Below are 42,321 nucleotides of genomic sequence, written 5' to 3'. Positions count from 1 at the left end.
CGAGGCCGCCGGCGAGCACCTGCACCACGCCCGTCAGCGTGTTCGCGCCGCTCAGCGTGAGCGTGCCGCTGCCGGCCTTGTCCAGCCCGCCGCTGCCAGAGATGACGCCAGAGAAGGTCGTGGAGGTGTTGTCGCCGCCGAGATTGAGCTGGGCGAGGCTCGTCAGCGACACGGACCCGGCGCCCGCCAGCGATCCGATCGTTTCGCCCGCGTTGACGGTCAGACTCGCGCCGCCTGCCACGGTAACGGCACTGGCGTTTCCGATGGCCGAGCCGCCCGAGGCGACGAGCGTGCCCGCATTGATCGTGGTCGCGCCGGAATAGGTGTTGGCACCGGAAAGGGTCAGCGTGCCCGTTCCCGACTTCGTGAGGGCACCCGAACCGGAGATCGCGCCGGACAATGTCTGCGCCGCCGAGGAGGCATAGTCGAGCGCCGTGCCGGAAGCGAGGGAAACCGCCCCCGAATAGCTGCCCGAGCCGAGAGTGCCGCTGCCCGAAATCTGCAACGTGCCATCCGTAACGGTCGTGCCGCCGGTATATGTGTTCGCGCCCGATAGAACCAGCGTGCCGGCTCCGGTCTTCTCGATCCCGTCCGAGCCTGCGATCGACGACGAGATCGTTGCCGTGGTGCCCGCACCGTCGACATTCACGGCCGGCGTCGCCGAACCGTTCGCCAGGGTCAGCACGCCGCCGCCGATGACGTAGCCCGACGTCAGGAACTTCAGGTTCTTGGCGCCGACGGTCCCGTTCGACGTGTCGATCGTCACCGTCCCGGCGGTGCCGGCGAAGATTGCCGCCTTGGTGATGTCCGACGCAACATGCGTCGTGCCGGTGGAGTTCGTCCAGTTGAGCTGCGATTGCGAAGCCGTCCACGTCCCGTCACCGCCCGCAACGGGACCAGACCCAGACGTCGTCGTCCCGTTCCAGTAAAGGCCGGCATCAGTGATGACGAGATAAACCGCGTTGGACGTGGAGACCGTGTCGATGGAGTACTCGAAGTCGGATGGCGCAGCGCCGATCGTCAGCCCACTACCGGAAAGCGTTCCAGCATAATTGATCAGAAGATAGGAGCCGGCCACCATCCCGCCGCTGTCGGTGACGTTCAACGTTCCGTTCAGCGAAAGGTTACCCACGACATTCGGGGTGGACGCAACACCAACGCCGATAAGCGGGAAGTTTGAGGGCGCATCCAGCGTGACGTCCAGACTGGCGCCAGCGTTCAGAATCAGGCTGCCGAACAGTGTCGCCACCGCGGGCGTATTCGCGACCGCATAGGCCGCGAGATGACCGCCGCTCTGGACCGTGATGTCGTCGACAACCTCAGCGCCGCTCGCCCCGGTCGAGATGTTGGTGAGTGTCGCACCGCTCGCGACGGTCACAGCCCCCGGAACAGAACCGGACGTGCTCGCATTACCAACCTGAAGAACACCCCCATCAACACTCCACTGTCCTATTGCGCCACCGCCCGGAGCATAGGGAGCACCCGTGGCAATCCAGGTGCCCGTCGAGTTGACGACGAAATGACCAAAATTTTGATAGAGCACACTGGTGGAGCCGCCGGAGCCGACGTCGATCTGCGAGAGATCAAACACGCCGCCCGATCCTGACAGCTTAAGCGTATTGGACGACCCGACCGCGGTAGAGCCCACCACATTGCCGACGATGGTGGCATAGGACTGCCCGGAGGATGCACCATTTCCCTGCAACTCCAGCACATTGGAACCGCTGCCAAGAAAATTGATCGCATTGGCACGGGTCACGCCCGCGGTGGTGACGTTCCCGTTCTGATCTAAAAGATCGCCGTTCAGTCCGCCGGATACGGTGGCGCCAGATGCGAGCACAATTTCTGTATTGCCCCAGTAATCGATAATACCCGCCGCACCGACGCCAGGGGTTCCCGGGCCAAGATTTGAATACCATCCGGTGCCATCAGTAACCGAACCACCCTTGCCACCCTGGATGACAGCACCGTCTACCACAGTGATCTTGTTGCCGTCGCTGTTGTAAATGAAAAGGCCGGTGCCACCCGCTCCACCGTAAGAGGTTCCAGACGCACCGCCGCCGGCACCACCGCTGACGGTGGAACTGACGATGAAAGACGTGAAGTTGCCGGAGTTGACGATGTAGAGGCCGGCGCCACCAGCACCGCTATATCCTCCGCCCCCGGCGTAGCCGCCCGTGCCTCCGGCACCACCGACCCCGCCAGTGGCGTTGACGGAGAGCGTCCCCAGATTGCCAGAGCCGGTAATGATCGCACCAAAACCACCGCCGCCACCGCCGCCACCGCCAATCGCGGTACCAGACTGAGGAGTCCAGCCCAGGCCGCCGGCGCCGCCGGCGCCGCCCGTTGCCGCCGAGATGGGCAAGGTGCCACCGACATAGCCATGACCGCCACCGCCGCCGCCGCCCGCCCCCTTGCTCCCACTGGTCTCGCCGTAACCACCCGCAGCACCCGGCGCGCCACCTGCCCCGCCGCCATTGCTGGGGTTGCTGGAAGTCGGAGCGCCACCCGCAGCTGACGTTCCGTAACCGTTACCTCCCTTACCCCCGGATAAAGGGCTTCCGACACTTCCGGCCTGCGAGGTGCCGCCATAACCCGGGGCGCCGCCGGCGCCACCGGGAGGCGCGTTTACACTAAAGGTACCTGCGCTGCCGCCGCCGCCGCCGCCGGCGCCGCCGCCGCCGCCGCTCGCGTAGGAATTCGGTCCGCTGGGTCCAGCACCCGCGCCACCGGAGCCGCCCGCAAGGCTGTTGATAGCAGTCTGCGCATGGAGCGGAGACACAGCGGCGGGCAGAACGGTCAGCGCCGGCACGAGGGCCGAGGAAAGCAGGAGGCCGCGGCGAACGGCACGCGCCAGCCGGACATTTTGGAACCCAGCTCGCCGCAGGCCGGTCTCACTGCGACCCGTCCCCTGGATCCGCACCTCGAAGTTGCCCTTGCCGGCCCCGTTGCATTCCATCTCTGCTTGCCCCTGCCAGAGTCCGCGATCTCGCCATCGGGACGGTGGGACACAACCGGCGAATCGGCCGCGTCTCACGTCCCGCAACGGACGCATGTGGTCTGTGCGTTTCTGGAAGGTGTCCGGGGATGGTCGCAACCGTGATTGCGAAGCGGCATACGGATTGCGAAATGTGGCGGAAATTTCTTTTTCTGAGGGCGCGTTTGCCACACTCGTGGTGGCTGTATTGCGCACTTTGAAGGGGTTTTCTGCGAGATTTTTCTACGTCTAGTAGCAACGACCAGGCGCGCTTTGACGAGCCGCGCCGCCAGATGCATTCACAGCCGTGCTCCGGTCGCGTCAGCCAAAGCCGCGCTTGATCGCATCGTTCTCCCTGGATCGCTACGATGCGCACGCCTGAGACGGGTTCCCGCCGAGCGACTCGCAATGACATCCTGAGAGAGGTTTGAAAGGGATTGAAAATTTTAGATCGTGAAAGCCGAGTTCTGTATTGTCGCGTTTGCGAGAAAGTGGCGAGCTTCTTTGAGCGCTGTTGCCACGGCATGGCGTCTCTGCGCGTGAATCTCCAGTATCACAGAGCTCTATTGTTGACATTTGGGGGTAAAGTTCGATGCCTTGGACGACATTGGGGACGATGGCAGGCTTCTATACCTGGCGATGATCCGGGCGAAGAGCGGCATAAGTCGTGCCATCCGCACGCCGAAGCCGAGTCGGTGCGCGCCGTGGTCGAACGCACGCAGGACCGACTCGACGTTTCACCCGCGACCCTCGCCGCCGACCGTGCCTAGGGCTCGGCCGAAAATCTCGCCTGGCTGGTCAATGAGTGCGAGATCGCGCTTCTCATCCGGATGTTCGATAAATCCAAGCGTCAGGACGGAACCTTCACCCGGCCCGATTTCACGTGCTGTCGCAATGCCGGAACCTATATCTATCTTGCCGGCAAACTGTGACGGCAACGACGGAAGACCTATCGAACGCCGCCTCGCTGGTTGATGATGAAGCAATGATGCGCTCTCGGGGCAGCAAGTTTGACTGCAAGGCCTCCCAGTTGAAGCCCCGGTTCTGTCCGCCCGTTCGCAAGATACCCGCTCCTACATGAGGGCACCCGTGACTTGGCACAGAATATCGCTGTCGTCGACGACTACGTCACCCCTCTCGTCGGCAGCGGAACGAGGTAGATGCTGTTTGCCCATCTGACGCGCATCATGCGGCTCGATCCGCCTGCGCAGTCTAAACGGTGCTTGCGGGGAGTTTTACCTCCCCGCCGTTGCCCGGGACCTCAATAAACTCGCCAAGCACCGCCCGAATGGGACGCAAATGTCCGCTTTTGGGTAACCGCCGTTACCAGATCAGTGATCGAAATGGGGCGCGTTACCGCCGAAGTGTGTCGGCCACCTCAACGTCCGGTATCCCCAACGGCCGCCTAAAACCCGTCTCTCCGCTTTCCACCCCCAGCTGAGACATGCAGATGAGATCAGAATGGGAGTGCGGACTTCAGGTAGTTGATCCCCGACGTACCTTCGAACGAGCTCCAGCTGCATAAGTCGACACCCGACCAATCCAGACCTTCGAGCCGCCGAAATCAAATCACCGCCACCATTGCGCGCGATGGCAATGGCCGATTTCGTCGTCTTGATAATCCGCCTGTGGCCGGCGCCCTCACGCATCTTGTCCACCCTAACGGCGAGGATCGCTGTCGCGCCCGTCGGACCTTGCCCGTCCTGTCCATCGACGTATCCCGCCGACTGTCTGCCATGGTGCGCCGGAGTGGAAGCAACGCCCGAGTAACGGCGCGCAGTTGTCATCTCACCTGCCGCCGCAAACGCCGCTACCAGCGCTCTCCAGGAGAGAACTCCCTTCGGCGTAGCTTCCCCGATCTCGGTGCATCCACCCTCACCTCACCCGTGTCGACATTTGCGGGAGGCGACACTTGGGCCGGAGGAGTCGAAGCGATTGTAATGGGCTCAACGACGATCTCGGCAGCCTCGCGACAATCATCTCTGGCCGGCTCTTCCCGCCGCTTCCCGGAGCCGGACGCTTTGCCGTGGGCTGCCGGCAACGCAGGCTCACGTTCCACCAGAATCCGACGTGGGACTATCGCATTGTGCGGCGCTGCAACGGCGTGCCCGGGTCCAGCGGGCTGATCACCCGGCGATATTGGGGCGGTCGTCTCGCCGCCACCCGCGTCAAAATCTACGCCACCCCAGATATCCACCGGCTTCGGCTTTGATCGGCGCGCACCCTTTCGCTCGACAGACAGCCTCTGTCGTCGTGGCGCACCCATGGAGAACCTGGCCCATAGCGCATCCTTCCGTTCCTGCGAAAAGACTGCACCAACAAAGTCCGGGATCAAACACCTAGGCGGTGCGCCATGGGCTGCGCCGATTTTGATCTGACTCAATGCTGCTCTACGGCGGTTTTCATATCGGGTATCAAGGCAAGTCGTGTCCGATCGACGATGGAGTTTTACATGCGTCCACACCTCGCCGACATCGATGATCGGAGACCGGCCCAGCCGGCGACGGCGGCGAAGTACCGGCAGATCGTGTAGCCGTGAGCCGACCCGCAGATTTGCGCGCATGGATTGCGCGCATCGAGAGCCGGAGCGAGCTACAGCATGTGTCCGGCATCAACCGGGACCTCGAAATCGGCACCATCTCGGAGATTAACTACCGCGGGAGACCGTCGGCGGCGCTGCTGTTCGATAACATCATCGGCTATCGACGGGGATTGTGCCATGAGGCCCGCAGGCGCTGCGGACGGAAAAGCGAACCGTAAGAACCGTTTTGTCGTGGTGATAGGCATCGGGCCGTCCTCTCTCACCCCCTTCCGTCCTGCACGGCCTCATCGGGAAAGACCATCGGCATGTGCATGAACTGCGTTTTCGCGAACGCCTTGGGCGGTTTCATCACAGGAAAACTCGATCGCCGCAGCTTCGTGCAGGCGTCGCTCGCCTGCGTCGGTGTCGCGGCGTCGCTCTCCCTGCCGGGCTCCGCTTTCGGCGCGGTCGCCGGGGCGGATAGCCCCTCCGTGATCTTCCGCAACGGCAAGGTCTACACGCTCGACGCCAAGAAGCCCTGGGCGCAGGCGGTGGCGGTCGCGGGCGACCGGATCGTCGCCGTGGGCTCCGACGCGGACGTCGCCGCGCTAGCCACGCCGGAGACCAAGACAATCGACCTGGCGGGGCGGATGCTCATGCCCGGCTTCGTCGAGGCGCATATTCATCCATTCCTCGGCGCATTCATGACCGCAGGCGTCGATCTTCAGGTTGCGACCGCCAAGGACGCGCTCGCCGCGATCGCCGCGTTCGCAAAGGCGCACCCGACCGGCACGATCCGCGGTTTCGGCTGGCGCGTCGACATGTTTCCGCCGGAAGGACCGACGCGGGAAATGCTGGATGCGGTGATCGCGGATCGTCCGGCGTTCTTTCTCGCGATCGACGCGCACAGCCTGTGGGCCAACAGCAAGGCGCTTGAGATCGCGGGGATCGACGCGCACACGCCAGATCCGGTCCCCGGCTTCAGTTATTACATACGGGACAAGAGCGGTAAGCCGACAGGCTACGTCATCGAAACCTCGGCCCTGCTACAGGTCGTCAACGCCATCGAGCCGATCTCCCTCGATTCCATGGCGCAGTTGGTTGTCGACTGGTTGCCCAAGGCCTCCGCCGCGGGAATCACGTCCGTCTTCGACGCCGGCGTTCCGCCGATCGGCGCCGATCAGGGCGCGATCCTCGAAATCTACACGGAACTGGAGAAACAGGGCCGGCTGCCATTCCGCGTGGTCGGTTCGTATCTCCTCAAGGCGCCGCCTATCGAGTCCGCGACCGCGTCCACGCAAGACCTAATGCGGCGCATCGATACCGATCTCGTCCAGGTTCGTGTCCTGAAGATGCTCGGCGACGGAACGCAGGGGGGCTACACGGCATGGCTCACCGAGCCTTACGCGGACAAGCCAGATTCGATCGGGAGTTCGCCGTTCAGCGAGGCACAGTGGAAGAGCGTGATCCTCGATGCGGACCGGGCCGGGATCGACGTGCACGTCCACGCCTGCGGCGAGCGCACGGCTCACGTCGCGCTCGACGCTATCGCGGCCGCTATCGCGGCCAACCCCCCGCGCGACCGGCGTCACACGATCGCGCACAACGTGCTCACCGACGACGTCGACATTCCGCGCTTCGGCGAGCTCGGCGTCATCGCTCAGTTCTCCGCCAACTGGCTGTCGGCGGATCCGGACACGGTGGACAGCTTGACGCGCCTCTACGGTCCGGAGCGGCAGAGCAAGATTTATCGACCGAAGTCGATCCTCATGGCCGGCGGCGCCGTGACGTTCGGATCTGACTGGCCGGCGGCCGGCTACCTCTCGACCTACAAGCCGCTCGACGCCGTCCAGATCGCCATGACGCGCCAGTTGATTGGCAAGCCCGACGCGCCCGTGCTGGCGCCTATAGCCGAGCGCATGGCTCTCAAGGAGGCGCTTCACGCCGCGACGCTTGCGGGCGCGCGCCAGATTCGCCTCGAACACAACGTCGGCTCGATCGAGCCGGGAAAACGCGCCGACCTGATCGTGCTTGCGAAGAACCTGTTCGACGTCGCGCCGCATGACATTGCTTCGACCCCAATCGACATGACGATGATGAACGGCCGCTTCACGCATGTCGCCTGACCGGCCGCAAGAAGCCGGGAGGCGGCGCAGGGCGACTGTTTTGGAAGGACCTAGTCCATGTGTCTCTTCTGCAATTGGGCGACGACCCTCGACGGCATGAGAGCCTCGCGGCGCCAGGCGCTGCGCGGCGCCGGAGCATTTGTGGCGTCGGCCGTCGTCGCGCCGTCGCTGGCTCTGGCCGCCGAGTCGCCGGCGCCCGCCCGCACACCGGTTAGGCCCCACGACGGCGAGGCCGACTGGCTGTTTCAGAACGGGCTGGTTCACACCGTGGACCCGGCGCGCCCGACCGCGGAGGCGGTGGCCGTGCGGGGAGAGGAGATTGTGTACGTCGGCGACCGGAAAGGCGCCGCGGCGTGGCTCGGGCCGAAGACCCGGGTCGTCGACCTCGCCGGGCGGATGCTTTTGCCCGGCTTCGTCGACGCCCACGACCATCTCGCCTCGCTGGCGCTCGCCAAGCTCGGCGTCAATGTCCGCGGCCTCGTCGGCAAGGATACGATCCTAGACGCCATCCGCCAGTGGATTGCCACACAGCCGCCCGAAGCGCCCCTGCGCGGCCACGGATGGGAGCCGAACGCCTCGTTCGGGGACAACGTCAATCCGCGACGCGAGTGGTTGGACGAGGTGACCGGCGATCGGCCGATGTACGTCTGGAACGGCGATTCGCATCAGCTCTGGTTCAACACTGCGGCGATGAAGGCGGCGGGCCTCGGGCCGCACACGCCCGATCCCGACCCGGGCAAGCAATATTACGTGCGCGAGGCGGACGGGACGCTGACGGGCCTTGCGATCGAGACCGCCGCAGCGCTGCCGATTGCCATTGCGCTCGGCGCCCTGGAGATGGAGGCGGTCAAGGCCTCGCAGCGCCTGACGATTGACCGGGCGCCGTCCTGGGGGATCACGACCTACATGGACGCCGGTGTGGTGGTCGGCCCGAATAGCGCCGACGCCGAGCCCGTCTGGCGCGACCTGATCGCGCGCGACGAACGCGGCGACTTACCGGTGCGCATCGTCGGCTCGGTATGGACGCGCAACACGGAGGACGACCCGCAGGCGATCGTCGCCCAGCTTGCGGACTGGAACGCGAAGCTGCGCTCCAAACACGTGCAAATCTCGGTTTGCAAGATGTGGACGGAAGGCGTGGCCTCGGCGCGCGGCGCGCTCCTGCTCGAGTCGTTTGCCGACGAGCCCGACTTCCGCGGTACGATGACGCTTTCGCCCGAGCATGTGAAGGCGCAGATCGAGGCGGCGCACCGTGCAGGCTTCGATATGCACATCCACGCAGAAGGCGATGCGACCGTCCGCATCGTCCTCGACGCCATTGAGGACGTGCAGTCGCGGCTCGGCCCCCAGGGGCGACGCCATACGATCTGTCACATCGCGCTGGCCCATCCCGACGATGTTAGACGTTTCGGGCCGCTCGGCATCGTCGCCAACGGCACGCCGCTCTGGGCGACAAACTACAACGGCGTGGAGGTCGAGCGCTTCAACCGGCTATTCGGAGCAAAGCGGGTGGAGGAGCGCATGCTTCCCTACGGCGATCTCATCCGGTCGGGCGCGACGGTCACTTTCGGCGCGGACATTCCGGGCGTCGACATCGACGAGATCCCGCCGCTCGTCCAGCTCGAGGCGGCGGTTACGCGCCGACGCCCGGGCTTTCCCGACGATCCGGTCCTGGTCGCCCGCCAGCGGATGAGCGTCGAGGAGGCCATCCGAGCATACACGATTAACGGCGCCTATCAGCTGCGGCTCGAAGACCGGGTCGGCTCGATTGAGGTCGGCAAGCAGGCGGATCTGGTCGTTCTCGGCGCGAATCTTTTCGAGGTCGATCCGCACGCCATCCATCGGGTCCCCGTGCTGCTTACCCTAATGGACGGCAGGGCGTGGTACGATAGGCTCGCGTCCTGACCAGTGCGAGCCCGGCTGCCCCGGCCGCGAGAAGCCGAGTTTCGTGGCCGCAACGTTCAAGAAGTCTCGCCATGAACACCCCGGAGGCCCGCCTTTCCGCTCTGGTGACCGCGTCCGTGATCCGTCCGGCGCTGGCGGAGTTTCCCTCGCTCACTTCCGCCGACGCCGCCCTGTGGGCGGCCAGGGCCTCCACATCAATCCGATCACGCGTGTCGTCTTGGTCCGCTTCTCGTCGCTGCCTGCGCATGCCGTCTTCGAATATTCCAAAGGCCGGGGCGACATCCGGGCCTGGATCGAGCAATCGACGAAGGAGCCGCACTGATGGCCTGGATCACTCTCCTGTGCGCCGGCCTCCTCGAGATCGGCTGGCCCGTCGACCGTAAGATGGCGCAGTCGGAAGGTCAGCGCCTGATGGGCGTGATCCTCGCGCTCGCCTTCATGTTCGGCAGCGGCTTCCTGCTATGGCTCGCCCAGCGAGAGATCTCGATGGGCACGTCCTATGCGGTCTGGACCAGGATACGCGCGGTAGGGATCGTTCTCTATTGCTTCTGGGTCTATGGCGACCCCGCGGCGGCAACCCGCTTTCTCGGCGTCAGCCTCATCCTCGCCAACGTCATCACCCTCAGGCTTACCCTCGCGTAAGGAGCAAGGTGTCATGTGCATCGGATGTCATTGGGCGCTTTATCGGGACGCCTTCGCGAGGTCTTCGCAAGAGAGCGGCCTTACACGGCGTCAGGTGCTTGGCCGAAGCGCGGTCTTGGCTGCAGTAGCCGTGGCAGCCGCCTCTGCGGCGCCCTCTTTCGCCGCAGAGGCGATCACCGCTTCTGATCCGAGTGCCGACATCGTGTTCCGGAATGGTCCGGTCTACACGGTCGACGGTCGGCAGCCGTGGGCGCGCGCCGTCGCGGTCAAAGGAAAGCGTATCGCTTTTGTTGGCGACGACGCAGGCGTTCAATCCTTCGTCGGGCCGCAGACGCGGATCGTCGACCTCGCCGGCAAGATGCTGCTGCCGGGGTTCGTCGAAGGCCACATTCATCCCGTCCTCGGGGCGACACTCACACGGGGCGTCGACCTCCAGTTCGACACCCGGGAAGAAACGCTGGCAGCGCTCGAGGCCTATCGAAGCAAGATCGGCAAGGCGGACGTCGTGCGCGGCTTCGGCTGGCGATACACCGCCTTTCCGCCCACCGGTCCGCGCAAGGAGGATCTGGACGTTCTCTGGCCAGAGGTCCCTGTCGTTCTGCTCGCGATCGACGGTCACGCTGCATGGGTCAACTCGCAGGCGCTCGCGCTTGCAGGCGTGACCAAGGATACCAAGGATCCGTTGCCTGGTTTCAGCTACTTCGAGCGCGACCCGGCGACGGGAGAGCCGACCGGCTACCTCGTCGAGCCGCCTGTCGTCCTGATGGTGAACAACGCCATCGAACCGTTCAGCTACGACTATGTCGCCGATGGACTCGCCGAATGGCTCCCCAAGGCCGCCGCCATGGGGATCACATCCGTGTTCGATGCCGGCATCCAGGTCCTGCCGGACTACGAGGGCTTCGGGCTCTATTTGCGGTTCGAACGAGAGGGAAAGCTGCCCTTCCGGGTGATTGGATCCTACTATCACAACCGGCCGGACGTCGATCCCCTGCCGGTGATCAAGGCCCTGCGTCGGGAATTTCAGTCGGAGCTGGTGAAGGCTTCCGTGCTCAAGCTGAACATCGACGGCGGCGATCCGCAGTACACCGCGGCGCTTCTCGCCCCCTATTCGGACAAACCCGAGACGAGCGGCGACACTCTGCTTCCGCCCGAGATGTTCACCGACATCATCCGGCGCGCCGATCGGGAGGGAATCGACATCCACGTCCACTCCTTCGGCGACCGGGCGACCCGGCTGTCACTCGACGCGTTCGAAGCCGCGATCAAAGCGAACCCGCCGCGCGACCGCCGGAACGCGCTTGCCCATCTCTCTCTGGTCGACCCGCAGGATGACTCGCGGTTTGGCGAGCTCGGCGTCGTTGCGCAGTTTTCCGCGCACTGGGCCTGTCCGGACCTGCAGAACATGGGCGTTACACGCTCGCGCTTCGGAGCCGCCCGAGGCGACTCCATGGTCAGGATGAAGTCGATCCTCGACCACGGCGGCGTCCTGTCGTTCGGAACCGACTGGCCGGCCGCGGGCTATTACAGCACCTACCGCCCCCTTGACGGGATCGAGGTCTCCACGACCCGCCGCGAGCTCGACAAGCCGCAAGGCCCGCAACTGCTGCCGCTCGACGAGGTCATCTCTCTCGACGCCGCCATCAAGGCCAACACTCTGGGCGCCGCCTGGCAGATCCGGATGGAGCGCGAGGTTGGCTCCATCGAGGTCGGCAAGCACGCCGACCTCGTCGTGCTGGAAAGGAACCTGTTCGAGGTCGCCCCACAGGAGATCCACAAGACCAGGGTCCTGATGACGGTGATGAACGGAAAGGTGACGCACGAAGTGGGGGGCTGAATGCGTCGCCGAAGTCCAGATCGGTCGCTCACCCAAGAGGAAGTTGCACTCCGTGCGGTCTATCGCGTGCCTCTTGCCGGAAGGCCCGCTGTCCGCCCGCTCCAGCCGTCCATCCATCGGCCGCTTCCCGCCGTTCGTGCCAGTTTTCTCGGGTTCCAGTGAACGCGTGCATTGGGCGGTGATGATGTGTTGCCGCCCCTCGGCCAGAAGTCGGTGTCCGTCGTATCGCTCCTGGTCCAGCATGTTTTCGGAGACTTCGGCACGGTGGAAGCGGCCACCGTGGGAGCGCCCAAGCAACAGGTCGGAACGCCGTCGCTGACGCGCTGCTATCGACTGGAAGCCGGTGCGGGTCCTGAGCGACGCAGGACTCGGTCCTATTTCTACGCCACAGCATCCTAGGCTGCGGACTCATAACGTATTGATCCAGATGCGGACGGCAACGAGCTTGAGTTGCAAGGAAGTTTTCTGGTCGGCGGTCATAGCGCGTGGCGAGGCCCCGCATCTGCTTGATGCGGTTTGAAGAAGCGTTCGATTTGGTTCCTTTGGCGATAGAGCCGTGGGCTGAAGGCGAAGGTTCGCTTTCGGATGGCACGCGGCGGCACATTGGCGAAAACGCCGCGTTCCGCTGCTTCAGTGCGGATGGCGTCGGTATCATAGGCTTTGTTGGCGAGCAGGATGCCGCCTTGTTGGAGATGGGCCAGCAACTCCCGCCCCGTCGGCGCATCGCCGGCCTGCCCGGCCGTGAGCAGGAGATGGATCGGCCGGCCTTCTGCGTCGACCAGAGCGTGGTTCCTGGTGGTTAGCCCACCCCGGGAACGTCCCGTGCGACGATCATCATCACCCCCTTTTTGATGGCGGCGCCGTACTGGTGAACGCGAACGCAGGAGCTGCCGATCATCACGATGTCGCCGTCATAGGCGGCGGAAACCGCGTTCAGCAGCCGATCCCAGACCCCGGCCGCCCGCCTGCGCACGAGAAGGTTGTAGAGGGTTGTGGAGGGGCTGGTGCGGTTCGTGACGGACAGCTTCGCGGTGGAGTCCGAATGGCGCTGGAACGGCTCACATTATGCCCGCACGGCCGAGCACTGGCTCGCCAACTTCGATGCGAACCGCGAGCGCATCGACGCGGTGCTGCGCGACGTCTACGGCGCCGACGCGGGGCTGTGGCGGCGGCGCTGGCGGCTGTTCTATCTCGCCACTGCGGGACTGTTCGGTCACCGCAACGGGGAAGACTGGGGCGTCAGCCACTATCTGCCTCGCCCCCGCCCCTGACGTCGGGGCCGCTGCCGGCGCCGTGTATCGCCGGCCTGATCGTTCGAAGCGACTTCTGCCGTTCGGATCTCCCGATCCGAACGGCAGCTTCGTTCAAGACGCGCCGCCGACGAGCGCCCGCGTGATCAGCAGGCCGGCCGTGGCGGACAGCGCGGTGAGCACCGTGCCCCAGATCAGGTCCGCCACCGTGATCAGGGCCGGCCAGTCGCGCAGCGTCGCATGGTTCGTGAGATCGTAGGTGCCGTAGGCGACGAGGCCGAAGAAGCCGCCGAGCATCAGTGCGGTGGGCCAGCGTCCGGACCCGAGTGCCGGCTGTACCGCGAAGACGACGATGCCGGCGACATAAAGCAGATAGAACAGGATCGCCGGCACCACGTTCACGGTGTCGGCCATCAGGGGGCCGATCATCGGGCGGTAGAGCCGGTTCGCCATCTGGCTGAGCCAGATGGCGTCGATGGCGAGAAAAACAATGCCGGTCGATATGTACGCGATGATGAAGTTCATCTGCCTGCCCTGAAGGAAGCCAATCTCACGCGGGTTTACGGGCATTGGCTTGCCGTGGATCAGGGGCGGCACCGAATTCCGGCGGTGCCCGGCGGCGGTTCTTCGCCGCCGGGCGGGCCGTGGCCGCGGCGCGATGCGCGGTGGGCGGGCGGAAGGGCGCCATGGTCCCTGATCCCGCCGGAGCGGCGTGGCATCTGGCGCCGGGCGAGGCGTTGTCCGCGGACAACGCTTCCCGAAATCGCTGTGTTCGCGTTAACCTCGCGTTTACATCAAATTCCTTGCCGGAATCGGAGAATCGTGGCCTCTCTATCAGACGGAAACAAAGCGTCTGACGCTAGGATACCGTCTTGAAAGACAGGGTGATGACTCAGGCGGCCGCGACCCCCTCTTCCGCGCACGAAAATGCCTCCCACCGGGTGATGCGCCATGCCAACGCGCTCTCGGGGCAGCTGCGCGCGCTCGGGGCGACGCTGTTCCCGCCGTCGGCGGCGAAGTCGCTGCGATCGTTCACCTCGGGCGAGGTTGCGCGCGTCGTCGGCGTCTCGGATGGCTATCTGCGTCAGCTCTCGCTCGACGGTCTCGGCCCCTCCCCGACCATCGGCGCCGGCGGCCGGCGATCCTACACGCTCGCCCAGATCAACGCCCTGCGCGATTATCTCGCCGAAGCCCGCCCGCGGGAGGCCCTGCAGTTCAAGCCTGGCCGGCGGCCCGGCGACAAGCTGCAGATCGTGACGGTGGCGAACTTCAAGGGCGGTTCGGCCAAGACGACGACGGCACTCTATCTGTCGCAATATCTGGCGCTTCACGGCCATCGGGTGCTGGCGATCGATCTCGATCCGCAGGCCTCGCTTTCGGCGATGTTCGGCTATCAGCCGGAGTTCGACATCCCCGAGAATGCGACGCTCTATGGCGCGATCCGCTACGACGACGAACGGGTGCCGATGGCCGACGTGGTGCGGCCGACCTATTTCGACGGCGTCAGCCTCGTGCCGGGCAATCTCGAGCTGATGGAGTTCGAGCATCATACGCCACGGGCGATGATCGATCGCAACATGCGCGGCCACGAGCTGTTTTTCCGCCGGGTGGCGGGCGCCATCGAGCAGGTCGCGGACGCGTTCGATGTGGTGGTGATCGACTGCCCGCCGCAGCTCGGCTACCTGACCATGGGCGCGCTCAACGCGGCGACCGCAATGCTGGTGACGATCCATCCGCAGATGGTCGACGTCGCCTCCATGAGCCAGTTCCTGCTGATGACGTCCGACCTGATGAGCGTGATCGAGGCGGCCGGCGGGCGGCTCGACTACGATTTCCTGCGTTTCGTGGTGACGCGCCATGATCCGAACGACGTCCCGGAAGCCCAGATCGTCGCGCTGTTGCGCAACCTGTTCGGCGGCGACGTGCTGAAGGCGACGGCGTGGAAGTCGACCGCGATCGCCAATGCCGGCCTGACCAAGCAGTCGCTCTATGAGCTCGACCGGGGTTCGGTCGGGCGGGCGGCCTACGATCGCGCGCTCGAATCCGTCGATGCCGTCAACGCAGAGATCTCCGGCCTCATCCAGGAGGTCTGGGGACGATGAACGGAGCCGGGACCCCATGAACAAGCGTACCGACCGCATCCGCTCGCTGTTCACGGCGCCTCAGGCCGAGGCGTTGTCCGCTGACAACATGGTAGCGCAACCGCGCGTGACATCGGGCTCGGTGCGCTCGCTGCAGGATTCGTTCTCGGGCGTCGAGCGCGAGAACGAGGAACTGCGCGAACAGCTGGCTTCGGGCGTCGCCGTCGTCGAGATCGCGGCCGACCTGATCGAGCCGTCGCCGGTCGCGGACCGCTTCGCCGAGGTGGAGGACGCGGGATTCGAGGCACTCAAGGCTTCGATCGCGGAGCGCGGGCAGGAGGTGCCGGTTCTGGTCCGTCCGCACCCCGCCCGGACCGGCCGGTTCCAGTGCGCCTATGGCCACCGCCGCGTGCGGGTGGCGCTCGAACTCGGCCGGCCGGTCAGGGCGGTGGTGCGCCCGCTCAGCGACGAAGATCTGGTGGTCGCCCAGGGCGTCGAGAATTCGGCTCGGCAGGACCTCAGTTTCGTCGAGCGGGCTGTGTTCGCACTGAAGCTGGAACAGGCGGGTCATCCCCGCGCCGTCGTTCAGGCCGCACTGACGATCGACCGCGCAGAGGCATCGAAGCTCGTGGCCGTTGCCCGTGCGGTGCCGGCGGACATCGTCGCTGCGATCGGCCGCGCACCCAGGATCGGCCGCGGGCGGTGGCAGGCCTTCGGCGCCGCCGTCGAGCAGCCCGGCGCGCTCGGCCGCATCCGCACCCGGATGGCCGCGGCCGACTTCGCAGGTCTCGATTCCGACGGGCGGTTTGGTGCCCTGCTTGCCGCCGCGGCGGCGCCGGCAAAGGCGGCCGGGGCCGGTGAGGCGAAGGCGAGCGAGCCGGGAAGCGGCGTGGTTTCAGCCGCGTCGGGCGCGAAGATCGCCCGGGTCGACCGGTCGCGCAAGGAAACGCGCATCATTCTCGATCGCGGCGACCAGGATGGCTTCGCCGCGTTCTTGGTCGAGGCATTGCCCGAACTGTTCGAGCGCTATGCGCGGATGGAGCGGGAAGACGGCAGCGGAGCGCGGATGGGCCGCGCGCCGGGTTCAGAGGAGTGATGCAGCAAAAGAAAAAGGCCCCCGAAACGTTCGCTTCGGAAGCCCTTCTCATACTCTGGCAGGTCTGAGAATCCCACTTCCGCGAATCGCAGTCAAGGCCCGATGGGCGCTGCGCCGTTTTGGCGAGCCGATTTCTTTTGCCTGGCGATAGGTGAAAGAGATGGAGAGGCATATTGCGACGACGCCGTTCGGGCGGCGGTCGCTGACGCTCGCCCATGTGGCGGCGCAGATGGCCGCCCGCGAACGCGCCCCAGACCTCGCGGTCAACAAGTGGAAGGTGTTCGACACCGTGCGTGTCGCCCGCCATCGCATCGGCGTGTCCGACAGGGCCCTCAGCGTCCTCAACGCCCTGCTCAGCTTCTTTCCGGAGGCGGAGCTTTCCGGCGACGCGCTCGTGGTGTTCCCCTCGAACCGCGAGCTCATCCTGCGTGCCAACGGCATGGCGCCGGCAACGCTGCGCCGGCACCTGGCCCAGCTGGTCGATTGCGGCCTCGTCATCCGCCGCGACAGCCCCAACGGCAAGCGCTACGCCCGCAAGGCCGCCGGCGGCGCCATCGCCGAGGCCTTCGGCTTCGACCTCGCCCCCCTCGTCGTGAGGGCAGGGGAGTTCGCCGGGTGGGCCGCCGAGGTCCGCGCCCACGAACAGGCCGTCAGGCGCCAGCGCGAGCGCGTCACGCTCCTGCGCCGCGATATCCTCAAGATGATCGCCACCGGCGAGACCGAAGGCGTCGAGCCCGCGCGTTTCGCCGCCGCACCGGTCTCCGGCAGGGCAGGGGAGGGGGCCGCGCTCGAGACGTTCACGAGCTGGGATGGCGTGCGCGAGCGTTATGTCGAGATCGCCGGCCGGCTTCATCGCAAGGTCACGGACGCAGAGCTTGCCGAGATCGAGGCCGCGTTCGCGGCGCTTGGACAAGCTGTGTCCAACATTCTGGAAAATCACATCAAATTCCAGAATATCAGCGCCAATGAGTCTCAGAACGAGCGGCACAAACAGAATTCAAACCCAAACCGTTCCCTTGATTCTGAACCTCGCTTTCAAGAAAGCAGGGGCGAGGCTGGGCACAACACAAAACCCGCAGGGCAGGGGAGGGGAGAAGGTGCCAAACCAGGCACCGAGCCTGATGCCAGCACCACGGCCGAAATCGGGATTGAGGCCGATAGCAGACTGGACGCCGAGCCTTTGCCCGACGCGGATAGGGGAGGGGAGGCCGAAGCACCGCCCGCGGCACGGTTGGACGCTGCGAAACCGGCCCGCGCCGCATCCGACGGCGCCTTCCCGCTCGGCATGGTGATGCAGGCCTGTCCGGACCTCGCCTCCTATGCCCCTGATGGCGTCCGAAACTGGCGCGATTTCCTCGATACCGCCGCCAAGGTCCGGCCCATGCTCGGCATCAGCCCCAGCGCCTGGGAGGAGGCGGAGAGCGTCATGGGCGAGGTCCGCGCCGCCATCACCGTCGCCGCCATCCTGCAGCGGGCCGAGACCATCTCCTCGCCCGGCGGATATCTCAGAAGTCTCACCGCAAAGGCCGAAACCGGCGCCTTCTCCCTCGGACCCATGCTCATGGCCCTCCTCGCCGCCAACAAGCCAAATCTCAGGCGATCAGCTTGAACACGCATAAGCCATTGCGCGGAAAAGAAAGCTGACGCGTTCGGCAACCGACGGGGCGTCTAGATTGTCTCACGGAGGTATCATGCCGTCAGCTCTCGCAGACCTGGGAGAGGGCCTTTTTGCGCCTCGGGCATCTCAGGCGATGGAGAACGGGAGTGCCGACACGGCCTGCGATGCGGGAGGTGCGACGAGCCGCTTCCCTTCCGCCGCTCGTCACTGAGCGGGCAGTCCCGGAGGCTCTCTAAAGGCTCATCAGGAAAGCCGGTAGCAGCTCGCGCTCGCTGGTGATGTCGAGCTTGTCGTAGATGCGCAGCTTGTGGTTCTTCACGCCGCCGACCGAGATGTTGAGCTGGCGGGCGATCGAGGCGTTCGGATGGCCCTCGAAGGAGAGTTGCACGATCTGCTTCTGCCGCTCGGTCAGCCCGTAGAGCCGGGCAAGCCTGTCGAGCCGGCTGCCGAGATCTCCCGGCTCGCGGCGGAGGGCGAAGATCTGCGCGCCGTGCAGGAGGGCCCCGGTGCCGTCGCAGTCCGGACGGAACAGGCACCATCCGCCGTTGCCGGGAATGACGGACCGATCCATCCACGCCGGTTGGACCGGCGGCATGTCACGGTCGAACGCCTGACGGGCGGCCTGGGCCCAGCCGTCGGACTGGTACAGCGGCGTGCCGTCGGCGGTGAGAATGAGGATCTCCGTCCGCTGGTCGCCGGGTAGACCGGTGCTGCGGGCAACCTCTCGCTCGACCGAACGGATGACGTGCTGGCGGTGCATCTCCAGAAGGATATCGAGGATTTCCGAGGCGAGCCGCAATTCCTGCTCGCCGAAGGCCTCGCGATGACGGTCGAGACACAGGGCGAGGAAACTGCGGTCGTTGAGCGGCAGCAGCAGCGCCAGTTCGTCGACGATGCCGAGATCGACATCGAGATAGCGCGCATAGGTCCGGTCGAGCGGGCCGTCCGCGCAAAGCGTTCTGAGGCTGATCGCGCGGTGGCGATCGGCCGCGACAGGGGTGCGCGACAGGGGATCGAGATGCCAGAGCCTGTCGGTGTAGGCGGACTTGGCCCGCGGCGCCATGCCCGATTCCGAGATGATGCGCGGCTTCGCCGCCGTCTCGTAGCGCGCCATGATCCAGAAATCGCACGGGATCAGCGGCGCGACGGCGTCGATCACGGTCTCATAGAAGTCGTCGCGGCCGATGCGGGAGAGCACGCGCGCCATGTCCCTGCCGAAGCCGGCGGGAAGCTCACATGCCCGGTCCTGACGTTCCATCGCTGTCCTTTTCCACGCGTGCCGCCGCCCGGCAGACAAAGCAGAAACCGTGCCAGACCCAGGCCTCGCTGGCCTTCCTGCGCCCCCACCATCGCCGGTGACTGCGGTCACTATGGCGGGACCGTCGTCACGAGACTTATACATCCGGCATAAACCACGGTGGTAGTCGTCCGCCGTTCCAAGAGGGAATCGTCGATGTCCGGGTCTCGCGTGCTCACTCATGTTTCCCCCAGCCGTCGCGACGTGCTGCGCTTCGGCGCGCAGGCGGCGATGTTCGCGACCATCGCGGCGCAGGTGGACTTTACCGGGCCGGCTTTTGCCGGCGAGACCAAGCTGACCGGGCCGCTCAATGTGCTGGCGTGGGCCGGCTACGACGATCCCGAGCTGATGCGCGGCTTCACCGAGCTGACCGGCGTCGAGCTGAACATCAAGGAAGCCGAGAGCAACGGCGCACAGCTCAGCCTGGTGCAGGCCGGCACGACAAAGTTCGACGTGATCAACCCGGACGCGGTCTGGACGGCGAAGTTCGCCGACGCCGGCCTGACCCTGCCGATCGACACCGCCAAGCTTCCCTCGCTGGAAGACACGCTTCCCGCGTTCCGCAACCGCCCGGAAACGATGGTGGACGGCAAGGTCTACGGCATCCCGACCCGGTTCGGCGTCAACGGATTCGTCTACTGGCCGGACAAGATTTCCGCCGAGGCGGCGTCCAATGCCGAGCTGGCGTGGGATCCGTCCCTCAAGAACCGGGTCGAGATCATCGACTGGCCGGAACTCTATCTGTGGATGACCGGCAAGTGGATCGGTCTCGAAAAGCCTGAGGACGCCACCGGCGAGACGCTGCAGAAGATCCTCGACAAGATGATCGCCTTCCGCCCGAACATGCGCGCGCTTCAGGCCGACATGGGCACCGTGAAGTCCGATCTCACCAACCGCGAGGCGTGGATGGTGTGGGGCGCCTCCAGCGACAATGTGCGCACGACCGCGCGCCTCGCCGGCGCCAATGTCGATCTCGCGATCCCGAAGCAGGGCGGCGCGATGTGGATGGAGACGCTGCAGATCGTGCGCGGCACCGAGCATCTCGCCTCCGCGCTCGCCTATATCAACTACATGACCAGCGCCAAGGCGATGAAGCAGATGGCGTGGGGCGCCGACAAGTTCGCCGTCACCAACGCCAAGGTCCGCGACATGCTCACCCCCGAGCAGGTCAAGGCGCTCGGCCTCGACAAGATGGAAGAGTGGGTGGCGAACTGTCAGATGAGCCTCGCACCCGTCGACGAGAACGCCTGGGCGGATGCCTGGCAGACCTTCAAGATGGGCTGAGGGCGCTGCCGCCATGCATATTCGCGTGATCGTCCCGGTTCTCGACAGCAAGGAACTGGTCGGCAAAGCCGAGGCCGAATACCGCTCCTTCGCGGGGGAGGGCGTCGAGATCTCCGCCGTTCCGTTGAAGCGGGGCACCGCCTCCATCGAGGCGGAGTTCGATTCCGCTCTCGCGGCGCCGGAAGTGATGCGGCTTGCGCGGGAGGCGGAAGCGGACGGGGTGGACGCCTGCACCATCGCCTGCTTCACCGATCCGGGCCTTTCGGGCGCGCGCGAACTCGTCTCGATCCCGATCGTGGGCGAGGGCGAGGCCGCGCTGCACATGGCGGCGATGCTCTCGAGTCGCTTCACGGTGTTCATCACCGAGAAGCCGCTGTTCCCGTTGATCCGCCGGGTCGTGGCGCGCTACGGCCTGGAGCGCAATCTCGCCTCGGTGCGGGCGGCGGGGGCGAGCGTGCTCGCTCTCGATGAAGGCTGCCTCGACCACATCATCGCCGAGAGCATCGACGCCGTGGAACGCGACGGGGCGGAGGCCTTCGTGATGGGCTGCACGGGCACGGGCTTCGACATGGCTGATGCCGTGGAGAAGGCGCTTCACCGCCATTTCGGCGTCTCCATCCCGGTGATCGATCCCGGCAAGGTGGCGCTGCACTTCGCCCGTGCCATGGTGGCGACGGGGCTCCGGCCCTCGAAGCTCGCCTATCCGACGCCCGCCTTCGCGCGCGACGAATACGCGTTCGCGCCATGAGCGCGCCGCGCCCCGGAGCCCGGCGGCGGTCGCTGGCGTCGGTGCTGCCGGCGGCGGGCCTGCTGCCGCTGATCATCTGGCAGATCGTGTTCTTCGTCGTGCCCGTCGTGCTGATCGTCGGACTGAGCTTCTGGCGCAGCAAGAGCTACCGGCCCGTCCCCGACTTCACATTCGACAACTACGCGGCGATCTTCGCCCGCCCGGCGATCTGGCGGGCGCTGCTGCTCTCGGTCGAGACGGCGGCATTCGTGACGGTCGCCTGCGCGGTGCTCGCCTTTCCCGTCGCCTATTTCATCGCCAAGAAGGCGGGCCGTTGGCGCGGGCTGCTGCTCGTTGCGGTGATCGCGCCGTTCTGGGTCAGCATCGTCATGCGCGTCGCGGCGTGGCGGCTCCTGCTCGGCGAACACGGCGTGATCAACCAGGTGGCGATGGGGCTCGGCCTCACCAGCGAGCCGCTGAGCTTCCTGCTCTACTCGCCGGTCTCGACGGCGATCGGCCTGATCTATGCCTATCTGCCGCTTTACGTGCTGCCGCTCTATGCCGCGATCAGCAACATCCACGACAGCTGGATCGACGCGGCCATGGACCTCAATGCCAGCCCGGCGCGCACCTTCCGCGAGGTGATCCTGCCGCTGTCGGCGCCCGGGCTCGTGGTCGGGGCCGTGTTCTGCTTCGTGTTCGGGGTGGGCGAGTTCGTGACGCCGGCGCTGCTCGGCGGCGGCAAGCAGCTGATGTTCTCCCAGGTGATCCAGGACGAGTTCCAGCGCCGGCTCGACTGGCCGAGCGGTTCGGCCATGGCCGTGGTGCTGCTCGTGCTCGTCTTCACGGCGCTCGCCTTGTCGATGAAGTGGATCCGGCGTGCGAGCGGGGAGACCGGCTCATGAAGAGGCTCTCCGCCGCCGGCTGGGCGCTGCCGCTCTATTCGGTGCTGCTCTACGCGTTCCTCTACCTGCCGATCGCGGTGATCGTGCTGTTCGCCTTCGACGCCAAGGCGATCCCCGGCCTGCCGCTCACGGCGTTCACGACGGACTGGTTCGGCGCGAGCCTCGCGGACGGACGCCTGGTCGGCTCGCTCCTGACCAGCATCCGGCTGGCTCTCCTCGCCGCGGTTCTCTCGACCGCGCTGGCGATGCCCGCCGCCATGGTGCTCGCCTGGCGTCCGGTGCGCATGAAGTCGCTGGTGCTGTGCCTGGTGCTCGGGCCGGTGGTGCTGCCGCAGCTCGTGCTCGGCCTTGGGCTGACTGTGCTGTTCCGTGCGGCGCCGGACCTCGTCGGCCAGCCGGCGATCGTGCTGGCCCACACCACGATGACGTCGAGCTACGCGACGCTGATGCTCTATTCGCGCTTCCTCGGCTTCCGGCGCAGCTACATCGAGGCGGCGATGAATCTCGGCGCCAACGAGTTCGTCGCCTTCCGTGAGGTCGTGCTGCCGCTGATCGCCCCGGCGCTGGTCGCGGTGCTCCTGCTCGCCTTCACGGACGCCTTCGGCGAGTTCGTCGTGGCGTGGTTCCTGGCCGGCTTCACCGAGACCCTGCCCATCGCCATCTGGACCTCGCTGCGGCAGGTCATCTCCCCCAAGATCTACGCGCTCTCGGCCCTTGTGATCGTGGCGACGCTGGCCATCAGCGTTTCCGCCCAGATCTGGATCCTCGGCCAGAGCCGACGCGAAAGCGAGCATTGAGCGATGAGCGCATCCGCCTCACCCGCTGTCGAACTCCGGGCGGTCAGCAAGATCTACGGCGCGTCGGCCGCGGTCCGTGGCGTCACCATGGAGATCCCGCGCGGATCCTTCGTGACGATCCTCGGCCCCTCTGGCTGCGGCAAGTCGACCTTGCTGCGCATGATCTCCGGCTTCGTGACGCCCTCGTCCGGCGACGTCATGATCGACGGTGCTTCGGTCATCGGCGCGGCGCCCTATGAGCGCGACACGGCGATGGTGTTCCAGGACTATGCGCTGTTCCCGCACCGCACGGTGGCGCAGAACCTCGCCTTCGGCCTGCGCATGCGCAACGTCGCCAAGGCGGAGATCGCGCAGCGGGTCGAGGCCATGCTCGACCTCGTCAATCTCAGGGGGTTCGGCGACCGCCGCGTCAGCCAGATTTCCGGCGGACAGGCCCAGCGCGTCGCGCTCGGGCGGGCCTTGATCGTGCGGCCGGCCGTGCTGCTGCTCGACGAGCCGCTCGGGGCGCTCGACCTCAAGCTGCGCAAGCAGATGCAGGCCGAGTTGAAGACCATCCACCGCGACCTCGGCCTTACCTTCGTCGCGGTGACCCACGACCAGGAAGAGGCGCTGACGCTTTCGGACCGCATCGCCGTGATGAACGGCGGCGCGCTCGAACAGTTCGACACGCCCGAGAACCTCTATCGGCGCCCGGCCACGCGCTTCGTGGCGGATTTCGTCGGCAACGCCAACCTGTTCGATGCCCGCATTGTCGCCGGCCCGGCAGCCGAGGCCGCCGCGCTGCCGTTGACCGTCGCGCTGAACCAGGACCAGGCCGGCGGACGCTCCGCCGGTGCGGCGGTGGCTCTTGTGGTCCGGCCGGAGACGGTCGCCGTCGGCTCTGCGGCGCCGGAGGCGCACGACTGCCGCATCGAGGCGCGCGTGGAAGAAATCATGTTCTCCGGGTCGGTGCAGCAGATCGTCGGCCGCCTGCCGAACGGGCGAACGGTCTCCGCCCACCAGGGCGCGGCGCTGCCGACGCCCGAGCGCGGCGCAAATGCCGTGTTCTCCTGGCCGAGCCAGTCCGTCTGGCTGGTCGATGCCTGATCCCCTTCAACGGCGATAGTGTCATGCGTGAACTCGACTATGACGAACTCGAGGCGCTCGCCATCGGCGCGGGCGTGCTCGGGACCGGCGGGGGCAACCATCCGCACCTCGAACTGATGTGCGCGCAGGCGGACTATCGCCGTGGCCGCCGCATCAGCCTCGTCGACCCGAACGAACTCGCCGACGATGCCCGCGTCGCCGTGGTCTGTATCATGGGCGCGCCGCTGGTGACGAAGGAGCGTCTGCCGGAACCGCAATCGATCTGCCGCGCCGTGCGGCGGATGGAAGCCCACACCGGCAGGCCGTTCGACGCCATCATGTCGATCGAGATCGGCGGCGAGAACGCGTTCTTCGCCATGCTGGTCGGCATGGAGCTCGGGCTGCCGGTCGTCGACGCCGACACGATGGGCCGCGCCTTTCCGGAAGCGCAGATGGCGAGCTTCGCCATTCGCGGCCTCGATGTGGCGCCGTTCGCCATCGCCGACGTCCGCGACAACGAGGTGCTGATCGCGCGCGCCGAATCCGCCACCCGGGTGGAGCGGATTGGACGCCGCATCGCGGTCGAGTTCGGCTCCATCGCGGGCACCTGCACGGCGCCGCGTTCGGGGGCGGAGGTGAAGGCCCACGCCATCCTCCACTCGGTCTCGCGGGCGATCGCCATGGGCCGGACGATCCAGCAGGCGAGGGCGGCGGGAACGGATCCGGTCGCCGCGCTGGTCGGCGGCGCCCATGCCCGCCTCGTCTTCAGCGGCAAGGTCGAGGATGTCTCGCGCCGGACCGAGGGCGGCTTCGTGCGCGGCACGGTCCGGTTCGCCGGAAGCGGAGCGCATCACGCTCGCGAACTCGTGGTCGACTTCCAGAACGAGTTCTCGGTCGCCCGGCTGGACGGGGCGCTGGTCGCCTCCGTGCCGGATCTCATCACCGTGCTCGACGAGGAAAATGCCGAAGCGATCGGTGCCGAGGTGATCCGCTATGGCCAGCGCGTCGCCGTGGTCGTGCTCGCGGCGGATCCCATCATGCGCAGCCCCGAGGGGCTGAACGTCGTGGGGCCGAGGGCCTTCGGCTACGATTTCGATTATCGCCGTTTCGAGGAACTCGCGTCATGAAGCGGATCGGGATCGACGTCGGCGGAACCAACACGGACGCGGTGCTGCTCGACGGCGACCGCATCCTGAAGGCGATCAAGACGCCGACGACGGCGGACGTCACGTCCGGTGTCGGCGCCGCCCTAGCCCATGTGCTGGAGACCGCGGACGGCGTGGCGCCGGACGTCCGCGCCGTGATGGTCGGCACGACCCATTTCACCAATGCGGTGGTGGAGAGGCGCGGCCTCTCCAGGGTCGCCGTCATCCGCATCGGCCTGCCGGCGGCGTCCTCCATCGAGCCGATGGCGGACTGGCCGGAGGATCTGCGCGCGGCGGTGGCGGGGCCGGTGTTCCTGCTCGCCGGCGGCCACGAGTTCGACGGCCGGCCGATCGTCGCCTTCGACCGCGACGGAATGTGCCGGGCGGCGGAGGCGATCCGCGACAGCGGCGTGACCGCCGCGGCGATCACCGCCGTGTTCTCGCCGCTGATCGCCGATTGCGAGCGGGAGGCCGCGGCCGTTCTCGCTGAAATCGCGCCGGATGTGACGGTGACGCTTTCCAGCGATCTCGGCCGCATCGGCCTGATCGAGCGGGAGAACGCCACCATCCTCAACAGCGCGCTCCACGGGCTCGCGCGCCGGACCGTCGAGGCCTTCCGGCAGGCCATCGGCCGGTCGGGGCTGGCCGGGCCACTCTATCTCACCCAGAACGACGGCACGGTGGTGCGCGCCGAGGAGGCGGAACGCTTCCCGGTGCTGTGCTTCGCCTCCGGGCCGACCAACAGCATGCGCGGCGCGCATCTGCTCTCTGGCATCGCCGATGCGGTCGTGCTCGATGTCGGCGGCACGACCACCGACGCCGGCATGCTGCGCGCCGGCTTCCCGCGCCAGGCCAACACCCAGGTCGATATCGGCGGCGTGCGCACCTTCTTCCGTATGCCCGACGTGGTCGCGGTGGCGCTCGGCGGCGGCACCGTCGTCCGCGAGGATCCCCTGCTGATCGGCCCGGACAGCGTCGGCTTCCGCCTGCTTGAGAAGGCGCGCGTCGCCGGCGGCGACACCCTGACGCTGACGGACATCGGGGTGCGGCTGGGGCTTCTCGATCTCGGGGATGCGACGCAGGTCGATGACGTATCGCCGGGCCTCGTCGAGGCCGTGCGGACGTGGATGGGGACCCGGCTCGGCGATCTCGTCGACCGCATGAAGACCAGCGCCGGCGACCTCCCCGTCATCGCGGTCGGCGGCGGCGCCTTCCTGGTGCCGGACAGCCTTCCCGGCGTCTCGCACGTCATCAAGGTCGAGAACGCCGGGGTCGCCAACGCGGTCGGCGCGGCGATGTCGCAGGTCAGCGGCGAGAGCGAGCGCATCTTCTACGGCGTGCCGCGCGAAACCGCGATCGCCGAGACGCTCGCCTCTGCGCGGGAACAGGCGATCGCCGCGGGCGCCGGGGCGTCTTCGCTTGCGGTGCTCGACATGGAAGACACGCCGATGTCCTACATCCCCGGCGATCCGCTGCGCGTGCGCGTGCGCGTCGTCGGCGATCTCGCGGGCTGACCCGCGCGACCTCACGACTGCAACAACCGGAACGGACCTGCGCCATGGCCACGTCAGCCCAGCAATTCGGCAGCGACAACTATGCCGGGATCTGCCCGGAGGCCCTCGCCGCCATGACGCGGGCGAACGACGGCTCCTGCGTCTCATACGGGGACGACGAGTGGACGGCGCTCGCCGCGGATGCGTTCCGCACGCTGTTCGAATCCGACTGCGAGGTGTTCTTCGTCTTCAACGGCACGGCGGCCAATTCGCTGGCGCTGGCGGCGCTCTGCCAGTCGTTCCACAGCGTCATCTGCGCGTCCGCCGCCCATGTCGAGACCGACGAATGCGGCGCGCCGGAGTTCTTCTCCAACGGCTCCAAGCTGCTGGTGGCCCCGCCCGGTTCCTCCAAGCTGACGCCCGACATGATCCGCACGCTCGCGACCGGCCGGGCCGATATCCACTTCCCCAAACCTCGCGTGGTGACGATCACCCAGCCGACCGAAACGGGACAGGTCTACAGCCTCGACGAGATCGAAGCGATCGCGGCCGTCTGCCGGGAGCTCGGGCTGAAATTGCACATGGACGGCGCCCGGTTCGCTCATGCCTGCGCGACTCTTGGCTGCTCGCCGGCCGAGATGACTTGGAAGGCGGGCGTCGACGTGCTGTGCTTCGGAGGGACCAAGAACGGGATGGCGGTCGGCGAGGCGGTGATCTTCTTCGACCGTGCGCTCGCCGCCGATTTCGACTATCGCTGCAAGCAGGCCGGTCAGCTCGCCTCGAAGATGCGCTTTCTGTCCGCACCGTGGATCGGGCTTCTCGAAAGCGGGGCATGGCTCAGCAATGCCCGGCACGGCAATGCCTGCGCCACGCGCCTCGCCGGTGCCATCGCTGGCATATCCGGGGTGGAGCTGCTGTTTCCCGTTCAGGCGAACGCGGTTTTCATCCATGCGCCCGAGCCGCTGCTGGACGATCTGCGCCGCCGGGGCTGGCGCTTCTATACCTTCATCGGCGGCGGCGCGCGCTTCATGTTCGCCTGGGACGCGGATCCGGAGCGCGTCGAGGAACTCGCCGCCGATATCGCCGATGCCGCGCGCCTCATGAGCACCGCCGCGGCGTGAAGCGCGGCCGGTCGAGAGGAAATCTCTTTAAAGCGCTTTCCGATCTCATGGAATCATCAGATCGACTAGAAATCGCTCCAGATTCAAAGGCTTGAGCATATTCTTGCCGTTCAGATCGGTTCGATCTGAACGGATATGCTCTAAAGCCGCTCGAGCTGCCGGACGAGCGCCAGCAGGGGGAAATCCTCGCCGCGCCTGCCGGTGAACTGAAGCCCGATGGGCAACCCGCCGTTCCGCGTGCACGGAATGGAAATGCTCGGCGCGCCGGTCAGATTGGCGTGCGTCAGCATCAGGATCTCGTCGTCACCCTCCGCGCTCAGAGCAGGGTCGGTGTCGGGAGCGACGAAGGGAACCGTCGGCCCGACGATCGCGTCGACCGTGTCGAACACGGCATCGAGCTCCGCCGTCCAGATGCGCTGCCGGGACTTTGCGTCCACATAGCGCAGCGCCGGCAGGCTCATCCCCGCGCGGATCTGCTCGGCGGTGCCGGCGGCGTAGCCCGCGGCCGCATCCTGGAAGGTTCGGGCATGGATCTGCGCCGCCTCCGGCAGCAGGATGTCGAGCAGCGCCGCGGCCATCGCGCCCGGCGCGGGAAGATCGATCCGCACGATCGTCACGCCGGCCGTCTCGAAGCGGCAGAGGGCCGCCGCGATGCGCAAACGCACCTCCCGGGTGAGGGCCGGGTTGTCCCACTGGTTCAGCGCGACGCCGAGGCGAAGTCCCTCGGGACGGACGATCGGCGGCGATGCCGGCGCCGATGCCGCCAGCGCGCGCAGCGCCAGCTCCACATCCTCGCCGCTGCGGCCGAGAATGCCGAGATGGTCGAGGCTCGGTGATAGCGGATAGACGCCGTCGAGCGGCAGCAACCCGAAGGTCGGCTTCAGACCGACGACGCCGCAATAGGCCGCCGGCGCCCTGACCGAGCCACCGGTGTCGGTGCCGAGTGCCAGCGGCACGATCCCGGCCGCCACGGCGGCGGCCGAGCCGCCGCTGGATCCGCCGGCGGTGCGGGACGGATCGGCCGGATTGTTCGTCTGGCCGAAATCGGGGTGGACGATGCCGTATGCGAATTCCAGAAGATTGGTCTTGCCGAACGGGATCGCGCCCGCTTCGCGCAGGCGCTGCACGCAGGCGGCATCCCTCTCGGCGATGCGCGGCGCAAGGGCTCTGGTTGCACAGGTGGTCGGGACGCCGGCGACGTCGATGATATCCTTGATGGCGACGGGAACGCCGTGCAGGGGGCCGAGATCCCGCCCCGCGGCGAGTTCGGCCGTCGCGCGTTCGGCCTGTTCGATGACGAGATCCGTCATCGGGTCGATGAAGGCGTTCAGCTTCGGTTCCCACGCCCGCAGCCGCTCCAACGCGCGGCGGCAGACATCGGCGGGTGTGAAGCGCCCGGCACGATAGCCCTCTGCCAGCGACCGGACCGACAGAAAGGCGGTATCGTCGACCATGGCGGGCGGCTCCGGCTGGCTTCGTTCTGCGAACTATGACCGGGCGCCCCGGGCCCGGGCAATGATGGCTGCGGTCACCAGCATCGTGACTGCCGCGGCAGGGTATACGCGCCGGGTCGTCTCCGCTTCAAGACAGACGGCGATCCTGCGGCCTCGGAGAGCGACCATGTCGCACGGTGCCTGGATTTGCGCACGATCCGCCGTTCGGTTCCGGGCTTCGCGGGGATCGGTGGGGCCGACATCATCGTCCCAGGATAGCGGCCTTCCGCGACGGCGTTCCGGCCGCCTCACGCCTGCGTCTGGCGGGGAGCGTCGGTGCGGAGGTGGTCGAGCACCAGCGTGCGCATGTGGGAGATGGCGGCGGAATAATCGAACGTCGGGAACATGACGTTGCGGAACAGGACACCGTCGAGGAAAGTCGAGATGAAGGTTGCCGCCTCCGTCGGGTCGACCGGACGGAAGATGCCCTTTGCGACGCCGGCGCGGATCGCGCGGCTGAGCACGACCGATTCCTTATCGTAGAATTTGCGGATGGCCTTGTCGACCTGCAGCGTGCGGCTCGACGTGCAGGCGTAGTCGAGGCTGATCTTCGCAAGCTTCTGAAGCATCACGAACTGGGCGATATGGATCTCGATCCAGGCGGAGATGATGTTTTCAGGCGAATCCGCGCGACCCGTGACCGACTCGAATTTCGCGAACGCCTCCTCGACGGCCGAGTTCACGACATCGAGGAAGAGCTGCTCCTTGCTGCCGAAATAATAGTAGATCAGCGAGGGATTGACGCCGGTGGCGCCGGAAATGTCCTTGATGGTGACGGTCGAGTAGTTCTGGCTGGCGAACAGGTCGAGCGCGATCTTCCGCAGCGCCTCGGCCACGCCGGTGCGCTCGGCATTGGGATGCAGTTCGACGGTCTTGCGCGGCTTGCGCGGAGCTTTGACGGCCGGAGTCTTGACTGCCGGAGCTTTGGCAGCGGCCCTTGAGATGGGCGATGCCTTGCCCAAGGATGGCGGCGCGTCGACCGCCGCTGGTTCGGCGGGCGGCATATCCAGCTTGGCAGGAGTTTTGCGGGGCCGCGCGCGCGCGGAAGTCGTCGTCATCGGCTCGTGTTCCTGCTGCCGCCGCGGCGGGTCTTGAATGTCTGCTGACCGGCTTGTCGGCCCGCTGGGGCCGCCCGCGCGGCCGCGAGCCGACACCGGACGGCGCCGCACCTTTCCTGGCCCGCTTTATCCCCCGATATCGGCACCGCATTCACCCCACGACACGCGCCAGCATCGCAGACATCGCCGCGCCCGTCGCCATGAATTCGATGCCTTTCCTCCGCCCGAGGAGCGATGAGGGGCGGGCCGCGGCGGCGCCTTCAACGGGTCGGACGGCAGACCATCCCTCGATTCGGATCATGATTTGATCAATCAATTAAATGACGGCGCGTCAAGCGCGATCCCGCGGGAGCGCGAGCGTTTCATCGCCGTCTCGCCGGGCGTTCCAGATGGAGAACGGACCCGGATCGTGTTCTATACCAGCATGATAGGCCGTCATAGTCCGCAGCCTCGCCTGGTGGGAGGCGCTGCGGCGTGCCGCAGGCGAATGCCGTAGAAGGCGCGACCTGAGAGGTTCTGTAATTAATTGAACGATCGATTGACAAATGCGGTCCAAGCGGGAAATCTGGAGCCTCCCGGATCCGCTGCCCATCCCCGAAACCGCCCCGCGCCTCAAGCCCGCCCGCGGTCCCCGATCCCCCTCGGTCCCGGCCTGGACGCCTGAAAGCGCGGTCGCGCATGCCCTCGCTTTCACCGGTATATCCGGACGCTGGCTGGACCGGGCTGTCGGGCGCGCCGGCACCGATAAAGCCGCATGGAGAGTTCTATGGACGACATCGTCATCGTCGGAAGCGGTCATGCGGGATTTCAGCTCGCATCCGCGTTGCGCCAGCAGGGGCGGGACGGCCGCATCGTGCTCATCGGTGACGAGCCGCATCTGCCCTACCAGCGTCCGCCGCTTTCCAAGGATTATCTGAAGGGGCCGATGCTGCCGGAGGACCTGCGGTTCTGGTCGGAGAAGCAGTTTTCCGACAAGTCCATCGAGCGCGTCGCGGGGACCCGTGTGACGGCAATCGACCGGCGGGACGGCGCCGTGGTCCTGGCCGATGGAAGCCGCGTCGGCTTCGGCCATCTGGTGCTCGCCACCGGCACCCGCAACAGGATGCTGTCGCTGTCCGGAAGCGATCTTGACGGCATTCTCGGCCTGCGCACCGTCGATGACGCCGCAGCCATCCGGGCCGGGCTCGAAGAAGCGCAGAGCGTCGTCGTGATCGGCGGCGGCTTCATCGGCCTCGAAATCGCCGCCACGGTGGCCTTGAGCGGACGGCCGGTGACGGTCGTCGAGACCACGGGAAGGGTGATGGGGCGCGCCGTTTGCGAGGCGGTGTCGCGCCATCACGAGGGGGTGCTCGCCGCGCTCGGCGTTGCGTTCCGCTTCCATGCCGGCGTGGCACGCTGCCTCGGCGACGAGGGGCGTGTGCGGGCCGTCGAACTGGCGGGCGGGGATGTGCTCGCCGCCGATCTCGTCATCGTCGGCATCGGCGTGCTGCCGAACGACGATCTGGCGGCCGCTGCCGGTCTTGCGGTCGACGACGGCGTCCTGGTCGATGCCGGGCTTGCGACCGCCGATCCGCGTATCTTCGCCATCGGGGACTGTGCGCGTCATCCGAGCCTTCATGCGACCGCTCCGGTGCGCATCGAATCCGTGCAGAACGCGGCCGATCAGGCCCGTCTCGTCGCCGCCCGGCTTGCCGGCAAGCCGACGGAGCCATATGGCGCGGTGCCTTGGTTCTGGAGCCATCAGGGCGATCTCAAGCTGCAGATCGCGGGCCTCGCCCACGGCGCGGACGAGACGGTGCTGCGCGGCGCGCCGGAAGACGGTGCCTTCTCCGCGTTCCGCTACCGGGCGGGCAGGCTCGTGGCCGTGGAGAGTGTCGGGCGCCCCGCCGACCACATGGTGGCGCGCCGGCTGGTGGGCGGCGGGATCGCGCTTTCCCCGGCGGAGGCGGCGGACGAGGGCTTCGACCTGAAGGCCCACGCCATGCGCCCGCAACCTGCCTGAGAGGGCTGCGGTTCGCCGGAGCGCAGCGGCTCGTCGTGCCCGAGGTGGCTGCAGCGTCCCAGGATATTGCAGCGTCCAGGCGAGGCAGCCGCCGGATGACGGCGCGGCCTCGCCGTCCCTTACAGTGACAGGTACCAGGTCTCGACGCCGCCGCCGTCGACGATCAGCATCTGGCCGGTCATGTAGGCCGCATCGTTGCTGGCAAGATAGGTCACGGCGCGGGCGACCTCCGTGGGCGAGCCCGCGCGCTTCAGCGGCAGGCGCGCAACTTCGGTCGCGAGCGCCGGCTCGCGCGCCTCCCAGCCGGTGCCGGGCTCGCGGATCGGTCCCGGGCTGACCCCGTTCACGCGGATGCCGTAGTCCGCCCATTCGAGCGCCATCTGCCGGGTCAGGCTGACGACCGCCGCCTTGGCCGGGCCGTAGGCACCCGCGCCGGGATAGGAGCGGTGGGCAGAGGCGCCCGCGATGTTGACGATGGAGCCCCGGCCGGCGGCCTTCATGTGGCGCGCCGCAGCCACACCGGCGAGGAACGCGCCCTTCGTGTTGACGCGGAACACGGCCTCCCAATCCTCTTCCGCGAGTTCGAGCAGGGGCGCCTGCCGGCCGAGGCCGGCATTGTTGACGAGGATGTCGAGGCCGCCGAAATCGGCGATCACCCGCGCCATCAGCGCTTCGGTGCCGGCCCGGTCGGTGACGTCGGCAAGGTAGGTGTGCACAGGAGCGCCGTGGGCTGCCGCGAGCGCGGCCGTTTCCGCCGCGCCGGCCGCGTCCGTGCCCGCGACGACGGCGACGGCGCCGCCCTCCCGTGCGATCTCCACGGCGATAGCCCGGCCGATGCCGCGCGCGGCACCGGTCACGACGGCCACGCGGCCGGAGAGCCTCGTGCCGATGGAAGACGCGCTTTCGGGGGTTGTCATCGCATGGGTTCCTTCTGGGCTCGGTCGGGTTCTGGAGCAACAGGCGCGCTTTCGGCTTCGCTGCCGGGCAGGGCGACACCGGCGCGGGCGGCGATGTCCCGCGCGCAGATGAAACCCCACGTCATGTTCGGGCCGATGGTGGTGCCGGCGCCGACGGCGCGGGTGCCGATGGGGTTCGCCATGGCCACGCCCGCGCAGTAGAGCCCCTCGATCACGATTCCGTCGGGCCGCCGGACGCGCCCGGCTTCGTCGGTGCGCGGGCCGCCCTTGGTCGCGAGGAAGGAGCGATTGAACGGCATGGCGTAGAACGGCGCCCGGCGGATCGGCGCCAGCGCCGGCTCACCGGTGGCGCGCTTCGGATCCTCGGCGGACCGTGCGCCGCGACCGAAATCGGCGTCGTGACCGTTGGCGCAGAACCCGTTGAACCGCGCGACCGTCGCCGCGAGTGTCGCCGCGGGCAGGCGGATCAGGTCCGCCAGTGCCTCGACCGTGGGCGCACGCACCAGCCAGCGGGGATCGTGCCGCGCGTAGAGGCGCACGATGGGCGCCTTGCGCAGGAAGTCGGAATCGGTGATCAGCCACGCCGGCAGGTGCAGCGGCAATCCGGTCACCGGATCGCGCCGGTCGACGATCTCCCCGATATTGAACGCGAATTCGTCGGCGAAGCGATGGCCGTTCTTGTCCACGAGGATGGCGTTGGCCTCGCGGTGGAAGAACAGGCCGAGGCCGTGCAGCCGGCGTTCATAGCGCGTCGGCATCGCCGGGTTGACGTTGCCCTGGTCCATGTGGGCCAGCGCGGCCCCCACGGCGGCAGCCATGCGGTGGCCGTCGCCCTCGTTGCCGCGCGGGCTGGCGATATAGTCCCAGGGGCCGGGAAAATGCCGATCGCGCAGCGTCGGGTCCCATTCGAAGCCGCCGCTTGCGATCACGACCCCCTTACCGGCATGGAGACAATGGAGGCGGCCATTCTGCTCGTAGACCACGCCGGTGACGGCGCCGGTCGCGGGCTCGGTCACGAGTTCCCGGGCGCGGGCCGAGAGTTCGATGCGGGCACCGGCATCAAGCGCGCCGCGCAGGAGACCGACGATCAGAGCCGCGCCCTTGGCGCGCTGTCCGGTCAGCCAGCGCCACGCCAGCACCGGCGCCATCTTCAGGCCCGCCCGGAGCGGGTGGTGATAGACGTCGAGGGCGTGGACCTCCTGATAGGTGTAGATCTGCGGCAGGGTCGAGGGTCGCAGCTTGCCGGCGAGCGGGCCGAGCAGGGCGCGGCGCAGGGGCAGCGGCGATACCATACGGCCGCGGGCCTTGGCGCCCGGCAGATCGAGGCGGGGATCGGGGTCGCCGGCGAGCGCGAACCGCAGCGGCGACCGCGCCTCGACGAACGCGAGCATCGTCGGGGCGGCCGCGACCGCGCTCTGCCACAATGCGTCCTCGGTTTCCTGCCAGCCGGCCGGGGCGGCAGCGCGGATATAGGCGAGCGCCTCCGCCGGACTGTCATCGATGCCGGCCGCGCGCGCATGATGATTGGCGGGAACCCACGTTCCCGCTCCGGACATCGCGCTGGTGCCACCGATCCGGTCGGTCTTTTCCAGGATGACCGTCTTCAGCCCGGCGACGGCGGTCGCGAGCGCGGCGGTCAGCGCCGCCGAACCGGAACCGATGACCACGACGTCACAGCTCTCGACGGGCGCGGGCGTGTGGTCACCGGCTTCGCCGGAAGGGGAGGAACGGAGCATGGCGCGCCTTTGCGCGGTCTAGGGGAGCGGCGACGGAACCGGCGGCCGCGTCGCGGCCGGTGCGTCTCTGCGAATGGCGATGCGCCCCTCGCCGCTGGTTCACCGGCCGGAGGCATGGGTGCATGACGGCGGCTCGGGCGTCTTTCCGAGCGTCTTCTCCGGAAGTGTCTCTAGGACGCCAGCACCACGGGGAAGGACGGGCAATCGACCGGCGCGCCGTCCGGCGGCGCGTCTTCGAGCGGCGGTGGGGACATCGGCCCACCACGGCGCATGAAGCGCGCATCGTCTCCGGTCCAGCGCGCCGAGAGCACCCGCCGCCTGGCGCTCGACGAGCTGTTGCCCTCGGCGCCGTGAAGCGTCAGGCCATGGAAGGCGACGATGTCGCCCGGCTCCACCGCCCATGACAGGATCGGGAAGGCCGCCGGATCGGCATCGATATCCGGCAGCAGATCCCACGCGGGATCGTCGCCCTCGCGCAGGGCTCCGGTCGCGAAGTGGCGGGGCCGGTACCAGCGGCCGGCCGCGTGGGAGCCGCGGACGAAGCGCAGGCTACGCTCGAGCGGAACCGGGTCGACCGCGATCCACATCGTCAGGAAATCCCGGCCGTCGATGGGGCTGTAGGGCTGGTCCTGGTGCCAGAGGGTGGCCTTGTCGGTGTTCGGCTCCTTCACGAGGATGTGGTCCTGAAGGAAGTTGATCTTGCGGGAGCCGAGCAGGGCCGCGGCGATCCCGGCGGCCGGCGAGCGCCACACGAACTCGGACAGCGCCGGGATGCGGCGCCAGTTGTTGGCGTCCTGAAAGAACCCGCGGCGTGCGTCGGCGAATTTCGCGCTGTCGCCTGGACTGTCGAGCACCGCGGCGATCGCGGCCTCGATCGTCGCGATCCAGTCCGGGGAGAGGGCGCCTTTCAGGCAGACCGCGCCGTCCCGGCGGAAATCCGCGATTTCCGCGGCCGTCGGAAGCCGGGCCGCGGGGCCTTCGATCAGCGATGTGGTGTCACTGAATACGGACATGGTCAGCCTTTCCCTGGGGCAGGCGCGGATCCGAAATGTAATTGAATGTTCGATCTAATGATGAGGATAGGTCCCGCCGCCAAAGCGCGTCAAGCCGGACGCATGAAGCTCAGGACGTCCGGGCCATTGCCGCCTTTGAATGCCTTCAAACTGCGCACTTTTTGTCCACGATCAACGAAGCGGCATATCCCTCCGGAACGCCTGCGACAACTTGGTCGAATAGGTCGAATATCATCTTGATTTATAGTCCTATTTTTCTAGATCTGGGCCACGCCCCGCCACACCCGGAAAGAGGCCGCGTCGCGCACAGCTTTGGCTGTGCTCACGGCAATGAGCAACCCAGCGGCGGTCTTCGGTGCGGGCGCGCGGAAAATGTAACCATTCCAATGCGCATTTCAGCGGCAGAATCGCGGGGACCTCAGTCGCACAGCACATGCGCGTCGAATTAATTGAACGTTCGCTTGAAAAATCGGTTTGGCATGTGGCTTGCAAAACTGACGGCGCACCTTCGCACCGAGGTTATCGTGCTCCATCGGCGCCGCCAGAGCGCTGTGGCGCGACCATTCATCCAGAAACGGGAGTTCACCCCCGATGCGCCTGAAACGACTGTGTCAGATGCTCTTCCTGCTGGCCGGCCTCGCGCCGCTGGCGGCCGGCTCCGCCCGTGCGGAGACCGATATCCCCACGCTTAAAATGGACCCGGCGCTCCATGAGATGCTGCCGGAGGCGATCAAGAAGAGCGGCGAGCTGACGGTCGCCACGGACGCGCATTATCCGCCCTGCGAATATTTCGCCGAGGACGGCAAGACCATCATCGGCTTCGAGCCGGATGTCTGGAACGCGATGGCCCAGAAGCTCGGCATCAAGGTGAAGCCGTCGTCGATCGACTTCTCCGGCATCATCCCGGGCGTGCAGAGCGGCCGCTACAACGCGTCCTTCGCCTGTCTCTCCGATCGGCTGGAGCGTGAGAAGACCGTCACCTTCATCGATTTCTGGTATGGCGCGGCCGCGATCTACGCGCCGGAGGCCAACAAGACCATCACCGAGGATCCGCTGACCCTGTGCGGGCTGAAGACCGCGGTGCAGGTCGGCATCGATTTCGGCGACATGGTGCGCGACATCTTCTCCAAGCACTGCGTCGCCAACGGCAAGCCGCCGATCGAGGTGTCCGAGTTCCCGTCGGCGTCGCAGGTCCTGCTCGCGCTCTATGCCGGGCGCATCGACTTCGCCCTCAGCGATGCGGCGGCCGTGGACGACATCCAGAAGAAGGCGACGCAGCCGATCAAGGTGATCGAGAGCCCGCTGCTGCCGAAGATCTATCTCGGCGCCATCGTCGAGAAGTCGAACACCCAGCTCGCCGATGCGCTGTTCGCCGCGCTGAAGGCCGTCTACGCGGAAGGCGTGTACGACAAGATCGTCGACAAGTGGAATTTGCATCTGCTGAAGCTCGACGAGCCCGGCATCAATCTTGCGTCCACTCGTCCGATCGAGACCCCCAAGCCCTGACAGGCTCGGGCGACACGGTGGGCCGGCCATCGCGGCCGGCCTGCCATCCCCGGAAGGCAACCCCGCGCGCGACGGCTCCGGCCGCAGAGATCGCCGCGACGATGCCCGACCCGTGGCCGTCCCACACGACGATGCGAGAGAGCGAACACATGTCAGCAATCGCAACCGATGCCGATCTGCCAGCCGCGCGGACCAGAAACGCCATGCCGCAGCACAGCGAACTCGTCGTCGTGCCGGTGCGCAGCCCGTGGCGGTGGGTGACGCCGGTCCTCATCGTGCTCGCCGTGGCGGCGTGCGTGCATCTGGTGGCGTTCAATCCGCGCTTCCAGTGGGATGTGTTCGCACACTATCTTTTCACCGCCCAGATCCTGCAGGGCCTGTTCCTGACGCTCTGGCTGACGGCGGTGACGATGGCGGTGGGCTTCGTGCTCGGCACGGCGCTCGCGATCATGCGCCTTTCACAATCCGCGACGCTGTCGCGCGCCAGCCGGCTCTATGTCTGGTTCTTCCGCGGCACGCCGGTCCTGGTGCAGCTGATCTTCTGGTACAACCTAGCCGCGCTGTTCCCGACCTATGTCATCGGTATTCCGTTCGGCCCGGTGTTTTTCGAGGGCTCGGTCAATGACCTGATCACGCCGGTCACCGCCGCGATCCTCGGCCTCGGCCTCAACGAGGGCGCCTACATGGCGGAGATCGTGCGCGCGGGCATCCAGTCCGTCCACGCCGAGCAGCACGATGCGGCCCGCGCGCTCGGGATGCGCTCGCGGCTTTCCATGCGCCGCATCATCCTTCCGCAGGCGATGCAGTTCATCGTGCCGCCGACCGGCAACGAAACCATCGGCATGCTGAAGACGACCTCGCTCGTCAGCGTCATCGCGCTCTACGATCTCCTCTATTCGGCGCAGTCGATCTACTCGCGCACCTACGAGACCATTCCGCTGCTGCTGGTGGCCTGCTTCTGGTACCTCATCGCCACCAGCGTGCTGTCGCTGATCCAGATGCGCATCGAGCGGCACTTCCAGCGCAGCAACCGGGACACGGCCCCGAGCGCCGGCTTCCTGTTCTGGAAGACGCTGAGATGACCGGCGCGCCTTGAACCCGGGCCGCGACGATCCCGCGGCCTCTTCGCCCCCTCACTTCCCTGCACCGGCGCCCGAGGGCGCGGGACCGGCGGGCCTTTGCCCGGCCGAGGAGCGTTTCGAGATGAAATTCGGCCTGTTCAACCTGATGACCTACCGGGACAATCCCGGCGGCCTGCCCGGCCTTCTGTCCGACATGCGCTCGCTCGTCGGCCTCGCGGAGGACATCGGTTTCGAGACCGCGTGGTTCGCGGAGCACCATTTCACCAACTATTCGATCAGCGTCTCGCCGCTGATGTTCGCCGCCCACATGGCCGGCACCACCCGCCGCATCAAGCTCGGCGCGGCCGTCGTGGTGCTGCCGCTCTACCACCCGATGCGCGTCGCCCAGGAGATCGCGCTCGTCGACCAGATGAGCGACGGCCGCTTCGTGCTCGGCGTCGGCACGGGCTACCAGGCCTACGAGTTCGAACGCTTCGGCATGAACGTCGCGGAGAAGAACGAGATCTTCTTCGAATACTGGAGCGTGCTGGAGCAGATCCTCACGGAGGGCCGCGCCCAGTTCTCCGGCCGTTATGTCACGGTGCCGGAATCGGTCGTCCTGCTGCGCACCCGCAAGGCCGCGATGCCCGACCTCTACGTCACGTCGATGGACCCGCGCATCCTCTCCCGTCTCGCCCGCCACAACGCGACGCCGTTCCTGACCGCCGGCTTCCGCGGTACGGCCGCCCTGCTCGACATGGTCGCCGGTGCGCGGGCACGCTGGAGCGAGGCCGGGCTCGGCGCCGACATGCCGGTCGCCGTGCAGCAATATATCCACGTCACCGACAGCCCGCAGGAAGCCCTGGAGGCGGCCGAGCGCGCCCGCTATGTCGGCCGCCTCGTCGCCGCCTTCCGCAGCCCGCACGTCGTGCTCGACGGCGCCTTCGCCGAGGCGCTGCCCATTCCCGGCGAACCGTCGCTGGAGACGATCCGCGATAACCTCCTGATCGGCGATCCGCACCAGGTCGCCGAGCGGCTGGTCGACGAGATCCGCCGCATCGGCCCTGTGCACTACAACGCCTTCTTCCAGTTCGGCGACATGCCGATCGCACGCGCGCGCCGCTCCCTCGAGCGCTTCGGTGCCGAGGTGCTGCCGCTGGTCGAACGCGCCCTCGGACCGCTCGATCTCATTGGAAAGCCGATGGACGGGCTGCCCGCTGCTGCCCGCGCGGCGGCCGTCTGAATTCCAAATCCTTATCCAGCCGTCTCGCGGCCTGTCCGAGACGGAAAACCGACAGAGGCAAAGACAGATGGAACCCATCGCTCTCGGACACAACACCCCGCCCGGCGACCTCGACGATCTGCTTGCTGCCGTCGCCGCGGGCAGCGGCCGTGACCTGTACAATTCCGAAACCCTGCCGCCCGAGGCCTATACCTCTCCCGCGTTCTTCGAACTGGAGAAGGAGAAGATCTTCCGGCGCGACTGGCTTCCGATCGGTCACACCGGCCAGATCCCGAATGTCGGCGACTACTTCACCTTCGACATCATGGGCGAACTCCTGGTCGCCGTGCGCGGCAAGGACGGCGAAGTGCGGGTGATGTCCCGCGTCTGCCTGCATCGCTGGGCGCCGGTGGCCCAGGGCAAGGGCAACACCAAGCTGTTTTCCTGCCCGTTCCATCGCTGGGGCTACGGCCTCGACGGCAAGCTGGTGGTCGCCCCGCACATGGAGAAGGCAGAGGGCTTCGATCCGAAGCGCTGCACCCTCCCGCACATCCGCAGCGAGGTGGTGGAGGGCACGATCTATATCTGCTTCTCCGACGAGACGCCGTCGCTGGCACCGCGTCTGGCCTCCTTCGCCGAGCGCATGAAGGGTTTCCGGCTGAAGGACCTGATCGTCGCGTATTCCATGGAATTCACCTGCGAATTCAACTGGAAGATCGCGGTCGAGACCTTCATGGAGAGCTATCACCACATCGGCGCCCACGCGAAGACGCTGCAGGACAAGCACCCCGGCGGCCTTTCCTATGGCGAGGATAGCCACGAGGCCTGGACCGCGAGCCATCAGCCGCTGCGCCCGGACCTGCCGACCGAGACCAACATGCAGTCCGGCCTGCCGCCGTTCCCCGATCTTCCCGACGAGGTGCGGCGCGATAGCGGCCTCTACCTGATCTATCCCTTCAACCTGATCGGCACCCATGCCGACCGCATCCACTGGACGACGCTGATCCCGGTGTCGGCGAACCGCACCACCTGGGTCCGCCATGTCCTCGTCCAGCCCGAGGCGCTGGAACTGCCGAACCTGGCGGAGATCGCCGCGCGGATGAAGGCGATCGGCCAGCGCATCGCCGACGAGGATCTGGAGGTGAACTCCATGCAGCAATACGGCGCCACCTCGACCTACGCGCAGGTCGGCCGCCTCAGCCATCTCGAAAGCGCCGTCTGGCAGCTGTCGGACTATGTCCGGCGCCGCATCGCGGCCTGAGCGCGCGCAACCGCACCAGATCGGCGGCGGCCACACCCGCCGCCGGCCCTCCAGTCTTCAGCGAAAGCCTTCTCCCATGGATTATACCACCCTCGGCCGCAGTGGCCTCAAGGTCTCCCGCCTCTGCCTCGGCTGCATGACCTACGCGCCGCCGGAACGGGGGTCGCATCCCTGGACGCTCGACGAAGAGGCGAGCCGGCCCTTCATCCGCAAGGCGATCGAACTCGGCATCAATTTCTTCGACACCGCCAATTCCTATTCCGGCGGCGCCAGCGAGGAAGTGCTCGGCCGCGCGCTCAAGGACTTCGCCCGGCGCGAGGATGTCGTGATCGCCACCAAGGTGTTCTTCCCCGTCACGCCCGGGCCGCTCGCGGGCGGGCTGTCGCGCAAGGCGATCATGACCGAGGTCGAGGCGAGCCTGAAGCGGCTCGGCACCGACTATATCGACCTCTACCAGATGCACCGGTTCGACTATCACACCCCGATCGAGGAGACGCTGCAGACCTTCGACGACCTCGTCCGGGCGGGCAAGGTGCGCTATATCGGCGCCTCCTCGATGTTCGCCTGGCAGTTCGGCAAGCTGATCGCCACGGCTGACCGCTACGGCTGGACGCGGCCGATTTCCATGCAGAACCACATGAACCTGCTCTACCGCGAGGAAGAGCGGGAGATGATGGGCCTCTGCGTCGCGGAAGGCGTCGGCATGAACCCGTGGAGCCCGCTGGCGCGCGGCCGCCTGACGCGATCGTGGCAGGAGACCACCCCGCGCGGCGATACCGACCAGTACACCCGCAAGCTCTATGCGGCGACGGAAACGGCCGATCGCGCGGTAATCGACGCGGTCTGCGCGGTTGCCTCGGCGCGCGGCATCCCGCCGGCGCAGGCCGCGCTCGCCTGGCTCCTTGGCAAGCCGGCGGTCACCTCGCCGATCGTCGGCGCGACAAAACCGCATCACCTCGAGGATGCCGTCGCGGCGCTGTCGATCCGACTCGACGCGACGGAGATAGCGGCGCTCGAAGCGCCCTACGTGCCGCATCCCGTCGTCGAATATTCCTGACGCTTACCGGGTCCGAGGACGGTGATGGAGGAGGAGAGCGTGATCCGTTCAATCGAACGTTCGATTGAAACCGGCGTGCACCCCCGGGCGGCGCGCAGGCAGGCTTGC

Annotated in this window: 29 protein-coding genes and 2 pseudogenes; 22 read left to right on the top strand and 9 right to left on the bottom strand. The window is 67.0% G+C overall.

Features of this window, described 5'->3' with window-relative positions; all coding sequences use genetic code 11:
• On the bottom strand, positions 1-2,365 hold a 2,365-nt coding region (locus BUF17_RS22695), incomplete at its 3' end, for a beta strand repeat-containing protein (protein ID WP_210215469.1).
• Positions 2,366-5,824: 3,459 nt separating this feature from the next.
• Here BUF17_RS22695 and BUF17_RS17785 point away from each other — a divergent pair.
• From BUF17_RS17785 to BUF17_RS17770, 4 genes are all read left to right on the top strand, one after another.
• The gene (locus BUF17_RS17785) at positions 5,825-7,624 is read left to right on the top strand and encodes an amidohydrolase (RefSeq protein ID WP_073631206.1); all 1,800 of its coding nucleotides are present in this window, start codon (positions 5,825-5,827) and stop codon (positions 7,622-7,624) included.
• A 57-nt stretch (positions 7,625-7,681) separates the two neighbouring features.
• A complete protein-coding gene (locus tag BUF17_RS17780; protein ID WP_073631205.1) occupies positions 7,682-9,529 on the top strand; it encodes an amidohydrolase in 1,848 nt (615 codons plus the stop codon).
• A gap of 321 nt (positions 9,530-9,850) precedes the next feature.
• Positions 9,851-10,171 carry a DMT family transporter gene (locus BUF17_RS17775; RefSeq protein WP_073631204.1) on the top strand — a complete coding sequence of 107 codons (321 nt, stop codon included), beginning with the start codon at positions 9,851-9,853 and terminating at the stop codon, positions 10,169-10,171.
• Positions 10,172-10,286: 115 nt separating this feature from the next.
• A complete protein-coding gene (locus BUF17_RS17770) occupies positions 10,287-12,008 on the top strand; it encodes an amidohydrolase (RefSeq protein WP_244530939.1) in 1,722 nt (573 codons plus the stop codon).
• A 408-nt stretch (positions 12,009-12,416) separates the two neighbouring features.
• Here BUF17_RS17770 and BUF17_RS17765 read toward each other — a convergent pair.
• Positions 12,417-13,026 (bottom strand): annotated as a pseudogene (locus tag BUF17_RS17765) (IS5 family transposase); the annotation flags it as partial.
• On the opposite strand from BUF17_RS17765, the pseudogene BUF17_RS17755 reads away from it, so the two are divergent.
• A pseudogene (locus BUF17_RS17755) lies at positions 13,010-13,279 on the top strand (SAM-dependent methyltransferase); the annotation flags it as partial. The pseudogenes BUF17_RS17765 and BUF17_RS17755 sit on opposite strands and share 17 nt — an antisense overlap.
• A 93-nt stretch (positions 13,280-13,372) precedes the next feature.
• Here BUF17_RS17755 and BUF17_RS17750 read toward each other — a convergent pair.
• A complete protein-coding gene (locus BUF17_RS17750) occupies positions 13,373-13,783 on the bottom strand; it encodes a DUF2177 family protein (protein ID WP_073631200.1) in 411 nt (136 codons plus the stop codon).
• Between the two features lie 362 nt (positions 13,784-14,145).
• Between BUF17_RS17750 and repA the strand changes: the two genes are divergently transcribed.
• The 3 genes from repA to repC all read left to right on the top strand — a co-directional run bounded on the left by repA (position 14,146) and on the right by repC (position 18,044).
• The gene (gene repA / locus BUF17_RS17745; protein WP_073631198.1) at positions 14,146-15,360 is read left to right on the top strand and encodes a plasmid partitioning protein RepA; all 1,215 of its coding nucleotides are present in this window, start codon (positions 14,146-14,148) and stop codon (positions 15,358-15,360) included.
• Complete coding sequence (gene repB / locus BUF17_RS17740) at positions 15,248-16,435, top strand: plasmid partitioning protein RepB (RefSeq protein ID WP_342186190.1); 1,188 nt, start codon at positions 15,248-15,250, stop codon at positions 16,433-16,435. The genes repA and repB overlap by 113 nt, the downstream gene beginning before the upstream one ends.
• 160 nt (positions 16,436-16,595) lie before the next feature.
• The gene (gene repC, locus BUF17_RS17735; protein ID WP_073631194.1) at positions 16,596-18,044 is read left to right on the top strand and encodes a plasmid replication protein RepC; all 1,449 of its coding nucleotides are present in this window, start codon (positions 16,596-16,598) and stop codon (positions 18,042-18,044) included.
• 241 nt (positions 18,045-18,285) lie between these two features.
• On the opposite strand, the gene BUF17_RS23310 is transcribed toward repC, so the two are convergent.
• On the bottom strand, positions 18,286-19,311 hold the full coding sequence (locus tag BUF17_RS23310; protein ID WP_073631192.1) for a LuxR family transcriptional regulator: 1,026 nt from the start codon (positions 19,309-19,311) through the stop codon (positions 18,286-18,288).
• A 195-nt stretch (positions 19,312-19,506) separates the two neighbouring features.
• On the opposite strand from BUF17_RS23310, the gene BUF17_RS17725 reads away from it, so the two are divergent.
• From BUF17_RS17725 to BUF17_RS17690, 8 genes are read left to right on the top strand one after another with little or no spacing between them, the layout of a single operon-like run.
• Positions 19,507-20,634, top strand: a complete 1,128-nt coding sequence (locus tag BUF17_RS17725; protein ID WP_073631190.1) for an ABC transporter substrate-binding protein — start codon at positions 19,507-19,509, stop codon at positions 20,632-20,634.
• A gap of 13 nt (positions 20,635-20,647) precedes the next feature.
• Positions 20,648-21,382 carry an aspartate/glutamate racemase family protein gene (locus BUF17_RS17720; protein ID WP_073631188.1) on the top strand — a complete coding sequence of 245 codons (735 nt, stop codon included), beginning with the start codon at positions 20,648-20,650 and terminating at the stop codon, positions 21,380-21,382.
• Positions 21,379-22,266 (top strand): ABC transporter permease, encoded by an 888-nt coding sequence (locus BUF17_RS17715; RefSeq protein ID WP_073631186.1) that lies wholly within the window; start codon positions 21,379-21,381, stop codon positions 22,264-22,266. The genes BUF17_RS17720 and BUF17_RS17715 overlap by 4 nt, the downstream gene beginning before the upstream one ends.
• Positions 22,263-23,063, top strand: coding sequence for an ABC transporter permease (locus BUF17_RS17710; protein ID WP_073631184.1), 801 nt, complete (start codon positions 22,263-22,265; stop codon positions 23,061-23,063). Before BUF17_RS17715 ends, BUF17_RS17710 begins: the two co-directional genes overlap by 4 nt.
• A 3-nt stretch (positions 23,064-23,066) precedes the next feature.
• Positions 23,067-24,149 (top strand): ABC transporter ATP-binding protein, encoded by a 1,083-nt coding sequence (locus tag BUF17_RS17705; RefSeq protein ID WP_073631182.1) that lies wholly within the window; start codon positions 23,067-23,069, stop codon positions 24,147-24,149.
• A gap of 23 nt (positions 24,150-24,172) precedes the next feature.
• Complete coding sequence (locus BUF17_RS17700; protein WP_073631180.1) at positions 24,173-25,255, top strand: S-methyl thiohydantoin desulfurase family protein; 1,083 nt, start codon at positions 24,173-24,175, stop codon at positions 25,253-25,255.
• A complete protein-coding gene (locus BUF17_RS17695) occupies positions 25,252-26,787 on the top strand; it encodes a hydantoinase/oxoprolinase N-terminal domain-containing protein (RefSeq protein WP_073631179.1) in 1,536 nt (511 codons plus the stop codon). The genes BUF17_RS17700 and BUF17_RS17695 overlap by 4 nt, the downstream gene beginning before the upstream one ends.
• Positions 26,788-26,831: 44 nt before the next feature.
• Positions 26,832-27,887, top strand: a complete 1,056-nt coding sequence (locus tag BUF17_RS17690) for a threonine aldolase family protein (RefSeq protein ID WP_073631177.1) — start codon at positions 26,832-26,834, stop codon at positions 27,885-27,887.
• 140 nt (positions 27,888-28,027) lie between these two features.
• Here BUF17_RS17690 and BUF17_RS17685 read toward each other — a convergent pair whose 3' ends face one another.
• Positions 28,028-29,341 carry an amidase gene (locus BUF17_RS17685; protein WP_073631175.1) on the bottom strand — a complete coding sequence of 438 codons (1,314 nt, stop codon included), beginning with the start codon at positions 29,339-29,341 and terminating at the stop codon, positions 28,028-28,030.
• 287 nt (positions 29,342-29,628) lie between these two features.
• The gene (locus BUF17_RS17680; protein ID WP_210215467.1) at positions 29,629-30,534 is read right to left on the bottom strand and encodes a TetR/AcrR family transcriptional regulator; all 906 of its coding nucleotides are present in this window, start codon (positions 30,532-30,534) and stop codon (positions 29,629-29,631) included.
• Positions 30,535-31,192: 658 nt separating this feature from the next.
• Between BUF17_RS17680 and BUF17_RS17675 the strand changes: the two genes are divergently transcribed.
• Positions 31,193-32,440, top strand: a complete 1,248-nt coding sequence (locus tag BUF17_RS17675) for an NAD(P)/FAD-dependent oxidoreductase (protein ID WP_073631173.1) — start codon at positions 31,193-31,195, stop codon at positions 32,438-32,440.
• A gap of 119 nt (positions 32,441-32,559) precedes the next feature.
• Here BUF17_RS17675 and BUF17_RS17670 read toward each other — a convergent pair whose 3' ends face one another.
• The 3 genes from BUF17_RS17670 to BUF17_RS17660 form a co-directional block, all read right to left on the bottom strand.
• A complete protein-coding gene (locus BUF17_RS17670) occupies positions 32,560-33,357 on the bottom strand; it encodes an SDR family NAD(P)-dependent oxidoreductase (RefSeq protein WP_073631171.1) in 798 nt (265 codons plus the stop codon).
• The gene (locus tag BUF17_RS17665) at positions 33,354-35,093 is read right to left on the bottom strand and encodes an FAD-dependent oxidoreductase (protein WP_073631169.1); all 1,740 of its coding nucleotides are present in this window, start codon (positions 35,091-35,093) and stop codon (positions 33,354-33,356) included. The genes BUF17_RS17670 and BUF17_RS17665 overlap by 4 nt, the downstream gene beginning before the upstream one ends.
• Before the next feature lie 170 nt (positions 35,094-35,263).
• Positions 35,264-36,106 carry a phytanoyl-CoA dioxygenase family protein gene (locus BUF17_RS17660; RefSeq protein ID WP_073631167.1) on the bottom strand — a complete coding sequence of 281 codons (843 nt, stop codon included), beginning with the start codon at positions 36,104-36,106 and terminating at the stop codon, positions 35,264-35,266.
• 615 nt (positions 36,107-36,721) lie between these two features.
• On the opposite strand from BUF17_RS17660, the gene BUF17_RS17655 reads away from it, so the two are divergent.
• The 5 genes from BUF17_RS17655 (at position 36,722) to BUF17_RS17635 (ending at position 42,213) form a co-directional block, all read left to right on the top strand.
• On the top strand, positions 36,722-37,612 hold the full coding sequence (locus BUF17_RS17655; protein ID WP_210215466.1) for an ABC transporter substrate-binding protein: 891 nt from the start codon (positions 36,722-36,724) through the stop codon (positions 37,610-37,612).
• A gap of 149 nt (positions 37,613-37,761) precedes the next feature.
• Complete coding sequence (locus BUF17_RS17650; RefSeq protein WP_084564852.1) at positions 37,762-38,694, top strand: amino acid ABC transporter permease; 933 nt, start codon at positions 37,762-37,764, stop codon at positions 38,692-38,694.
• A gap of 121 nt (positions 38,695-38,815) precedes the next feature.
• Positions 38,816-39,916 carry an LLM class flavin-dependent oxidoreductase gene (locus tag BUF17_RS17645; RefSeq protein WP_073631163.1) on the top strand — a complete coding sequence of 367 codons (1,101 nt, stop codon included), beginning with the start codon at positions 38,816-38,818 and terminating at the stop codon, positions 39,914-39,916.
• A gap of 67 nt (positions 39,917-39,983) precedes the next feature.
• Positions 39,984-41,156: an aromatic ring-hydroxylating oxygenase subunit alpha gene (locus tag BUF17_RS17640; protein WP_073631161.1), complete on the top strand. Its 1,173-nt coding sequence runs from the start codon at positions 39,984-39,986 to the stop codon at positions 41,154-41,156.
• Between the two features lie 76 nt (positions 41,157-41,232).
• Positions 41,233-42,213 carry an aldo/keto reductase gene (locus tag BUF17_RS17635; RefSeq protein WP_073631159.1) on the top strand — a complete coding sequence of 327 codons (981 nt, stop codon included), beginning with the start codon at positions 41,233-41,235 and terminating at the stop codon, positions 42,211-42,213.
• Positions 42,214-42,321 lie beyond the last annotated feature (108 nt).

It is taken from the genome of Pseudoxanthobacter soli DSM 19599, assembly GCF_900148505.1.
Classification (GTDB): Bacteria; Pseudomonadota; Alphaproteobacteria; order Rhizobiales; family Segnochrobactraceae; genus Pseudoxanthobacter; species Pseudoxanthobacter soli.
Note: the sequence above shows the minus strand (reverse complement) of the source record. Positions and strands in the feature narration are given on the sequence as shown.

What these genes read in the sequence shown, in the direction of transcription:
- BUF17_RS17660 (WP_073631167.1), bottom strand. Translation starts at nt 36,106, where the DNA reads ATGTCCGTATTCAGTGACACCACATCGCTGATCGAAGGCCCCGCGGCC.
- BUF17_RS17690 (WP_073631177.1), top strand. Translation starts at nt 26,832, where the DNA reads ATGGCCACGTCAGCCCAGCAATTCGGCAGCGACAACTATGCCGGGATC.
- BUF17_RS17720 (WP_073631188.1), top strand. Translation starts at nt 20,648, where the DNA reads ATGCATATTCGCGTGATCGTCCCGGTTCTCGACAGCAAGGAACTGGTC.
- BUF17_RS17645 (WP_073631163.1), top strand. Translation starts at nt 38,816, where the DNA reads ATGAAATTCGGCCTGTTCAACCTGATGACCTACCGGGACAATCCCGGC.
- BUF17_RS17675 (WP_073631173.1), top strand. Translation starts at nt 31,193, where the DNA reads ATGGAGAGTTCTATGGACGACATCGTCATCGTCGGAAGCGGTCATGCG.
- BUF17_RS17710 (WP_073631184.1), top strand. Translation starts at nt 22,263, where the DNA reads ATGAAGAGGCTCTCCGCCGCCGGCTGGGCGCTGCCGCTCTATTCGGTG.
- BUF17_RS17785 (WP_073631206.1), top strand. Translation starts at nt 5,825, where the DNA reads ATGTGCATGAACTGCGTTTTCGCGAACGCCTTGGGCGGTTTCATCACA.
- repA (WP_073631198.1), top strand. Translation starts at nt 14,146, where the DNA reads ATGACTCAGGCGGCCGCGACCCCCTCTTCCGCGCACGAAAATGCCTCC.
- BUF17_RS17705 (WP_073631182.1), top strand. Translation starts at nt 23,067, where the DNA reads ATGAGCGCATCCGCCTCACCCGCTGTCGAACTCCGGGCGGTCAGCAAG.
- BUF17_RS17780 (WP_073631205.1), top strand. Translation starts at nt 7,682, where the DNA reads ATGTGTCTCTTCTGCAATTGGGCGACGACCCTCGACGGCATGAGAGCC.
- BUF17_RS17665 (WP_073631169.1), bottom strand. Translation starts at nt 35,093, where the DNA reads ATGCTCCGTTCCTCCCCTTCCGGCGAAGCCGGTGACCACACGCCCGCG.
- BUF17_RS23310 (WP_073631192.1), bottom strand. Translation starts at nt 19,311, where the DNA reads ATGGAACGTCAGGACCGGGCATGTGAGCTTCCCGCCGGCTTCGGCAGG.
- BUF17_RS17635 (WP_073631159.1), top strand. Translation starts at nt 41,233, where the DNA reads ATGGATTATACCACCCTCGGCCGCAGTGGCCTCAAGGTCTCCCGCCTC.
- BUF17_RS17775 (WP_073631204.1), top strand. Translation starts at nt 9,851, where the DNA reads ATGGCCTGGATCACTCTCCTGTGCGCCGGCCTCCTCGAGATCGGCTGG.
- BUF17_RS17655 (WP_210215466.1), top strand. Translation starts at nt 36,722, where the DNA reads ATGCTCTTCCTGCTGGCCGGCCTCGCGCCGCTGGCGGCCGGCTCCGCC.
- repB (WP_342186190.1), top strand. Translation starts at nt 15,248, where the DNA reads ATGAGCTCGACCGGGGTTCGGTCGGGCGGGCGGCCTACGATCGCGCGC.
- BUF17_RS17715 (WP_073631186.1), top strand. Translation starts at nt 21,379, where the DNA reads ATGAGCGCGCCGCGCCCCGGAGCCCGGCGGCGGTCGCTGGCGTCGGTG.
- BUF17_RS17685 (WP_073631175.1), bottom strand. Translation starts at nt 29,341, where the DNA reads ATGGTCGACGATACCGCCTTTCTGTCGGTCCGGTCGCTGGCAGAGGGC.
- BUF17_RS17695 (WP_073631179.1), top strand. Translation starts at nt 25,252, where the DNA reads ATGAAGCGGATCGGGATCGACGTCGGCGGAACCAACACGGACGCGGTG.
- BUF17_RS17725 (WP_073631190.1), top strand. Translation starts at nt 19,507, where the DNA reads ATGTCCGGGTCTCGCGTGCTCACTCATGTTTCCCCCAGCCGTCGCGAC.
- BUF17_RS17650 (WP_084564852.1), top strand. Translation starts at nt 37,762, where the DNA reads ATGTCAGCAATCGCAACCGATGCCGATCTGCCAGCCGCGCGGACCAGA.
- BUF17_RS17670 (WP_073631171.1), bottom strand. Translation starts at nt 33,357, where the DNA reads ATGACAACCCCCGAAAGCGCGTCTTCCATCGGCACGAGGCTCTCCGGC.
- BUF17_RS17700 (WP_073631180.1), top strand. Translation starts at nt 24,173, where the DNA reads ATGCGTGAACTCGACTATGACGAACTCGAGGCGCTCGCCATCGGCGCG.
- BUF17_RS17640 (WP_073631161.1), top strand. Translation starts at nt 39,984, where the DNA reads ATGGAACCCATCGCTCTCGGACACAACACCCCGCCCGGCGACCTCGAC.
- repC (WP_073631194.1), top strand. Translation starts at nt 16,596, where the DNA reads ATGGAGAGGCATATTGCGACGACGCCGTTCGGGCGGCGGTCGCTGACG.
- BUF17_RS17750 (WP_073631200.1), bottom strand. Translation starts at nt 13,783, where the DNA reads ATGAACTTCATCATCGCGTACATATCGACCGGCATTGTTTTTCTCGCC.